The following is a 57,671-nucleotide window of genomic DNA, read 5'->3' as shown; positions in this document are numbered from 1 at the left end:
TAGAGAAATACTGGTTGAATCTAGAAGGCTTGGTAAGTTATTGGGCAGGGTTGCTTAATCAGGCTTTCATTATCAATCGCGACGGTCCTGGAGTCCGATGCCAATCAAATATGGAGTGCCGGCCCGGGGGCGTCCTATTTACTGAGGAGGAGTTCCTCGACTTCAAGCGGCTGTCTATTGATCTAGGTGCCAAGAGTTTCGCAGTGATTGAGTATATTGGGCAAAGCGAGTGGGTGGATTTTTCATCTTTATCGTTTTTCCGATTTGCATATCCGCTGGATGTGTCCTGGAGCGAGATGACAAGTTCCTGTCCGATTGCCGATGATGTGTTCATGCGACCCATCAGGGCATTCTTTGTCATTTCCGATAACGGGCGTATCGGTAAGTACGTGGATAGCGACGCATTGCACCCGTATGAGTTGTTCTTTTCTAGTAATTCGTAACGCGTATGTCGTAGGTTTGATTCCTATTTCCGGCACCAGATACATCAAAAAGCCCCGGCCTTGGCCGGGGCTTTTTGTTTGTGGCTCGCTTGGTGGTAGTGCCGGCCAGCGGCCGGCAACCTCAGGTCCGTTCGACGCACCCCGGACTGACATCGGCACCTCGATCCGGTTCGGCCTCGCCGGCGCTTAGCGCCAAGGGCGTTGCTCACGTCAGGATGGTGTGGGTGGCCTCAATCGCCCCGTTGGATTCATGGTGCGTTATTCCTGTGCTATGAATACCCTGCCTTGCTTCAAGCTCTTTCAGGGATTGGAAGGATGCGCAGGATCGGGGAAACGGCGTGTCCACCCGCTTCGGGAGATTTAAGGATCCAGTTCGGAAGCTTGGTGCCGTAGACGCATCGCTATGCTTTGTGCTGTTGCTGGGTCTGGCTGCTGTGCCACCGCAAGCGCACTAATGGTCACCTACATCCATACCGATGCCCTACGCTCGGTTGTAGCCAAAAGTGATGCCAATGGCAACGTGATCGAGCGCATCACTTACGAGCCTTATGGTGCTGTCATAGGTGCGCCGGTTCCTGATGGCCCGGGGTATACGGGGCATGTGAGTGACTCTGCCACTGGCCTGAGCTACATGCAGCAGCGGTATATGGATTCGCAGTTGGGCGTGTTCCTGTCGGTGGATCCGGTGACGACGTATGAGCAGCCGGTCAATCGCCAGCACGGTTCACTCGGCTTGGTCCGTAATGTGTAGGTCGTAGGTCCGATTCCCATTTCCGGCACCAGATACAGCAGAAAGCCCAGGCCTTGGTCGGGGCTTTTTGTTTGGGGATCGTCATGGCTTGGACGTATGGCGTCAACTCCAATTGGCTCGTCTCAGTGCAGCGCGTCTGAGCTCGGGGCTTGCTCGGAAGAGCTATCGAAGCGGAGAGATCGCCGCGCTTGACAGGGGTGAAAGTTAGGTGAATATTGGCGTCGCCTATAACAGGGGATGTACGGATGCAGGACAGGAAGTCAGGCTGCCATAGCGCGGTCAAGGGAGCTGTACGCGTGGGTCTGGCTACGCTGTTGATGGGAGGCAGCGTCGGAGCCGCATATGCCCAGGCGATGCAGCCTTTTCAGGAGTACGACAAGCGCTTGCGCACGGCCGAGCAGGTTGGTGCGCTGAAGTCGGATTTGTTTGGCGACGCGATCAATATGTTCGATCAGAGCGTCGCGTTTGAGCAAACCGACATCGATATTCCTGGCACCAACACGCTTCCGGTGAAGCTGACCCGGAAGCTTGTCATCAGGCCAACGCCGCTTGCGGGTATAGCTCCGCATATTTACGGAGGAGTCGGCGACTGGAACATCGACGTTCCCTACATCTCGGGTGTCTTTGACTAAGCTTACGGATGGAACGTCACGGTTGGCATGCGCAAACCACGCTGTACGGACATTTTCTATCCTTATACGCTTCCACCACATCGCATAGAAGATATCTGGTCCGGGTACTCGGTAAACCTTCCTGGCCAAGGGGCTCGATCGCTCATCGCATTGCCGCCTGCACAATTCAAACCAGACAACCGCCAGGCGAGTGTATGGACGACCAGTGCGCTGGATTCGATCACCTGCACGCCAATGGTTGCTGGCTATGAGGGCGAGGGCTTCGTACTGCAGACAACCGATGGCATCACCTACACGTTCAACATCGGGACCACACGCTACGCAGGCAACATGGGGCAGGACGTCAAGGATGGCGGTGCGCGGCCCCGCGTCGAGGTTTTTCTGCTTGCCAGCCGAATTGAAGATCGTTTTGGAAACTCGGTCGCGATTGCTTACAACAGCAATGGCCACCCCACAAGCATCACTGCGAGCGATGGCCGAGCCATAACGCTCCAGTATGCTAACAATCGACTCGCCAGTGCCAGCGCACATGGTAGAAGCTGGATCTACGCTTACAACGGCGAGTTATTGCAACGCATCGTGCAGCCCGACCAGGCTGCATGGGAAATCAACCATCTGTCGGATATGCGCGTTTCATACATGACCTGGACCGAAGATCCAGGCCCGGGCTGTGGAAACGTCGCACCGCTGTCACCCAAGAGTTACAGCGTACAGATGAAGCACCCATCCGGAGCTGTAGGCACCTTCCGCTTTGATCATCAGCGTCACTATCGCGACGGTGTGCCAAGCGTTCTTTGCCAAGGTGAAGCGGTCAGCGGTTCGGCAGAAAACAACTCTGCCATGGTCCACCATCTGGCCGTACCAATACACTTCGATGTACTGGGGCTGACGCGTAAGACCATCGAAGGTCCCGGACTGCCGGCGCCTCTGGTCTGGAGCTATGAAGGTGCCAACGGTGAAACGGCCCTCTGGTCAGGTGTGGTCCCGCCCTGCACCGCCTGTACTGGTGGAAAGAGCGTCGCCGTCGTGCAGCCGGATGGCAGCGTCCTGCTGGAGCACTACGGAACGGTCTACTCGCGCGATGAGGGCAAACTACTGGGGCGCAGTACGGTGGCGGCCAACGGTACCAAGCTTGAGCAGGAGGATCTGACATATGTAACTTCCGCCCAGGCCAACTCCATGCCGTTTCCCGACCGCTATGGCTCGCGCTGGGGTGGGAATGACGAGTCATCCGTGCTGGTGCGTCCGTTGGCGAAGAAGGTGATTACGCGTGATGGCGTTACCATGTCTTGGAACGTGTCCTCGTTTGATGCGAAGGCCCGCCCGCTGCAGGTAGTGCGCAGTAGCTCGCTGGGCGACAGTCGAACCGACGTGACCGCCTATTACGATGATACGGCGCGTTGGTTGTTAGGACAGACTGCCAAGACCACCAACGTAAACACGGGGCTGGTGGAATCCCAAACGAGTTTCAACGTACTGGGCATGCCGCAGCAGAAGCACCAATTCGGCAAGCTCGTTCAATCGCTGACTTACCACCCCGATGGCAGTGTTGCCAGCTTCGTCGACGGGCGTGGTAACAGCACAGCGTTGAACAACTGGAAGCGCGGGACACCTCAGTCCATTGGATTTGCAGATGGCACTTCGCTCAGTGCCAGCGTAGATGACAATGGCTGGATCCGCGCCGTCACCAATGAACAGGGTTACCAGACCAGCTACGACTACGATGCAATGGGGCGCATCACCGCGAAGACACATGGAGCGGGCGACAGCGTAGCCTGGAATCCGACGACACAGGTCTTTGAGCGGGTGGACGCGGTGGAGCATGGCATCGCATCGGGACACTGGCGGCTGACCAGCAGCACCGGGAACCATCGCAGGTTCACATGGTTCGACGCTCTATGGCGCCCGGTGCTGACCCGTGAGCTTGATGCAACCTTGGCGGAGACGGAGCGCTACCAGCGCTTCACATATGATCATGCTGGGCGAGCCACGTTCCAGTCTTACCCCAGCAGCAGCGCGAGCCCGACCGCCGGCGAATGGAGTGAGTTCGATGCGCTCGGCCGGCCAACATCCATTTCCGCCGATAGCGAGCTGGGGCTCTTGACGACAGTGACTGAGTACTTGTCGGGGCTGCGCGTGCGAACGACCAATCCGCGTGGTCAGAAGTCAGTTACCAGCCATCAGGTGTTTGACAATCCAAACTATGACGCCCCGACTCGTATCGAGCATCCCGCTGGAGCCTTTACCGAAATTGCGCGCGACCGGTTCGGCAAGGTTCTCTCGATCAAGCGGCGTAACGCTGACAGCAGTATCTCGCTGACGCGTTCGTACGTGTATGACAGCTTCCAACAGCTTTGCAAATCAGTGGAGCCCGAATCCGGGGCAACGGTCATGACGTACGACCCGGCAGGCAATCTGTCTTGGAGTGCTGCGGGATTGACATTGAACTCTTTGAGCGATTGCGAAACATCGGTTGCACAATCATCTGGACGGCGTGTGGATCGCAGCTACGACAGTCGCAACCGGCTCAGTCGGCTGACTTTCCCGGACGGCAACGGCAGCCAGGACTGGAGCTACACCGCAGACGGCAAGCCATCGCAGGTAGTTACAGCGAATAGTGGCGGTCGGCAGGTCATCAATACCTATGCTTATAACAAGCGCGGGCTGATAGTCGGTGAAACGATGCAGCAGCAGGGCGTGGGCATATGGACAATGGGCTATGGCTACAACGGCAACGCGGCGCTGGCCAGCCTGCAGTATCCAAGCGGTCAGGTCATCGCTCTGGCGCCGAATGCGTTGGGGCAGGCGACGCAGGCGGGACCTTACGCATCAGGAGCTCGCTATTACCCGAACGGGGGGTTGCGATCATTCACTTATGGGAATGGCATCGTGCGCAACATGGTTCAGAACGCACGGGGCATGCCGGCACGAGCAATTGATACAACCGTCCTCGATACAACCTTCAGCTATGACAGCAACAGTAACGTCACCGCTACGGTGGATGCTGTCGAGCCTGCGAAATCCAGGCAGATGCAGTATGACGCGCTGGATCGCCTGACTTATGCGAAGTCTTCCTCGTTCGGTGGGGATGGTACGTACCGATACACCTACGACGTACTGGACAACATTCGCAGCGCCAAACTCGGTGGTGTAAAGCAGCACAATTACTGGTATGACGCACGTAATCGAATGACGACGGTGAATCTGGATGACGGGAGTGCCGTCATCGGTATCGCCTATGATGCGCAGGGAAATTTGGCAAAAAAGAACGGAGATGTTTTCATTTTCGACTACGGCAATCGTCTGAGGGACGGTGCGGGTCGAGAGGGCTACGCCTACGATGCGCAAGGTCGCCGCGTTGGCAGCTACAGCGCAGCATTGGGCGACATTCTTTCCTTCTACGGAAATGATGGCGTGCTGCGTCGCCAGCACAACAAGCGAACCGGGAAAGAGCTGGAGTACATCAGTCTCGGCGGAAGTTTGGTCGCCGAGTTGGAGAGTCTGGTGGTCCTTGGGACTCCCTCTCTGAGTGGCCCAGCCACGGTAGCCACCGGCACCTACACAGTGAACTGGACCAGCGTTGGCAATGCAAGTCGCTACGAGCTGCATGGCTCCAGCAACGGAGGTGCCTCATGGGCAGCGGTTTACAGCGGTCCGGCTGCCTCCTACACCGTGACGGGCGCTTCCACAGGGGCCCGCTCCTATAGAGTCCGGGCTTGTCAGGGTTCAACCTGTGGCGGCTGGAGCATTGCTCTGGTGGTTCAAGTTCTACCGATACCGTCAAGTGCGCCCGCGCTGGTTGTACCTGCGGCCGGTCTCAACGGAAGCTACACGGTCTCGTGGGCGGCCGTTGCCGGCGCCACGCGTTACGATATCGAGGAGCGGGCGGGCTCAGCTGCATGGAGATCCATTCATGGCGCCAGTAGCACCAGCGTTTCATTGACTGGTCGCGCGGCTGGTGCATATGCGTACCGGGGGCGGGCATGCAATGCCTCCGGCTGCAGCGGCTGGTCAGTAGAACACGCGATGACTGTTATCTACCCTTCTGCCTCCGCGCCTGCCATCACAGCACCGACCAATAGCGGTACGGGTGCGTATACGGTGAGCTGGTCGACAGTGGCGGGCAGCACACGCTACGAACCGCAGGAGCGCCTGGGGGACGGAGCCTGGACCAACATCTCGGCGACGACGGTAGAGTCGCTCGCGGTTTCCGGCAAGCAGACGGGAAGTCACGGGTATCAGGTTCGTGCTTGCAATGCGGCCGGCTGCAGCCCTTGGTCGAACACCGTGACTACGATTGTGCTGCTGCCGCCCGCGGCGGCTCCGGCAATCTCTTTGCCCACCAACAACGGGAGCGGCGAATACCAGGTCACCTGGAATGCCGTCCCGGGTTCGGTAGAGTATGTACTCGAGGAAAGGATCAACGGTGAAAGCTGGATTCAGCTGCAATCGGAGGCGGCCACCCTTTACGCTGCCACAGGCAGGGGCAATGGCGCCTATGGCTACCGCGTGCGCGCCTGCAACAGCAGTGGTTGCAGCGGCTGGTCGGCGGAAAAAACAACTACAGTACTGCGTGCTCCGGTTGGGCCAATCCTCACGACGCCAGCGACTAACAATACCGGGGCATGGATGGTTACATGGCCCGTTGTGTCTACGGCAACGTCGTATCAGCTGGAGGAGAGTGTTAATGGGGCTGCGTGGAAAAGTGCGCAAACCTCCGCCGGCTTGAGCTGGGCCATCACCGGTCGTGGTTCGGCCACCTATGGCTACCGTGCGAAGGCATGCAATACCAGTGGATGCAGTAGCTACTCGGCAACCGTCTCCACGGTGGTAACTCTGCCGCCCAGCAGTGCGCCCTCTCTGACTCTTCCGGGAAGCAGCACCAACGGCGCCTATACGCTCTCTTGGGCGAGTGTAGCGACGGCAACCAGCTACTTGATCGAGCAGCAGTCAAACGGGGGCGCTTGGTCGTCAGTGAAGTCTACGAACGAGCGCAGCATTGCCTTCAGTGGTAAGGGAAATGGCACCTACGGATATCGAGTAAAGGCCTGCAATGATGGCGGTTGTGGCACCTGGTCGCCGACGGCGGCCACCACAGTACTGCTGAAGCCGAGTGGCACGCCGACCCTTACCGCTCCGACCGGCACCAGTGCTGCCTATACGGTTAGTTGGACCACTGTAGCCACCGCAGGCACCTATGTGCTGGAACAGAACATCGACGGTGGGGCGTGGAGCGCGCAGCAGGACACGGCCGCCACCAGTATCGCCCGCGATCCTGCCACCTCCGGTAAGTACGGCTATCGGGTAAAGGCGTGCAACGGTTCTGGCTGCGGAAATTACTCAGCTACCAAGGTAGTGACGGTCCTGAAGCCGCCCCGCGGCACGAATGTGGGCTACGCGCATCAACGCAACTACTACGCGGGGCCGCATAACAGCGAGTACTCCCTGTGCACGGTCAGCTGGTCGTCATCGCCATATGCAGATCGATACGAGCTGAGCGCGCCTGGTGGGCTCAGGCTGCTCTATTCGGGGTCGGCGACATCGGTGACATCGCCGATGTACTCGGCCAGCTATTGTGCGCCCAGCTACATCGTGCGCGCGTGCAACGCAGCAGGCTGTTCGGGATGGTCGCAGCCCTATACCGGCACGTTCGAACAAGAGCCACACCCGGGCGGCGGCGATCCGGGACAGCCGCCACGGAATCCGGGCGAGGTGATCCCATGATGGGGGAAGTGATATTGCACCGGCTGCTGAGGGTGACTGTGCTGAAGGCGCTGGTTCTGTGTGGGCTCGCAATAGCGTCGCTACCTGCGCAGGGACAAACGGTCACTTACATCCATACCGATGCCTTGGGCTCGGTAGTGGCCAAGAGCGATGCCAATGGCAACGTGATCGAGCGCATCACCTACGAGCCATATGGCGCTGTCGTAGGTGCGCCGGTTGCTGATGGCCCGGGCTACACAGGGCATGTGAGCGACTCTGCGACTGGCCTCAGCTACATGCAGCAGCGGTACATGGATCCGCAGTTGGAGATGTTCCTGTCTGTGGACCCGGTCACACCACACGACAATCCTGGATCGTCCTTCAACCGATACAAATACGCTGCAAACAATCCTTACCGGTTTAATGACCCTGACGGTCGTCAGGAGCGTGCAGCCGAGCGACACGCTGACTCGGTAGCAAGCGATCCTGCCGCGTACAACACATTTGGTCCCGCGGCCCTCGTGTTGACCTACGCGATAATTCGAGCAACTCCCTTCGTTGGTCCTGCTGCCGCCTCGTTGATGTCAGGCGCGATCGACTCTGCACAACAGTCTCGGGCAGTACCCGCACCAACAGCAGCGGCGTCAACATCTGCTTCAGTTGCCGCTCCAGCACCTGCTTCCTCTCCAAATTTTGTTGTCTCATCAAATGGAACGACGTTTCCTGTGCCCCCAGGCTCAACAGGACCCTCTCCAGTGAAAAATCCGGAGGGGAAGCAAACCGGTGTCGCCTTTACAGGTGGCGCGGGGGGCGCCAACCGACAAGTGGCAACCATGCGGATGATGGATCCGACGCCGTCGAAGGGGGCCAGTCCCGGATACCCGGCGGGCTACATCAAATATGAGAACGCAGGTAAGCAAGGTGTTGATCCATATTCAGGAAAGACCCTGCCCAATTCCAAGTCGCATTTTCCAATCAAGTAGCGTGAGAAACGTCCATGAACGAGCATCGATCAGACACTTTTCAACATCTAAAAGGCAAGTATGTAACGTTGACCGTCGAGGATGAGCAGCTTCGGGTTGGAACTGATGATGGATGGTCGCTTCATATTTATAACGGATACACGCTCTCCTCCGGCGAGTGGGTGGGCGCACTGACACATGCGTCGCTCCGATTGAAGTTGGTCGATTGCCTGGTCGATGACGTCAAAATGACCATGATGTTTTCGGGCGATAAATTTCTCACCGTCGACTTGACGGACGACGGGTACTCCGGGCCGGAGGCCATGCAGCTGAACGGGCCTGACGGTAGCATCGTTATCTGGGGCTGAGCCTGCTTCTTCAGATAATGATGAATAGCGCATTTATGAAGATAATGAAATGGCAAGGACGGACGCATCTTAGCTGCATGCGGTTTCAGTGAACTTGCCCGTGCGTGGGCTCGGTGACGGCTTATCAGAAGCCGGTTGATCAGTTCAATCGCTATCGGTATGCGAATGGCAATCCTTACGGGTTCACTGATCCGGATGGGCGGCAGGCACTTAAGATGCCTATTTCTTGCATTATCACTTTGCCTTTAGATAATCGTGGCGGGAACATCCAGCAAAACGAAGACTCATCACGGGGGGCGGGGCGGGACTAGATATGATGACTGGTTGTTTGCCGAAGCTGAAGTTGCTCTCGGTTCTGTCGGATGCGCAACCGCCGGACAATCCGATTATTGCCAATGACTGTGCGGGGATTGCATTTGACAGAAATCGATATGCGGATCTTGCCCCGACAGACGTTTGGAATGCCTGGTTGGATGTGCATATACGCCAGTCCTGCTCATCTAGCGCCATAGGGATTGCGTCCTTTGAAGACCTGGCTGCCGGCAAAGAAGAATGCAGCGTGGAGCCCGATCTTGACTCGCTGCGCCGATATTGGATGGAAGGTGAGCGGTTTCTGCGCGATCACTACCTTTTTTCGTCCTCGTTCAACTGGGTGGTTCGCCTCGATCAGGACGTGACACTGTTTGCGGCAGAGCGAGATTTCATGCGCGAGGTAATCGACCGTCTTCATGGTTTGAACGGTGTCTTGGATCGAATGATCGAGGATTTTGAACCTGGAGAAGGCGATCCGGTTGGGTTGCGAAGATTTCTGTCTGACATCACAGATGAGCTGCGCCGTTGACATGCTCGTAAGTGCCTTGCGATAAGTTTGTCGATGAGACTTCGATGCCCGATGGCGCATCTGTACATGCTGCATTTTGAAGTTCAACCGTATCTATTCAGCAGGTCATGCAGCCAGCGTCAGCTTGGCAGCAGGCTCAATATTCTGCTCCGGACACGCCAGATACATCAAAAAGCCCCGGCCTTGGCCGGGGCTTTTTGTTTGTGGCGAAGCAGCCAGTCACCTCACTCCGCACCACTCCCCGCCGGATGCGACGACCGCCGCCGGAACTTCCGCGACAACCAATCCCCCGCATCATCCACCACGGTGAAGGCCGCCGGAATCACGATCAGGCTCAGCAGCGTGGAGGTGATCAACCCGCCGATCACGGCGATCGCCATCGGTGCACGGAAGCTGGAATCGCCGGCAAAGCCCAGCGCGATCGGCATCATGCCCGCGCCCATCGCCAGCGTGGTCATGATGATCGGCTGTGCACGTTTGCGGCAGGCATCGATCAGTGCGTCGTGCTGGCTCATGCCGTGTTCGTCTTCGGCCATCACCGCGTAATCCACCAGCAGGATGGAGTTCTTGGTGGCGATGCCGATCAGCATCAGCAGCCCGATCAGCGCCGGCAGCGAGAGCATGTTCTGGGTGATCAGCAAGGCACCGAACGCACCGCCGGCGGATAGTGGCACCGCCGCGAGGATGGTGACCGGCATCAGCGCGTGGTTGAACAGCAGCAACAGCACCATGTAGATGCAGATCAACCCGGCCGCCATTGCCAGCATGAAGCCGATGAACAGCTCGACGAACACTTCCGCATCGCCGGTGTTGAGGAAGGTCACGCCCGGCGGCAGCTGCTTGACGCCCGGCAGGGCCTGCACCTCGGTCATCACATCGCCCAACGGGCGACCGTTGAGTTCGGCGGTGAGCGTCACGTTGCGCTGGCGCTGGTAGCGCGAGATCTGCGAGGGGCCGCTGCCTTGCTGGATATCGGCGACCGCCGCCAGCGGCACCGGGCCATTGCGGCCGGGCACGCGCAGCTGGCTGATCAGGCCCGGATTGGCCAGCGTGGCTTCGGCGAAGCCGACCCGGATCGGTACCTGCCGGTCGGGCAGGTTGAGCTTGGCCAGGCGCTGTTCGTAATCGCCGGCGGTGGCGATGCGGGCGGCTTCGGCGATGTCGGCGGTCGCGACGCCCAAGTCCGCGGCGCGGGCGGGGTTCGGCACGATCTGGAGTTCCGGGCGCAGCAGCGAGGCGGTGGAGGTGACGCTGCCCAGGCCCTGGATACCGCGCAGGTCGCGCTCCAGCGCAGTGGCGGCATCCTGCAGGCGCTGCGGGTCGTCACCGGAGAGCACCAGCTGCAGCAGGTTGCCGGGCTCGGAGCTGACATAGCTGACGCGCACGCCGGGCAGGTCGGCCAGGCGCTCGCGCGCCTCACGTTCCAGCACGCGCTGATCACGTTCGCGTCCGTCGGCGCTGCCCCAGTCGAGCACCAGGGTCGCCTTGCGCGGCTCACCGACGCCGGTCGCACCCGGGTCGCCCAGGTCGAGCACGCTGCCGACCGCGGTGTAGACCTGCTTGAGTTCGGGCATGTCCTTGAGCAGTCCGCGCGCGTGTTCGGCGACGGCCACGGTCTCCTGCAGGCGCGTGCCCGGCGGCAGTTCGAGGTTGAGGTTGCTGCGGCCCAGATCTGACTGTGGAATGAAGGTAGCCGGGATGAACGGCACCAGCGCCAGTGAGGCCACGAACAGGCCGGTGGCGATCCACAGGGTGCGGCCGCGATGGCGCAGTGCGGCGTCCACCCAGCCCAGGTACCACGTCATCAGCTTGGATTCCGGCTTCTCCTCGCCATGTGGCTTGAGCAGGTAGGCGGCCATCATCGGGGTGAGCAGGCGGGCCACCAGCAGCGAGAACAGCACGGCAGTGGCGGCGGTCCAGCCGAACTCGCGGAAGAACTTGCCGGCGATGCCGGGCATGAAGGCCACCGGCACGAACACCGCAGCCAGGGTCAGCGAGGTGGCGATAACCGCATTGCCGATTTCACCCGCAGCTTCGCGCGCAGCTTCCAGCGGCGGCTTGCCCATGCGCAGGTGGCGCACGATGTTCTCGATCTCCACGATCGCATCGTCCACCAGGATGCCGACCACGACGGAGAGCGCCAGCAGCGTGATGATGTTGAGGGTGAACCCGAAGAAGTACATCACCGCGAACGTCGGGATGATCGACAGCGGCAGCGCCAGCGCCGACACCCACGTCGCGCGCCAGTCGCGCAGGAACAGCCACACCACCAGCAGCGCCAACAGCGCGCCTTCCCAGAGCATGGTCATCGAGGAATCGTAGGAGCGGTGGGTCTCGTCGATCGCCGTGGTAACCAGGCGGAAGTCGATGCCCGGATGCTCGGCCTTGATCTTGTCCAGCGCGTCATGCACGCCGGCCTCCACCTTGACCTCGCTGGAGCCGCGCGTGCGCGACATCGAGAACGCCACCACGCCTTTGCCATCCAGCAGGGCGGCCTCGGTGGGGTCAGCGGCGGCATCGGTGACCGTGGCCAGCGTGGAGAGCCGCACCGCGCGCCCGTCCGGCAGGGCGATGGAGTAGTCACGCAACGCCTGCGCGTCACCGACAGTACCCAGCGTGCGGATGGTCTGCTGCGCGCCCTCGACCTCGGTCTTGCCGCCGGCGCGCTCCACCTGGATGCGGGCCAGCTGCTGCGAAACATCGCCGGCGGTGATGCCCATCGCGATCAGCGCATTGGGATCCAGATCCACCCGGACCTGGCGCTGCACGCCGCCCACGCGGGTGACGCGCGCGACACCGGGTACGCCGTACATCGCACGCGAGATATCGCGGTCGACGAACCAGCTGGCCTCATCGGTGGTCATGTGCGGGGCGACCAGCGCATAGGTCATCAGCGAACCGCCGATGTCGACCTTGGAGATCACCGGTTCCTGGATGTCCTGCGGCAGATCGGTGCGGATGCGGGTGACCGCGTCGCGGGTGTCGTCCAGCGCGGTGGCCAGATCGGCTTCCAGCTGGAACTCGATGGTGGTGGTGCTGACGCCTTCGCTGACCGAAGACATCACGCGCTTGACGTTGTTGACCGTCGCCACCGAGTCCTCGACCTTGCGGGTCACCTCGGCTTCCAGCTGGCTCGGCGAGGCGCCGGGCTGGGTGACGGTGACGGTGGTCATCGGGAAGGCGATGTCCGGGAAGCGCGCCACCGGCAGCTGATGGAAACCCCACAGGCCGGCCACGCACAGCACGAAGAAGATCAGCAGCGCAGGCAACGGGCGTTTGATCGCCCAGGCGGAGATGTTCATCGTGCGGCGGCCTTGGTCGCAGCGACCACACGCACGCGGTCGCCCTCACCGAGGAAGCCGGCGCCATCCACCACGACCTGGTCACCGGCCTTCAGGCCTTCAAGGATCGCAGTGCGGCCCTGCACGGCCTGGCCGGTGCTGACGCGGTGGCGGGTGGCCTGCTGTTTTTCGTTCACGGTGAACACATAGTTGTGGCCGTCGCGCTGCACGATCGCCGCGGTCGGGATGGTCAGCACCGGGCCGTCGCCGGTGACGATGCGGCCATCCACGTAGATGCCCTGCCTGAGTGGGCCGGGGGCTGGCAGGTCGGCGTAGATCGTGCCGGTGCGGGTCTGTCCATCGACACCCGGGGTGACCGCGCGGATGCGGCCACTGACCACCTGGCCCGCATACGGCAGCTCAACCGTGTTGCCGACGGTGACATCGGCCAGCTGGTTTTCCGGCAACTCCGCACGCCACTCCAGGCGGCCATCGCGGATCAGGCGCAGCAGCTCGGTACCGGCGGAGACCACCTGGCCCGGCTGCACCAGGCGCTTGGAAATCAGGCCGTCGGCGGGTGCGCGCAGGTCGGCGAAGTCGCGGCGCAGCTTGGCCGCGTCGCGCGCGGCACGTGCGGTGGAGGTCTGCGCTTCGGCATTGATGCGTGAGGCGCGCAGCTCATCCAGGCTGCTTTCGCTGATCAGTTGCTGGGCGGCCAGCTTGGCGCTGCGCTCGTAGTTCATGCGGGCCAGTTCCTGCGAGGCCTGCGCCTGCCGCAACGAGGCGTCGGCCTGCGCCAGCTCGCTGTCCAGGGTGCGGTGGTCCACCTGCAGCAGCACCTGGCCCTGCTTGACCCATTGCCCCACGTCCACCAGCAACGCGGTCACGCGCTGGCCGCTGATCTCCACGCCCAGCTGCATTTCTTCATAGGCGGTCACCGGCCCGGAGACCAGCACCGTGCGGGCCATGGTCTGCTGCTGCGCGGGCGCCAGCGAGACCGGCAGCGCGGAGCTGGCGGCCGTGGCGTCGGCCGCGGCCTTGTCGTCCTTGCCGCCGCAGGCGGACAGCAGCGCGACAGCCAGGATCAGGGAAAAACTGCGGAGGTAGGGTGCACGCATCGAGAGGCTTTCCGGGTCGGAACAGCGGGAAAAGAAAGGAATCGGGAAATCAGGATTCGCGCGACAGGCGTCGTTCGATGCCATCGAGCATCAGGCCCAGCCCCTGCTCGAAGCGGGCGTCGAAATCGACCTCGCTCCATGCATCACGGGCCTGCCAGCAATGGGGGAAGCGCGCCTCGGCCAGCGCCATGAAGGCCTCACCCAGCGCTTCCATGCTGCCGTCGCCGGGCCAGGACTGCTCCTCGATCACGAAGCCCATCGTGTAGTACACCAGGTCCATCGCCGCGGTCGCGGCAAAGCGTGCCGGCGCGCCGGCGCCCATCAGCGCGGCGATGCCGGCCTCACCTACCCGCAGCACGTTCTCGGTGGCCAGGAAGGTGCCCGCATACACCCGCGCACCATCGCGGCGCGCTTTGAACGCCCGGCGGAACTCACGCCCGATCTGCAGCAGCGTCTGCCGCCATGGCTGTCCGTCGGGAATCACGCGAGCCACGTCGCAGATCATGGCGTCGGCCATGGCGTCGATCAGCGCCTGTTTGCTCTTGAAGTGCCAATAGAGCGACGGCGCCCGGATGCCCAGCGAGCAGGCCACTTTGCGCAGGGTAATGCCCTCCGGGCCGGCCTCGTCGAGGATCCGGAAGGCCGCCTTGACGATGTCTTCCCGCGCGATGGGTTGGCGCACTGTGCTCTGGCCTAACGTTGTTAGGGGGCGAATCTAACAGTGTTAGGTTCGCGCCGACAAGTGCCCGTGCACAGACCTCCAATGGGCCCGCGGGACGTGGCTGATGGGTTCAGGCGCGCCGAGGGGGGGGAGGGGGCCCCAGGCGCCCGGTTGGCTCAGAGGTCGATCAGGTCAGGCTGCAGGACCGCCATCCGGACCCGGTTGCGCCCGCTGGTCTTGGCGTCATACAGCGCCTCATCCGCCCGGGCGATCAGCGCCTCCAGCAGCCGCTGGTCGCCACCCGGCAACGCCTCGCCGATCGCGCCCCCGACGCTGACGGAGACGGCAACGCGCTCGCTGCCCACGAGGATCGGCTCAGCGGCCACCGCACTGCGCAGTCGCTCGGCGGCGGCGGGAATCTCATCGACGGCGGACGCCGCCAGCAGGGCGATGAACTCTTCGCCGCCGAAGCGGGCGAACAGATCGCGCTCCCGCAGGGCGTCGCGGCAGCGCTTGGCGACTACTTTGAGGACTTCATCGCCGACCGGATGACCGTAGGTATCGTTGATCTTCTTGAAGTGGTCTACGTCCACCATCAGCACCGCCACCGCGCGGCCGTTGGCTTCGCGGGCGGCGATGATCTGGGCCGAGCATTCTTCGAAATGGCGTCGATTGGGGACGCCGGTCAACGGGTCCGAGGACGCCAGGCGGCGCAGCTCGGCGGCCATCAGCAGGTCCGCGGTGACATCGGTGAACAGCCAGATGCGCCCGTGCGCGCCGTTGCCGCGCACCGGATGGGTGTCCACTTCGAAGGTGCGTTCGCCCAGAGTCCAGTTCTGCTTGGCGGCGAACTGATCGTTGTTCATCTGAGCGCTGTAGGCCAGTTCCAGCTCGGCGTGGTTGTCGCAGCGTTGGCGCAGGGCGCGCATCGGACCGGCCAGATCCGCCGCCCGGTGATTGCCAGCCGTGCAGCCCAGCAGCTCCGCGGCGTGCTCGTTGACCGCCGCGCCGATGCCATCCCCGTCGATCAGCACGATGCCCGCCGGCACGCTTTCAAACAGATCGAGGAACTGATTGCGGACGATCGTGCCGCGCGCGGCTTCGCGCCGTGCGGACAGCAGCCGGGCCACGCTCGTGGCCAGCAGTGGCACCTGTGCCGTCAAGGTTGCCGGGGCAGGGACGCTTCGCCAGAGCAGCAGCAGGCCACTCAGTGGCGCGCCGTGGGAGGGGGCCGGAACGTAAAGCAGGCGGGCGGGGCGGCCTTCCAGGGCATGGATGATCGCCGTCGGCAGCCGGAAGTCCGCTGCGTCCATGGCCTCGCCGCTCCAGCGCGCCTCGAGGATGCCGCTGCGCGCCAGGTTGAAGCTCGGCGAGGGCAGTGCCGGGGCCGAGACAGCCCAGGTCGCCCTCCCGCCGGCGTCCACCTCCACTGCCATCACCAGGTCGGCGTGGGAGGCGAGACGGGCGAACTGGCACAGCGCGGCAAGCGCTTCACTGTCGGAGGTCGTCACCGCGTGGGGCCTGCCAGACGCTGTTCGAGAATGCGCATGACGTCATCGGGTGCCGTCATGTGCGGGAGGTGACCGGAAGCATCGATCACATCCAGGGTGGCGCCATCGATCGCGTTGGCCAGCCAGTGGCCGACGGCGACCGGTACCGCCACGTCGTGCGCGGTCTGGATGAGGTGGACCGGCGTGGAAACCCGCGCGGCCAGGCTGCGCAGATCGGAGGTGAAAATCGTCCGCGAGGTATTGAGCGCGATGTCCGGGCGCATCTGGAACAGGGTGTTGGAGAAATCGGCAACGACCGCGCTGTCTTCCACGCCGACGACCATCGGGGCGAAGCCTGCGATCCAGGCCTGGTAGTTGGCGCGCATGCTCTCGAACAGTTGCTCCAGGTCCTGCGGTTTAAAGCCGCCGGTGTAGCCCTCATCGTCGAGATAACGCGGCGACGCACCGATGATGACCAGCCGCTCGAACAGCTCCGGCCGTGCCACCGCAGCGGCCGCGCCGATCATGCCGCTCATCGAATGGCCGACGTAGGTGCAGTTGTGCACGTCGAGCTCATCCAGGATGTCGAGCAGATCGTCGGCGTAGCCGAACAGCGAACCATGGCGTTCGAAATCGTAAGTCTGCGCACCTTGCGGGCCACAGCCGGCAAGATCGAAGGAGATCACGTCGTAGCGCGCTTCAAACCACGGGCGCAATGCATTCCATGCGGTCTGATCGGTACCAAAGCCGTGTGACAGGATCGCGACCGCCTTGCCCTCACCACTACGGCGCCCGTTGAACCGCTCGAAACTTTCCACGCACATCCACCCATGGCGTCTTGCAAGGGCCGAATACTAGGTCACGGGCGCGCGTGGGTCCAACGCGTGGCCATGGCGAATACCAGTTGCCGCAGATAGCCGCCGATGAAACTGGCGATGGCACCGGCGAGGGTACCCAGCAGCAAACGCAGGGTGATGCGCGCGATACGACGGGCATGCAGCCGCACCCATGGCAGCAGTGCCATCGCCTGCGCACCCATGAGCAGCACCAGGACATCCAGCCCCAGCGCATCCACCACGGGCAGCAAGGGCGCCAGCAATGGATTGCAGGCCATCACGATCACGGCCGCGCACGTGAGCACGAACAGGCCGCGCCGGGCCATCGGCGTGGCGGTCCAGCGGAGAAGGCGGGCAGTCAGGGACACGGCAGGCTCCAGGCAGTTGGCCGGAGTGTACTGCGGTATCGTGATGCTCGAACTCCCGGGGATCGCCTCATGAAGATCGCAGTATTCAGCGCCCGCCCGTACGACCAGCAGTTTCTCGATGAGGCCAAGCAACGCCGCGGGGCAGGGACGTCCTTCGAGTTCCTGTATTTCGATGCCGCGCTGGAGGTACATACCGCGGCACTGGCGCAGGACTGCGAGGCGGTCTGTGTGTTCGTGAACGACCGGTTGAACGCCCCGGTACTGCAGGCGCTGCATGCACAGGGGGTGCGCGCGATCCTGCTGCGCTGTGCGGGCTTCAACAATGTCGACCTGGCCGCGGCGGAGCAGTTGGGCCTGTTCGTGGCACGCGTGCCGGCTTACTCCCCCGAAGCCGTGGCAGAGCATGCCCTGGCCATGGTGATGACGCTCAACCGGCAGACCCACCGCGCCTACAACCGGGTGCGCGAGGGCAACTTCATGCTCGATGGGTTGCTCGGCCGCACCCTGCACCGCAAGACCGTGGGCATCGTCGGCACCGGCCAGATCGGCCTGGCCACCGCCCGCATTTTCAAGGGCATGGGCTGTACCGTGCTGGGCTACGATCCGTATCCATCGCCCGGGTTCGCCGCCGTTGGCGCATCGGTCGCGCTGGAGGACCTGCTGGCCCGATCAGACATCGTCTCGCTGCACTGCCCGCTGACGCCGGACACCCATCACCTGATCGACGACGCCTCACTGGCCGCAATGAAGCCCGGGGCAATGCTGGTCAATACCTCGCGCGGCGGACTGGTGGATACCCATGCGGTGATCCGCGCGCTGAAGTCGCGCCGCCTCGGCCACCTGGCCATCGATGTCTACGAGCAGGAGAGCGGGCTGTTCTTCCAGGACCGGTCCGGCGAAATCATCGACGATGACGCGTTCCAGCGCCTGATGACCTTCCCCAACGTGCTCGTGACGGGGCACCAGGGCTTCTTCACGGTCGAGGCGCTGCAGGAGATTTCCGACATCACGCTGCGCAACCTGGCGGACTTCGCCAGTGGGGCGGCGTGCGCGAATCGGGTGCGGGCGGTCTGAGCGGCGCCGCGGGTGACGTGGGGCGTCGGTACGTGTACCGTGGCCGCCCGCCGGCCGTTGCGCAGCACGCGCCGGGACACTGCAACCGGGTCCGCGCTGGCCAGCCCCGGAACTGACCCGTTCATGTCTATACAAGGGCCGGAATGTTGCCGAATCGGGTCATTGCCCGGCACTGCGACAACGTGTCGCAGCCCAAAACAGGCCTTTCCTGCGCTGGATCATTGTCAATGCCTTTCTTAAATGATGCGTGACGGCCTAAAATTGGAAGGCTGACATGATCGTCCTCCGTGCCTGTCCCCTTGGACCGGCACCACCGGCTTTGGCTGGGACGGAGGCGGGCTTGAACTGGCATTCCCTACGCAATTGGATCGACCGATGATTCCGTTGAAACCCCTTGGACGCTTCCTGCGTCCGGGCCTGCTGTTTGCGTTGTCCGTGTTCCTGACGGGCTGCAACTCGGCCATCCTCAACCCCAAGGGCCAGATCGGCCACGACGAGAAGACCCTGCTCATCACGGCGACCGTGCTGATGCTGCTGGTTGTCGTGCCGGTCATCATCATGACCCTCACCTTCGCGTGGAAGTACCGTGCGACCAATACCAAGGCCCGTTATGAGCCGAAGTGGTCGCACTCCACGGCCATCGAAGTGGTGGTCTGGTCGATCCCGTGCATGATCGTGCTGGTGCTGGCCGTGCTGACCTGGCGTTCCTCGCACGCGCTGGATCCGTACCGTCCGCTGGACTCGGACAAGAAGCCGGTGGTGATCGAAGCCATCTCGCTGGACTGGAAGTGGCTCTTCATCTATCCCGAAGAGAACATCGCCACCGTCAACGAGATCACCTTCCCGGTCGATACCCCGCTGAACTTCAAGATCACGTCCGATTCGGTGATGAATGCGTTCTTCATCCCGCACCTGGGCAGCATGATCTACTCGATGACGGCCATGGAGACCAAACTCCACCTGATCGCCAACGAGACCGGTGAGTTCCCGGGCATGTCCTCGCACTACAGCGGCGCAGGCTTCAGCAAGATGCACTTCTCCGCGCACTCGGTGACCGAGGCGGAGTACCAGCAGTGGCTGACCGAGGTGCGTGCCCAAAGCGCGACCCTGGACAAGACCGCCTTCGCTGCGCTGGTCGCCGAGAAGAACCACGACTGGCACCCGGTGACCTATTACGGCACCACCGAGGCCGGCCTGTTCGACTGGGTCATCGCCAAGCACATGGGCGACAACCAGCACTACGGCATGAAGCACGACCACAAGGCCATGAAGCATGACGGCGCCGAAGGCGAAAGCCATGAAGGCCACGACATGCAGGCCATGAGCGGAGCCCACGACGAAGCGAAGCTGCCGGTCCATGCCGACCAGCCCGCTGCCGCGGACGCCGCACACACTGCAGACGAGCACGCCGCAGCCGGTCACGCCGGTCACGACGGCTCGGGAGAATGACCATGAATCTGTTGGGTAAACTGACCTTTGCCGACATCCCGCACGACCCGATCATCATCACCACGCTGATCGGCGCGGGGATCGGTGGCCTGCTCGTGCTGGCCCTGATCACCAAGTTCAAGCTGTGGGGCTATCTCTGGAAAGAGTGGTTCACCTCGGTAGACCACAAGAAGATCGGCGTGATGTACCTCATCGTCGCCTTCGTCATGCTGCTGCGCGGCTTCGCCGACGCGATCATGATGCGCGTCCAGCAGGCCATGGCCGCTGGCGGCAACGAGGGCGTCCTGCCCCCCCATCACTACGACCAGATCTTCACCGCCCACGGCGTGATCATGATCTTCTTCGTGGCGATGCCGCTGATCACCGGCCTGATGAACGTCGTCGTGCCGCTGCAGATCGGCGCACGCGACGTGGCCTTCCCGTTCGTCAACTCGCTCAGCTTCTGGCTGTTCGTGGCGGGCGCGGGCCTGGTGATGATCTCGCTGGGTGTCGGTGAGTTCGCGCAGACCGGCTGGCTGGCCTTCCCGCCGTTGTCAGGCAAGGAATACAGTCCAGGGGTAGGTGTCGATTACTACATCTGGGGCCTGCAGGTAGCAGGCCTGGGTACCACGCTGAGCGGCATCAACTTCTTCATTACCATCCTGAAGATGCGTACCCCCGGCATGAAGCTGATGCAGATGCCGGTGTTCACCTGGACCGCGCTGGTCACCAACGTGCTGATCATCGCCGCCTTCCCGGTGCTGACCATCACCCTGGTGCTGCTGACCCTGGACCGTTACCTGGGCACGCACTTCTTCACCAACGATGGTGGCGGCAACGCCATGCTGTACATCAACCTGATCTGGATCTGGGGTCACCCGGAAGTCTATATCCTGGTCCTGCCGGCCTTCGGCGTGTTCTCCGAGGTCATCGCCACGTTCTCGCGCAAGGCGCTGTTCGGCTACAAGGGCATGGTCTACGCCACCGCCTGCATCGGCGTGCTGTCGTTCATCGTGTGGCTGCACCACTTCTTCACCATGGGCTCGGGTGCCAACGTCAATGCCTTCTTCGGCATCACGACGATGATCATCTCGATCCCGACCGGCGTGAAGATCTTCAACTGGCTGTTCACCATGTTCCGCGGTCGCGTGCAGTTCACGACCCCGGTGCTGTGGACGATCGGCTTCATGGTCACCTTCACCATCGGCGGCATGACCGGCGTGATGCTGGCGATCCCGGCCATCGATTTCGTGCTGCACAACAGCCTGTTCCTGATCGCCCACTTCCACAACGTCATCATCGGCGGCGTGGTGTTCGGCATGTTCGCCGGCATCACCTACTGGTGGCCGAAGATGTTCGGCTTCCGCCTCAATGAAACCTGGGGCAAGCGCGCGTTCTGGTGCTGGTTCATCGGCTTCTATGTCGCGTTCATGCCGCTGTACATCCTGGGCTTCATGGGCATGACCCGCCGCATGCAGAGCTACCCGAACATGGAATACCAGCCGCTGCTGATCATCGCCATGTGCGGTGCCTTCATCATCGGTGCCGGCATCCTGTGCCAGATCATCCAGATCGCCGTGTCGATCCGCGACCGCAAGAAGACCGCCGACCTGACCGGCGACCCGTGGGACGCCCGTACGCTGGAGTGGGAAACCTCTTCGCCGCCGTCGTTCTACAACTTCGGCTCGCTGCCGCGCGTCACCGAACTGGACGAGTTCTGGGAGCGCAAGCAGCGTGGTGAGGCGTGGGAACGCCCGGCCAAGTACACCGACATCCACATGCCGCGCAACACCGGTACCGGTGTGGTGATCGGCGCCTTCAGCCTGGTGTTCGGCTTTGCGATGATCTGGCACATCTGGTGGCTGGCCATCGTGGGTCTGGTCGGCATGATCGGCACCTTCATCTGGCGCACCTTCGACAAGGACGTGGATTACTACGTGCCGGCCGCGGAAGTGGAGCGGATCGAAAATGAGCACCGTCGCCACCTCGTGGCGCAGGGCCTGGTGAAATCGGAGCTGAAGGCATGAGCACCACTATCCCCAACACCATGAACCATGGGCACGCCGCGCACGCGGCGGCCCACGGCCATGACGACCACGAGCACCACGACACCGGCGGCAATACCGTCTTCGGTTTCTGGGTGTACCTGATGAGCGATTGCCTCATCTTCGCCACCCTGTTTGCGACCTACATCGTGCTGTCCGGCGGCACCGACGGTGGCCCCGGCCCGAAGGACCTGTTCGAACTGTCCTTCGTCGCCTGGGAAACCACGCTGCTGCTGGTCTCCTCGCTGACCTTCGGCCTGGGCATGATCGCCATGCACAAGCAGAAGGTGGGCCAGATGTATGCATGGCTGGCCCTGACCTGGCTGCTGGGCTTTGGCTTCATGTGCATGGAAGTGTGGGAGTTCAACCACCTGATCCATCAGGGCTACGGTCCGGACCACAGTGCGTTCCTGTCGGCGTTCTTCGCGCTGGTTGGTACCCACGGTCTTCACGTGAGCGCGGGTCTGCTGTGGCTGCTGATCATGTTCATCCAGATCAAGCAGAACGGCCTGACCCAGACCAACAAGACCCGCATGGCGTGCCTGAGCCTGTTCTGGCACTTCCTGGATCTGATCTGGATCGGCGTGTTCTCCGTCGTCTATCTGAATGGAGCGCTGTAATGGCCGCACATGACAATCACGCACACGATCATGGCCACGGTGCCGCCGGCGAAAGCCACGGCAGCGTCAAGTCCTACCTGATCGGCTTCCTGCTGGCCGCGGTGCTGACCATCATCCCGTTCTGGGCGGTCATGCATGGCGACCTGCCGCGGTTCACCACCGGCGTCATCATCGTCGTTGCGGCGGTGCTGCAGATCCTGGTGCACCTGGTGTTCTTCCTGCACCTTGACCGTTCCTCGGAACAGCGCTGGAACGTCAGCGCGGCGGCCTTCACCGTCGTGGTGATCGGCATCATCGTCGCCGGTTCGCTGTGGGTCATGCACAACATGAACGTGCACATGATGCACTGACGTCTTCGCGACGTTGCCACACACGGAAAGGCCGCCCTCGCGCGGCCTTTCTGTTTGGCGCGCATGGCGACGCAGCGAACGTTGTTCAGGGTGGTGGCCGTTCCAGATGCGGCCGGTGGGGGATGGCCCAGCGTGTCCAGACTACTGGCGCCCTACGGCAACGGGCTGCTCTCCGCGCGTTACGCCACTTTCGCCAGCCGCATGAACTCGGCGGCGTCGACCGGCCGCCCGAGGTGATACCCCTGCAGCTGGTCGCAGCCCATGTCGCTCAGGTACTGGCGTTGCCCGGCCGTTTCCACGCCCTCGGCGACGATCTGCAGCTGCAGGGACCGGCCCAATGCGATGATCGAGGAAACGATCGCCGCGTCTTCGGCGTTGTCTTCCAGGTCGTGCACGAAGGCGCGGTCGATCTTCAGCTCGGTGGCCGGCATGCGCTTGAGATACAGCAGGCTGGAGTAGCCGGTGCCGAAGTCGTCGATGGAGATGTTCACGCCCATCGCGGTCAGCCCGTGCAGGATCAGCAGGCTGGCTTCCACATCGCGCATCGCGGTGGTCTCGGTGACCTCCAGGGTCAGCCGCTTCGGGTCCAGCCCGTGTTTGTCCAGCGTGCGGCGCACAGTCTCGAGCAGCGTGCTCGACCCGAACTGCAGCGGTGAGAGGTTCACCGCCATGGTCCAGTCCGGGTGACCGGCGTCGTGCCAGTGGCGCAGCTGCGCGCAGGCCTGGTCCAGCACCCAGTCACCGATGGAGAGGATCAGGCCGCTGCGTTCGGCGATCGGAATGAATGCGTCCGGTGACAACAGGCCCAGCTCGGGATGTTGCCAGCGCACCAGCGCCTCGGCCCCGATCGGCGATGTCCCGCTGGCCTGGAACTTGGGCTGGTAATGCAGCACCAGCTCGCTGCGGCTGACCGCCTTGCGCAGTTCCTGCAGCAGTTTCAGCTGGCGGTTCGCGCTCACGTTGAGCGACTGGGTGAAGAAGGTATAGCCGTTCCGGCCCGAATCCTTGGTGTGGTACATCGCCGCATCGGCGTGGGCCATCAGGTCGCGTTCGGTGGTGGCGTCGGCCGGGTACAGCGCGATGCCCAGGCTGGCACTGACCTGCAGTTCCAAGGCATCGATCTCGAACGGCTCGGCCACGCTGGCGATGATCCGTTCGGCGACCACGGCCGCATCTTCCGGATCCTCCACCTGGAACACGATGACGAACTCATCGCCCCCCAGCCGCGCGAAGGTGTCCTGTGCACGCAGCAGCGCGGTGATCCGCTTGCTGACCTGGATCAGCAGTTGGTCACCAAGCTGGTGACCGTAGGCATCGTTGATCGCCTTGAAGCCGTCCAGGTCGCAGAACATCACCGCGAAGCTGAACTGCCGGCGCTGCGCCTTTTCGATCGCCTGCTCGATGCGGTCCTGCAGCAGCATCCGGTTGGGCAGCTGGGTCAGCGGATCATGCAGGGCGGCCTGCATCAGCTTCTCGTTGGCCTGGGCCAGCGAATCGGCAAGCAGGCCGGTGCGGGTGCGCATCTGGCGGTCGAACACCGATGCGATCAGTGCGATCCCCAGGGTCGCCAGCGTCGTGACGATCACCAGCACCGCCAGCCACTTGGTCTCGATGCCCTCGCCATACGCCGCGCCACACATCGCGCCCTCGGGGAAGTGGGCCGCGGCCATGCCGGTGTAGTGCATGCCGACGATCGCCAGGCCCATCACCAGCGAGGCCAGCCCGCGCAGCACGAACGGGCGGCGCTGTTCCAGGCGCAGGCGGAAGGCGATCCACAGCGCCGCACCGGCCGCGCCGATGGCGATCAGGACCGAGGCGGCAAACCACAGCGGGTCGTAGTCGATGCCCGGCTTCATCTCCAGCGCGGCCATGCCCAGGTAATGCATGGCCGCGATCCCCAGGCCCATCAGCACCGCGCCGGCGCACAACCTCGACCACGGCAGCTCCGCGCGTGAGACCAGCCACAGCGCATAAGCCGAAGCCCCAACCGAGACGGCCAGCGAATACAGGGTAATGGCCAGGTCGTAGCCGACCGGGATCGGCAGGTGGAAGGCGAGCATGCCGATGAAGTGCATCGACCAGATGCCCAGCCCCATCGCACCAGCGCCACCGGCCAGCCACCAGCGTGCCACCCGGCCGCGGGTGGTGGCCAGGCGGCCGGCCATGTCCAGCGCGGTGTACGAGGCGAGGATGGCAACCAGCAGCGAGAACACGACAAGACTCTGGCTGTAGGTGCCGGTCATGGAAAAGCCTGGAAAAATGGAAAGGAGGCGCAGTGGCCCGCCGGAGTATCGGCCTCGGGGCCGGAAACTTGAGCCCACCCGCCCGGCGTCTCGGTTGCTGCGACGCGGCTCGGCTATCCTGCCTGACAATTGATGATGTGGAAGTGGACATGGCCAAGCGACTCACCGCTTACGTCTGCAGCGAATGCGGCGCCGAATACAGCAAGTGGCAGGGCCAATGCACCGAGTGCGGCGTCTGGAACACGCTCAGCGAGATCACGCTGGAAAGCGCCACGCCCACCAAGGCGTCGCCCGCGTCGCGGCGCTCCGGCTGGGCCGGCAAGGTCGATGCGCCGAAGATCATGGCGCTCAAGGACGTGCAGCAGACCGAACACCTGCGGGTGAGCACGGGCATCGGTGAGTTCGACCGCGTGCTCGGCGGTGGCCTGGTCGAAGGTGCGGTGGTGCTGGTCGGTGGCGATCCGGGCATCGGCAAGTCCACCCTGCTGTTGCAGGCCGTGGCGAAGATGGCCGCGTCGCTGCCGGTGCTGTACATCACCGGTGAGGAATCGCTGTCGCAGGTGGCCGGCCGTGCAGTGCGTCTGGACCTGCCGCTGGACAACGTCAACGCGTTGGCCGAAACCCAGGTGGAGGCGATCCTCCAGCATGCCAGCGTGGCCAAGCCGCGGCTGATCGTGGCCGACTCGGTACAGACGCTGTGGACCGAATCGCTCACCGCCGCGCCGGGCTCGGTCAGCCAGGTGCGCGAGAGCGCCGCACGGCTGGTGCGCTTCGCCAAGGAAACCGGCACCGCCGTGTTCCTGGTCGGTCACGTGACCAAGGAAGGCGGCATCGCCGGCCCGCGCGTGCTCGAGCACATGGTCGATGCGGTGCTGTACTTCGAAGGCGAGAGCGGCAGCCGGTTCCGCCTGCTGCGCGCCTTCAAGAACCGCTTCGGCGCGGTCAACGAACTGGGCGTGTTCGCGATGGGCGAGAAGGGCCTGAAAGAGGTCTCCAATCCCTCGGCGATCTTCCTCTCCGGCGGCAGCACCCAGCAGCCGGGCAGCTGCGTGATGGTCACCCGCGAGGGAACGCGCCCGCTGCTGGTGGAAGTGCAGGCACTGGTGGATGCCTCACCGCTGTCCAACCCGCGCCGGGTGGCGGTGGGTCTGGAGCAGAACCGCCTGGCGATGCTGCTGGCGGTGCTGCACCGTCATGGCGGCGTGCTGGTGGGCGACCAGGACGTGTTCGTCAACGTGGTGGGTGGCATCCGCGTGCAGGAGACCGCCGCCGATCTGCCGGTGCTGCTGGCGGTGCTGTCCTCGCTGCAGGACCGGCCGCTGGCCGAGAAGACGATCGCCTTCGGCGAGGTGGGCCTGTCCGGCGAGATCCGCCCGGTGCCCAACGGAGAAGATCGCCTGCGCGAGGCGGCCACGCATGGCTTCAAGCGCGCCATCGTGCCCAAGGCGAACGCGCCGAAGACCGGCAGCGTGAAGGGGATGGAAGTGATCGCGGTGGAGCGGCTGTCCGAGGCGATCGACGCGCTGTAAGGGGGGGCGGGGCAGACGCTGGGTGCCACGGGAAAGTGCGTCAGCGCTCAGCCGGCCTGTGCTAGTTTTTCCGGCTCGACGAAGGCGCCCTCCGGCGCTTTCCGTGGCAAGGAGTAACCGATTACATGCAGGACCCGATGTTCAGCGCCCCCGCCGCCGAAATCCGCCGCGCCGGGGTCGATCTCAATGGATTGATGACGGTGCTGGGCAAGCACCTGTATTCCACCCCGATGGTGGCGCTGCGCGAACTGGTGCAGAACGCGCACGATTCGATCATCCGTCGCCGTATCGAGCAGCCCGGCAGCCCGGGTCTGTCGCGCATCGACGTGCAGGTGGACGCCGCCGCCGGCGTACTGCGCATCACCGATACCGGTGCCGGCCTGACCCGGCAGGAAATCCACGATTACCTGGCCACGGTTGGTGTGGGTTACACCCGGGGGCTGCGCCAGGATGGCGAGGACAATGACGGCCTGATCGGCATGTTTGGCCTGGGGTTCCTGTCGGCCTTTGTACTGGCGCGCCGCGTCAGTGTGCGCACCACTTCCTACCAGGCACCGGAACTGGGCCACCTGTACGTGTCCAGCAATGCCGAGCAGTACACCGTCAGCGACGTGCCGGCGCGCGCGATCGGCACCGAGGTCGAGCTGGAGCTGCATCCGGACTTCCTGTCGCTGGCCAACGAAGCGCGCCTGCACGAGGTGCTGGGCCGCTACTGCGCGCTGCTGTCCGAGCCGATCTTCATCGGTGCGGCGACCACCGCGATCAATCCCGAACCGCCGCCGTGGCGCGGGCAGGGTGACGTCGCGCTGCATCCGGTGCAGGCGCGCCGCCAGGCGCTGCAGTTCGCGGCCCGTTTCGAACACGATTTCGAGCCCATCGTGACGATGCCGCTGCAGTCCGATGGCAGCAGCGACGCCCTCGGCATGCTCTGGGTGCAGGACGGTGCCACCTACGGCACCAGCGACAACCGCAACCTGTCGGTGTTCGTGCGCGGCATGCTGCTGGACGACGATGCACGCGACCTGCTGCCGCCGTGGGCCGGTTTCATCGGCGGGGTGATCGAATCGTCGAAGCTGACCCCGACCGCCAGCCGCGAGGACCTGCAGCGCGATGACCACTATCGCGCCGTGCAGCATGCCCTGCTGGAAGCGCTGATCGATGGCCTCGCCGACGTCGCGCGGCAGCAGCCGGAAGCCTGGCGCCGCGTGCTCAGCCGCCACAACGAGGTCCTGCTGGGCGCGGCGCTGTGCGATGAGCGCCTGTTCGACCTGCTGCTGGAACACGTGCGCGTGCCGACCTCGCAGGGTGACCTGCCGGCCAGCGCGTTGCCGGCCCGCGGCGCAGTGCATGTGATCCTCGACAACGGTGGTGGCTTCGAGGAAATGCTGTTCCGCGCGATGGGCGTGCCGGTCGCGCATGGTCATCGCTATGCAGTAGTGCCGTTCCTGCGGCGCTGGGCCCAGGCCAAGGGCCTGCGCCTGGTCGAACTGGGTACCGAGCAGGGCAACCGCGCCCTGTTCCGCACCGACGACAGCCTTGACGATACGCAGTTGGCCTGGCTGCGCGAGCACCTGGGCGATGGCGAGCAGCTGCTGCCGGCGCGGTTCAGCCCCGAGGCGCTGCCGGTGGTGGTGGTGCCCGACCGCGAAGCCGAACTGAAGCAGCGCCTGGAAGACGACGAGAACGACAAGCGCGTATCGATGGCCGCATTGCGACTGGCCCGCCAATTCACCGCGCGCATCGAGGCACGTGCGCCGTCGCGGCTGTACCTCAACCTGGACAATCCAGCGGTGCAGGCGTTGCTGCAGGCCCAGCGCGAGGGCCACCCGCAGGCCGGGGCGGCCGCGCGCCTGCTGCGCTCACTGAAGATCATCGTGTCCGCGCAGGGCCGGCCGTTGCAGCGGAGCACCGCGACGCCAGGCCCCGATCTCAACGGTGCATTTACCGATATTGCCGGTGCCCTGCAGCAGATGCTGCGCTGAGTACCGCCCCCTCTCTCATCAAGCCTTCGCTAGACAGGAGCCTCAACCCCCATGGATATCTGGAACTGGGTCGAAAAACTGCAGGAAGACCTGCGCCAGGCAGGCCAGGCACAGAACGCCCACCTGCTGACACGCCTTGCCGATGACGTCAGTGAACTGCAGGTCGACCGCGTCGATGCACTGCTGCCTGAAGCGCGCGCGCTGGGCAAGGCATTGGACAACCCCTGGGTCGACGTCTATGTCGGCCACTGGGCCCTGCGCAACCGCGTCGGCAACCGCATGGAAGGTGAAAGCGCGCTGGGCGAGTCGGTGGCGCTGTTCGAGCGCGCACACCGCGCCGATACCCTGGACTGCCCGCAGTCTATCTGCGTCACCCAGGATCTTGCCGCCTGCTACGGCAACATCGATGGTCCGGGCTGGGTGCCCGAACGCATCGAGGTCTGCGACGAGACGCTGGGCCGCATCGACCCGAGCTGGGCCTGCTTCCAGTGCCTGAGCTGCGAGAAGGCCGACGCGCTGCTGGACGACGGCCGCGGCCAGGACGCGCTGGAGTACCTGCAGGTGCAGGCGGCGGCGATCCAGGCGCGCGGCAAGGAAGTGTTCGACAGCTTCCCTGAAATGCAGATCAAGATCCTGCTTGCCAGTGGTCGTGCGCAGGAGGCGCTGGCGCTGATCGAGACGCGCGAAGCCGAGGTGGCCGCTGCGGGCGAATACGAACCTGCCAACTGCACGGTGCCGCGCCGGCTGTCCAAGGCCTGGGCACTGGCCCAGCTGGGGCGCGATGAAGAGGCGCTGCAGCAGCTGGTGCCCTGGAGCGAGCTGACGCCGAATCACTGGCGGCTGTGGGCCAATACCGCTTCGACGCTGTGCAGCCGTGATGGCGCACGCAATACATGGGATCTGGGGACGCGCTTCAACACGATCATCGAGCACTTCGCCGCTGTCGGCGCGCATCGCCTGGTGATCGAGATCGCCGCGTTGAGCCTTGAACTCGCCCTGCAGCGCGGTGCACGCTGGGTGGCGCAGCGCCAGCTTGGACTGGCCCGTACCCACCTGGCGCTTCTGCGGCAGGATCGTGGCGCTGCCGCGCTGGTGGATGGATTGGCGGCGCGGATCGAGGCGCTGCCGGAGATGGCACCCTTGCCGGTGCCGGCCGATGAACTGCTGGCATGGCTGCAGGCCCAGGGCGAACAGCACCAGTCGCGCGATCCCGAGCGCGAAGCGCAGTGGCTGCTGCAGGCGCACGCCGAGCGGCCGGACGACGGCGCACTGGCCGAAGTTGCCGCCTCGGCGTTGCATGCCTGTGGCGCGAAGACCGAAGCGCAGGCGCTGCTGTGGGACTTCGTGCGCGCCCACGCGCAGGAAGATGGCGCAGCGGCCTATACGCTGATGCGTTGGCTGGCCGAGCAGGGCGATGATGACGGCCTGCGCAGGCTGGCGGCGACCTACCGCGACAGCGTGCCGGTGTTCGCGCACTGGTGCGAGGTGCAGCGTGCCCGGCGCGCGTCCGACTGGCCGGCGCTGGAACAGGCCGCGCAGGCGTTGCTGGCCTTGTCGCCAGGCTCGAACGGCGCACGCGGGACGCTTGCCCGCATGTACATGGAGACCGGCCGCTTCAGCGACGCGCAGGCCTGCTATGCGCAGCTGGTGGAGACGCAGGATGAGCCCAACGCCGCGCACTGGGACCACATGAGTGCGGCCAGCGCGGCGCGCGACTGGGAGGCGGTGCGCCGCTCGGCGGCGGCGATCGGCATGGAACTGTCCAGTCAGCAGGGCGTGGTCGAAGAGGCCTGGGGCTGGGTGATCATCCGCAGCGAAGAAGGCGGCGAGCCGATGGAGTACTACGGCCGCCGCACCGGACCGGTGACCGCGCGCATCGTCGAGAACGCACCGGCCAACCGCGCGCAGCAGGTGGGGGACTGGGTGGTGTTTGACGCCGGCCTCGTACACCCCGCGCCGGAGGACGAAGCGGAGCGCGAGCACTTCATTCCGACCTATGCGCAGGTGCACGTGCTGGAGCGGGGCGGTTTCGCACGCAGCTGGCTGGTCGACGGCGCGCACCCGGGCGAGGAGGCGTGGAACGCTCTGGTAGCAGCGGCAGAGGCACAGGGCTGGAAGGTGTGGGCGCACAGCCGGCCGGACTACACGGTGACCGATCCGGATGCGGAAGGCGGGACGCTGCCGGGCCTGCTGTTCACTATCGCCCAGCCACAGGATCACGCGCCGCTGGCACTGCATCGCTTCCTGCAGCAGGTGACGGCGGAGTGGGCGCACCCGCACTGCTGGCTGCGCCTGGCCGAGGCCTGCGACCAGGACCGTCAGCCGCATCTGGACGCGATCGAACGGTACGGGTTGTGATCAACGGATAGCGGATTGGTGCCCGCCAGCGGCCTGCCGGCCAACAGTCGGCAGCTTCCCTGCGAGATTCGGGTAGGTGCCGACCGCTGGTCGGCACGCCGCTATCGCGTGCGGCCGAACACCAATTCGATCACGAACTGGCTGCCGAAGAACGCCAACAGCAGCAGCGCCATCGCGGTCAGGGTCCAGTGCACCGCCTTCGCGCCGCGCCAGCCGTAGCGGCGGCGGCCGATCAGCAGGGTGCCGAACACGATCCAGGACAGGATGCTGAGCACGGTCTTGTGGACCAGCTTCTGCGCCAGCAGGTCATCGACGAACAGCACGCCGGTCACCAGGGTGAGCGTCAATAGCGCAAAGCCGACCGCGATCACGCGGAACAGCAGGGCTTCAAGATCGGCCAGCGGGGGCAGGGCGCGCAGCCACGGCCGGAAATCGCGGCGGCGCAGGGCGCGCTCCTGCAGCCACAGCATGATGGCCAGCAGCGCGGCCACGCTGAGGGTGGCGTAGGCAAGCAGGGCCATCCACGCGTGGGTGGCCAGCTGCCAGCCCAGCGGCCTGCTCGGCTCGTGGCCGTAGGCGTGATAGATCCACAACACTGCGGCGGCCATCGGGAACACCAGCACGCCAAGTGCTGCCATGCGCCCGCGCGCGGCGACCAGCGAGGTCAGCCACGCCATGCCCAGGCCGACCAGCGACAGGGCCGCGAAAAAGTGCATGTCCGGGCCGCCGCTGGTGCGCATCGCCACCAGCACGTGATAGCCGCCGTGCAGCAGCATCGCCGGGAGCGCCGGCCACAGCCAGGCCGGGGAGGTCACCGCATCATCGCGGACGACCGCGCGCACCAGCAGGCCGGTGGCGGTCAGGTACAGCAGGGTCGCGATGAGAACGATTGTCATCGTGTCAGTTTCGCATACCCCCGGGGTGCTGGCGATGCCCGGCGGGCGGCAGGTTGCGGTCGGTCCGGGAGCCGGGGCGGAACCGTTATACTGGCGGTCTCATTGTCTTTTGTTCTGAACAGGTCGCTTCCATGTTCGAGTCCCTGACCCAGCGCCTCTCCGGCACCATCGAGCGGCTGCGCGGCCGCGGTCGCCTGACCGAGGAAAACATCCGCGAGGCCACCCGCGAAGTCCGCATCGCGCTGCTCGAGGCCGATGTCGCGCTGCCCGTGGTGCAGGCGCTGGTCGAGCGCATCAAGGTGCGCGCGGTTGGCCAGGAAGTGCTCAAGTCGCTGACCCCGGGCCAGGCGCTGATCAAGGTCGTGCGCGACGAGCTGACCGCGGTCATGGGCTCGGCCGCCTCGGACCTGAACCTCAATGTGCCGGCGCCGGCGATCATCCTGATGGCCGGCCTGCAGGGTGCGGGCAAGACCACCACCGTGGGCAAGCTGGCCAAGCACCTCAAGGAAAAGCGCAAGAAGAAGGTGATGGTGGTCTCGGCCGACGTCTACCGTCCGGCCGCGATCGAGCAGCTCAAGACGCTGGCCGACCAGGTCGGTGTGCTGTTCTTCCCGTCCACCGCCGACCAGAAGCCGGAAGCCATCGTCCGCGCCGCGATCGATGACGCGCGCAAGTCGTTCGTCGATGTGCTGATCGTCGATACCGCCGGTCGCCTGGCCATCGATGAAGCGATGATGGCCGAGATCAAGGCGCTGCACGCCGCGGTCAACCCGGCCGAAACGCTGTTCGTGGTCGACGCCATGACCGGCCAGGATGCCGCCAACACCGCCAAGGCCTTCGGCGATGCGCTGCCGCTGACCGGCGTGGTGCTGACCAAGACCGACGGTGACGCCCGCGGCGGTGCCGCGCTGAGCGTGCGCTACATCACCGGCAAGCCGATCAAGTTCGTCGGTGTGAGCGAAAAGCCGGACGGCCTGGATGTGTTCCACCCGGACCGTATCGCCAGCCGCATCCTGGACATGGGCGATGTGCTGTCGCTGGTGGAGCAGGTCGAGCAGCAGGTCGACAAGGACAAGGCCCAGAAGCTGGCCGAGAAGGTCGCCAAGGGCAAGAAGTTCGATCTGAACGACATGCGGGACCAGCTCGAGCAGATGCAGAACATGGGCGGCATCGGCGGCCTGATGGACAAGCTGCCGGGCCTGGGCCAGATCCCCGAGCACCTCAAGCAGCAGGTCAGCCAGGGCAAGGAAGTGCCGCGCATGATCGCGATCATCAACTCGATGACCAAGAAAGAGCGCCGCAACCCGGGCCTGCTCAACGGCTCGCGCCGCGCCCGCATCGCGCGTGGTTCCGGCCTGACCCCGGCCGACGTCAACAAGCTCATGAAGCAGTTCCAGCAGATGGAAAAGATGATGAGCAAGATGGCCGGCGGCGGCATGAAGGGCATGATGCGCAGCATGAAGGGGATGATGGGCGCCATGGGCGGCCGCGGCGGCATGCCGTTCCGCTGAGTCCTGCGCGCATGCATTCCGGGCGGGGGCGGTGCGGCGTATGCTGGCACCGTCTCCTTCCCCAGGTGCGCCGCGCGTGAATGGTTCCCCGCTTCTCGAACGCGCCGACAGCTTCTGTCGGCGTTTTGCATTGCAGGCCCCGATCCTGCTCGCGCCGATGGCCGGCGCCTGCCCGGTGCCGCTGTCGGCCGCGCTGGCCAACGCCGGCAGCATGGGCGCGATGGGCGCGGTGTTGTCCCAGCCGCAGGACATCGTGGCGTGGATGACCGATTTCCGCGCGCAGTCCGCAGGGCCGGCGCAGGTCAATGTCTGGATTCCTGATCCGCTGCCGCGGCGCGATGCCGATGCGGAAGCCGCGACACGTCGCTTCCTGGCGCAGTGGGGGCCTGAGGTAGCGGCCAGTGCGGCCGATGCCGGGCCAGCCGATTTCGATGCGCAGTTCGAGGCCCTGATCGAGGCGCGCCCGGCGGTGGCCTCGACCATCATGGGCGTGTTCTCCGCAGCGCAGGTGCAGCGCCTGAAAGACGTCGGCATCGCTTGGATCGCGTGTGCGACCACCTTGGCGGAAGCGCGTGCCGCACAGGCCGCCGGCGCCGACGCGGTGGTTGCGCAGGGGTTTGAAGCCGGCGGGCATCGGGGCGCGTTCGATCCGGATGCGGCCGAGCGCCAGCTGGTCGGGTTGTTCGCGCTGCTGCCGCGGCTGGCCGATCATCTGGATATTCCGGTGATCGCGGCCGGTGGCATCGCCGATGGGCGCGGCATGGCCGCGGCGCTGACGCTGGGCGCGAGTGCAGTGCAGGTGGGCACCGCGTTCCTGCGTACCCCCGAGTGTCATTTGAATCCGGCGTGGTCGCAGGCATTGGCCGAGGCCGAACCCGAAGATACCTGGCCGACCCGCGCCTTCAGTGGTCGCCTCGGCCGTGGCCTGGCGACCGCGTATGTACGTGCCGCCGCGTCTGCCGATGCGCCGCCGCCGCGCCCGTATCCGGTGCAGCGTGGCCTGACCGCACCGATGCGCACGCAGGCGGGCCGCGACAGCAACCTCGATGCGATGCAGGCCTGGGCCGGGCAATCCGCGTGGATGGCACCGGCACGCCCCGCCGCCGAGGTGCTGCAGCAGATGTGGTCCGACGCCAAGGCGTTGCTGGGATGACGCCGTACTGCAATGGCCGGCCGGCCACGGTCGATGATCTTGCCGGGGCGCTGACCAACTACGGCCATTTCACCTCGTTGCAGGTGCGCGGTGGTGCGGTGCAGGGCCTGGACCTGCATCTGCAGCGCCTGCAGCAGGGCACGGCCGAGCTGTTCGGCAGCGCACTGGATCCGCTGCAGGTGCGGGCCTGGATGCACGGCGCGCTGCGGGTCGAGGACGTGGTCGATGCGTCGCTGCGGGTGACTGTGTTCTCGCGCCAGTTCGATTTCCGGCGGCCGCTGCAACCGGTGGCCGTCGATGTGCTGGTCGCCGTGGCGCCACCGGTCGATCTACCGGCGATATCGCGGCGGCTGCGGACGGTGCGCTATCAGCGCGAGCTGCCGCACGTGAAGCATGTCGGTACGTTCGCGCTGTTCCAGCATCGTCGCGAGGCATTGCAGGCTGGCGTGGACGACGCGCTGTTCGTTGGCGACGACGGGCATATCAGCGAAGGCACCACCTGGAACATCGCCTTCGCCAGTGGTGGCACGCTGGTCTGGCCGCAGGCGCGCGCGCTGCGCGGCACCCACGAACGCCTGCTGCAGGCAGGGTGGGGCGGCGATCAGCAGGTGCGGCCGGTCGCGCTGGCGGACCTGGCCGGGTTCGACGCCGCCATCGCCTGCAATGCCGCCGGCATCTGGCCGATCGCGAGGGTCGATGGCGTCGCACTGGGGAACTCGGAAGCCCTGTGCGCCAACGCCCGGCGGGTGCTCGCCGGGACACCCTGGCAGCCCTTGTCGTCGTGAACGCCCCGATCAGTGGGCCCGGTTCAGCTTTCACGGCCTTCACAGGCTTGGAATGGCGGGAGGCCGCCGCTATAATCGCCGGCTTACCGCGCCATCCTGGCGACTGGGCAATTGAGGAAACAACACCATGGTCAAGATTCGACTGACCCGCGGCGGCGCCAAGAAGCGTCCGTTCTACCACATCATCGTGACCGACTCGCGTAGCGCCCGTGATGGCCGCAACATCGAGCGCGTCGGTTACTACAACCCGGTTGCCCAGGGTGCCGAGTCCCGCATCGTGCTGGACCTGCCGCTGGTCGACAAGTGGGTCGCCAACGGCGCCCAGATGACCGACAAGGTCCGCAACCTGTACAAGGAAGCGACCAAGGCCCAGGCCTCCGCGGCCTGATCCTGAAGGGCCGCGCCTGCCGCGGCCCATTCGGTCTATTCAGATGAAAGATACCGAGCGCCGGATCCTGCTGGGCAGGATTGTCGGCGCTTTTGGTGTGCGAGGCGAGATCAAGCTCGAGTCCTGGACCGAGCCGCGTACCGCCATTTTCCACTATCAGCCCTGGATCCTGCGGACCCCCGCCGGCCAGGAGAGCACGCTCACCGGTGCGCGCGGACGTCAGTCCGGCAAGCATCTGGTCGCCGTGTTTCCCGGCATCACCGACCGCGACGTGGTCGAGGCGATGTACGGGACCGAAGTCTATGTCGCGCGCAGCGCACTGCCGCCGCCGAAGCCCGATGAATATTACTGGGTGGATCTGGAGGGCCTGCAGGTGCGTACCGTCGATGGCGTCGAACTGGGGCGGGCATCCCACCTGTTCTCGACCGGCTCCAACGATGTGCTCGTGGTGCAGGGTGACCGTGAGCGGATGATTCCGTTCGTGCAGCCCGAATTCGTGGTGTCGGTGGATTTCGAGGCCAACCTGATCGTGGTCGACTGGGATCCGGAGTTCTAGGCCGGATGCGTATCGACGTCGTCACGTTGTTCCCCGAGTTCATGGCGCAGTCGGCCGCGCTGGGCGTGGTCGGCCGTGCCGCTGAGCGCGGTCTGCTGGACCTGCACGGCTGGAATCCGCGTGACTATGCCGAAGGCAACTACCGCCGGGTGGACGACCGTCCGTTCGGGGGTGGCCCGGGCATGGTCATGCTGATCGAGCCGCTGCGGGCCTGCCTGGCTGCGGCCAAGGCGGCGGACCCGGCGCCTGCGCCGGTGATCTACCTCAGCCCGCAGGGCAGGCCGCTGACCCAGGCCAAGGTCCGGGAACTGGCGGCGCTGCCGCGCATGATCCTGCTCTGCGGCCGCTATGAAGGCATCGACGAGCGCTTCCTCGAGGCCGAGGTCACCGAGGAGATCTCGCTGGGCGACTACGTCCTGTCCGGCGGTGAGCTGGGCGCGGCGGTGATCGTCGATGCGGTGACCCGCCTGCAGGACGGGGCCCTCGGCGATGCCGAATCGGCCGCCCAGGACAGTTTCGAAGGCCCGCAGGGGCTGCTGGACTGCCCGCACTACAGTCATCCCGCGCAGCATGAATGGGGCACTGTCCCGGACGTGCTGCGCTCGGGCAACCATGCCGCCATCGCCCGTTGGCGACGGCAGCAGTCGCTGCTGCGTACCGCGCTGCGGCGGCCGGATCTGCTCGATGAAAGCCAGTTGCCCAAGGCCGACCGCCTCCTGCTGGAGCAGGCACGGCAGGCCCTTGCCAAGGATCCGACCCCCTAGCGCGGGGGCGGGATCTTGTTTACAATCCGGGATTGCCATCGGCCTTTTGGGCGCGGTGGCAGGAATCCCTACAAAAAACGTGCAGCACAGTCCGGTGACTGCATGAGCCCACGTTGTCGAACGACACGACCACCCGAACACTATCGGTGCACCCATGAGCAAGCTGAACAAATCCATCCTCTCGGACTTCGAATCCGCCCAGATCACCCGCGAGCTGCCGAAGTTCAGCCAGGGTGACACCGTCGTCGTCAACGTGAAGGTGAAGGAAGGCAACCGTGAGCGCGTGCAGGCTTACGAAGGCGTCGTCATCGGCACCAAGAACGCCGGCCTGAACTCCGCGTTCACCGTCCGCAAGATCTCGCACGGCTACGGCGTCGAGCGCGTCTTCCAGACCCACAGCGCCATCATCGACTCGGTCGAAGTGAAGCGTCGTGGCAAGGTCCGCGCCGGCAAGCTGTACTACCTGCGTGGTCTGGAAGGCAAGGCTGCCCGCATCAAGGAAGATCTGGCTGCTGCTGCGCAGGCCAAGGCCGCGCGCCTGGCTGCCAAGGCTGCCCAGTAATTCCCGGCCGACAACTTCGGTTGTCGCCTCAAACGGCCACCTTCGGGTGGCCGTTTGCGTTTGTGGCCTCGTGATGGAGAAGCACATGGACCGTTATCCCGCCGACGTACGTCTTGCCCTGCAGGCCATGGCCGACGCCAAGGTGCCGGCCGGCATGCGCGCACCGCCGATGCATCGGCTGCTGTGGCGCATGGGGCTGCGCGTACCGCCCCCGCTGCTCGCCAGCTTCGGTGCCAACCTGTTCGTGATGGGCGGGCTGTTCGGGGTGCTGTGGGGCGTGTTGTGGCGCCTGTTGATGGGGCTGGTGCTTGACCTTGGCTCGCTCACGCTCGGCATCACCGTGGGCAGTGCTGTCATGGCCGGGCTGTTGTTCGGCCTGCTGATGGCGCTGCTCATGCGCTACCAGCGCCGGCGCTACAGGCTGCCGGCCTGGAAGACCCTGCTGCAGGGTCGCGTGGCCTAATCCGGCCGTGCGCTGCCCGCCGCGGCGGGCTGCAGCGTGGTGGGATTCGGGTCCGCCACGGGTGACGGCGGCGACGCCGGGATCTCGGCCGGGGCTGCCAGCTCTTCATGATGGCTGGGCAGCATGCGGGCCTTGCGCCAGCCGCCCCAGCGGTAATACGCCAGCGACATCAGCATCGCGCAGAACGAGCTGACCGGGAAACTCCACCACACCGCGTCGGCGCCCCAGCGGTCCTGCAGCAGCTCGGCGAACGGCACGCGGATGCCCCACAGCGAGGCGGCCAGGATCAGCAGCGGCGGGATCACCGCGCCGGTGGAGCGCACCACGCCGGAGATCACGAAGTTCACGCCGAAGAACAGGAACGACCACACCGCGATGTGGTTGAGGTGGCGGGCCACTTCCAGCGCCTGGCTGCCCTCGGGCAGGAACAGGGCGAGCGTGTAACGATCAAGCAGGATCAGCGGCAGGATCAGCACGCCGGTCAGCAGGAAGTTGTAGAGCACACCGCTGCGGGCGGTGCCACGGACGCGGTCCCATCGCTGCGCGCCGACGTTCTGTGCGGCCATGGTCGAGCACGCCGCGCCGATCGCCATCGCCGGCATCTGCACATAGGTCCACAGCTGCAGCGAGGCACCATACGCGGCCGCGGTATCGGTGCCGTAGCCGTTGACCATGGTCATCATCAGGATCATCGACAGCGAGATCAGCACCATCTGCAGGCCCATCGGCACGCCCTTGACCACCAAGGCGCGCAGGATCTCCCCATCGATCTTGAACAGCGCCATGTCCTTGCGCCCCAGCCAGAGCACATGGCGCTTGTTGCGCATGTACCAGAGCAGGCCGAGCAGCGAGAGGGTCTGCGCGATCAGCGTGGCCCAGGCCGCGCCGGCGATCCCCAGCTGCGGGAACGGGCCGATGCCGAAGATCAGCAGCGGGTTGAAGCCGATGTCCAGCAGCACCGAGAGCAGCAGGAAGCGGAACGGCGTGCGTGAATCGCCCACGCCGCGCAGTGCCGAGCTCAGGAAGGCGAAGGCATACAGCGTGGGCATCGCCAGGAAGATGATGCGCAGGTAGGCCTCGGCCAGTGGCAGGGACTCGGCCGGTGTACCCATCGCCGCCAGCAGCGGGTGTGAGAGCCACCAGCCGGCGATCGCGATCACCACCGACAGGCCGATGAAGAAGGTCGCGCTGGTGCCCATCACGCGCCGCGCCTGCGGCAGGTCGCGTGCGCCCATCGACTGGCCGATCAGGATCGAGGCGGCCATGCCGATCCCGAACACCGAGCCGATCAGGAAGAACATGATGTTGTTGGCGTTCGCGGTGGCGGTGAGCGCCGCTTCGCCGAGGAAGCGGCCGACCCAGATCGCGTTCACCGAGCCGTTCAGCGACTGGGCGATGTTGCCGGCCAGGATCGGCAGGGCGAACAGGAACAGATTGCGCCCGATCGGGCCGGTGGTCAGGTCAAGCGGCGCTTTGGCCATGTGCGCTGGAGATCATGCTCAGAGAGCGGCACACTAGCACCAAGCCCATCAAGGGGATATCGCGATGCGCACTTCCGCGTCTCAACGCACGTCAGCCGCTCCCCCGGCAGTGCCGGCCGCTGGCCGGCTGCCTATCCTCCTGGATGACCGGTTCATCCCCACCACGCTGGCCCTCTTGATTGCCGCCTCGCTGGCCGCATGTTCGAGTACGGACGACCGCCTGCGCGACGCACAGGTAAGGCCCATGGACCGACCGGAATGCCAGGTCGGCAGCCAGCGCCGTGATCTGGATGCCGGAGTGCCGGTGCTGATCGGTGGCACGGGGTGCCGCGGCAATCCGGACGCGACGCAACCGCTTAACCGACAACCGGCCAACGCCGTGGAGCTGGGTAGAAAGCATGACTGAAGCAACACCGGTAGCCGCCGTGCGGCTGGACGTATGGCTGTGGGCCGCACGGTTTTTCCGGACCCGCAGCCTGGCCAAACAGGCGGTGGAAACCGGCAAGGTGGACGTGGCCGGGCAGCGTCCGAAATCCTCGCGCGCGGTGCGCGTGGGCGAAGCCCTGCAGATCAGCCGGGGCGATGAAGTGTTCGAGATCGAGGTCCGTGGCCTGAGCGATATGCGCGGCCCGGCACCGGTGGCGCAGCAGTTGTATGTCGAAAGTGAAACGTCGCTGGCTCGCCGCGCGGAGGTGCGCCTGCAGCGTGCGGCGGCGAAGAACGGTTACCTGCCGCCGGAGCACAAGCCGGACAAGCGTGCGCGTCGATTGATCCGTGCGCTGGGCGATCTGGACGCGCTGTGAGGGGCGCCCTGCAGAAATGAAAAGACCGGGCCAGTGGGCCCGGTCTTCGTGTGTGCCTGCGACAGCGGATCAGCGCAGGTCGTAGCGGTCCAGCTCCATCACCCGCGCCCAGGCAGCGACGAAGTCGCGAACGAACTTCTTCTCGCCGTCCGCGCTGGCGTAGACCTCGGCCAGTGCACGCAACACCGAGTTCGAGCCGAACACCAGGTCCACGCGGCTGCCGCTCCAGCGCTGCGCGCCGGTGCTGCGGTCGCGGCCGCTGTAGCCATCGCCGTTGGCCACCCACTGCGTGCGCATGTCGAGCAGGTTGACGAAGAAGTCGTTGCTCAACGTGCCGACGCGATCGGTGAACACGCCGTCCTGGCTGCCGCCGACGTTGGTGCCGATCACGCGCAGGCCACCGACCAGTGCGGTCATTTCCGGGGCGGTCAGCGTGAGCAGCTGTGCGCGGTCGATCAGCATCGCCTCGGCAGGCACGGCGTAACGGCCCTTGACGTAGTTGCGGAACCCATCGGCGTACGGTTCCAGCACCGAGAACGAGTCCACATCGGTCTGCGCCTGGCTGGCATCGGTGCGGCCCGGGTTGAACGGCACGCTCACCTCATGGCCACCGGCCTTGGCCGCCTGCTCGACGCCGACATTGCCGGCCAGCACGATCAGGTCGGCCAGCGACACCTGAGCACCGCCATCGCCCTTGAAGCCGCTCTGGATCTTCTCCAGCGCGGCCAGCACCTTGCCCAGCTGCTGCGGCTGGTTGACCGCCCAGTCCTTCTGCGGGGCCAGGCGCACGCGCGCACCATTGGCGCCACCGCGCTTGTCCGAACCGCGGAAGGTGGACGCCGACGCCCACGCGGTGGAGACCAGCTCACCTACGCTCAGCCCGGCCGCAGCGATCTGCTGTTTCAGCGAGGCAATGTCCTGCGCGCTGATCGTGGCCTGGGGGGCTGCCGGCACCGGATCCTGCCAGACGAATTCTTCGGCCGGAATCTCCGGGCCGAGATAGCGTGCGCGCGGGCCCATGTCGCGATGGGTCAACTTGAACCACGCACGGGCGAAGGCATCGGCAAAGGCCTGCGGGTCGGCCAGGAAGCGACGCGAGATCTTTTCGTACGCCGGGTCCACCCGCAGCGACAGGTCGGTGGTGAGCATGGTCGGGCGATGCTTCTTCGACGGATCGTGCGCATCGGGAATGATCGCCTCGCTGTCCTTGGCTACCCACTGGTGCGCACCGGCCGGGCTCTTGGTCAGTTCCCACTCGTGGCCGAACAGGATCTCGAAGAAGTCGTGGCTCCATTGCGCCGGTGTGCGCGTCCAGGTCACTTCCAGGCCACTGGTAATGGTGTCGCCGCCCTTGCCGGTGCCGAATCGGTTGGCCCAGCCCAGGCCCTGGCTTTCCAGCCCGGCCGCTTCTGGTTCCACATCGACGTTGTCGGCCGGGCCGGCGCCGTGGGTCTTGCCGAAGCTGTGGCCACCGGCGATCAGGGCGACGGTTTCCTCATCGTCCATGGCCATGCGGCCGAAGGTATCGCGGATGTCGAATGCTGCCTTGAGCGGATCGGGGTTGCCGTCCGGGCCTTCCGGATTGACGTAGATCAGGCCCATCTGCACGGCGGCCAGCGGGTTCTCGAGATCGCGTGAGTGGATGTCGCCGTCCGCGTCGTCATCGGAGACCAGCACACCGTGGTCTTCCTGCACGCCTTCAGAGCCGTGCGCATACCGCACGTCGCCGCCCAGCCAGGTGGTTTCGCGACCCCAGTACACGTCCTGGTCCGGTTCCCAGGTATCGGGGCGGCCGCCGGCGAAGCCCAACGTCTTGAAGCCCATCGATTCCAGTGCGACGTTGCCGGTCAGCACCAGCAGGTCGGCCCAGGAGATTGCCTGGCCATACTTCTGCTTGATCGGCCACAGCAGGCGGCGGGCCTTGTCCAGGCTGACATTGTCCGGCCAGCTGTTGAGCGGTGCGAAGCGCTGCTGGCCGCGGCCGGCGCCACCCCGGCCATCGCCGATGCGGTAGGTGCCGGCGCTGTGCCAGGCCATGCGCACGAACAGGCCGCCGTAATGGCCGAAGTCGGCTGGCCACCAGTCCTGCGAGTCGGTCATCAAGGCCTTGAGGTCGGCCTTGAGCGCGGCGTAATCCAGGCCCTTGAAGGCCTCGGCGTAATCGAAGGTGTCATCCAGCGGCTGTGAGCGGCTCGAGTGCTGGTTGAGCAGATCCACCCGCAGCTGCTTGGGCCACCAGTCCCGGTTGGTGGTGGCATCGCCGACGAGGGCGTGGTTGAACGGACACTTGGCTTCGCTTTTCATGGGTATCTACCTGTGGACTGGCGAACGTGGAGACCACCGGCGCGGGGGAGGCGATGGCGACGTCGGGTAACGTGGCACCTGCACGTGCGGCGCGTGGGGCGGCGCGATGTGAAGGCATACGTCCACGTTAGGCACTGCCGTTCATTCAGTAAATTCGAATGAATCAACCGATGTGATAGGCGCAGGCTATTTCGCGTCTCGCCCTCAGCGCTTGCCGAACAGCCCGCCACCGAGCGTGAGCAGATCGCCGACGCCCAGCTGGCCGTCGCCATCCTGGTCCAGCACGGAGGTCAGCAGGCCACCGCTGTTGGCGCTCTGCGCTTCCTGGCCGAGGGCCTGGCTGAGCTGACCCGGGCTGGCGTTGCCGCCGCTGGCGAAGCGCTGGGCCAGATAGGACATAACGATGGGGGCGAGGATGGCGAGCAGCTGGCTGGTCTTGCTGCTGTCCAGCCCGGTGGCCTGACTCAGGCCTTGGGTGGCGCGGTCGGTATTGCCACCGAAGACGTGGCCAAGGATGCCGGCGCCGTTGGTCGCATTGCCGCCGCCACCGCCGAGCACGCTGCCGAGCAGCCCGCCCAGATCGAAGCCGCCGCCGCTGGCCGGCGCGTGGTCGCGCTGCAGGGCGCCGAGCAGGGCCTGCGCGCCCTGGGGTTCCTGGGCATTGCGGCCCATTGCGCCCAGCAACAGCGGCAGCGCCGCCCCGATGGCGCCACTGGCCTGGTTCTGATCGATGCCCAATTGCTGGGATACCTGCTGCAGGCCTTGGCCCTGCTGCAGTTGCTGGAACAGGGACGCGGCAAGCGATTCGGTATTCACGGCGGACTCCAGGGCAGGGATGGGGACCGCCCGAGCATAGCGCCGCGTTCACTACGGGAATGCGAAGAATTCACGCGGGCCCGCGCGTGCCCCCGACCAACGGTCGGGTGCTACCGGCTCTGCGGGGAGCCGGCCAGCGGCCGGCACTACCGGATCGTCAGAGCAGTGTCTTCAACCGGTACAGCGCTTCCAGTGCCTGCTTCGGGGTCAGCTCGTCCGGATCGATCGCGGCCAGCGCGTCCTGGGCAGCGGTGTTGGGCGCGTTGAACAGCCCGAACTGCTGCGGTGCATCCAGCGCCTGCGCGGCCACCACGGCGGACTGCGTCTCGTGGCTGCGCTGCTCCAGCTCGGCCAAACGACGTCGCGCCTGGGCGACGGTCGATTTCGGCAGGCCAGCCAGTGCGGCCACCTGCAGGCCGAAGCTGCGGTTGGCCGGGCCATCCTTCACGGCGTGCATGAACACCAGCGCGTCGCCGTGCTCCACCGCATCCAGGTGCACGTTGGCGATGCCGCTGGCGCCGCCTTGGTGCTGTTCGTCGGCCAGGGCGGTCAGTTCGAAATAGTGCGTGGCGAACAGCGTGTAGCAGCGGTTCTGGTAAGCCAGATGGCGTGCGACCGCATCAGCCAGCGCCAGGCCGTCGTACGTGGACGTGCCGCGGCCGATCTCGTCCATCAGCACCAGCGACTGTGCGCTGGCGTGGTGCAGGATGTAGCTGGTCTCGGCCATCTCGACCATGAAGGTCGATTGCCCGCGGGCCAGATCGTCGCCGGCGCCGATACGGGTCAGGATGCGGTCGATCGGGCCGATCACCGCACGGCTGGCCGGCACGAAACTGCCGATATGGGCCAGCAGCACGATCAGTGCGTTCTGGCGCATGTAGGTGGATTTACCGCCCATGTTCGGGCCGGTGATCACCAGCATGCGGCGGTCCGGATGCAGGTCCAGGTCGTTCGGTTCGAACGGCTGCTCGCGTACCGCTTCGACCACCGGGTGACGCCCGCGCTCGATCTTCAGGCAGGGCGCGGTCTCCAGTTCCGGGCGCGCCCAGTCCAGCGCCTGCGCACGCTCGGCGAAACCGGCCAGCACGTCCAGTTCGCTCAATGCCGCCGCGCACTGCTTGAGCGGCTCCAGCCCGCTGGCGAGGATGTCCAGCAACTGCTCGTACAGGAACTTCTCGCGGCTCAGCGAGCGCTCGCGCGCGGACAGCACCTTGTCCTCGAAGGACTTCAGTTCCTCGGTGATGTAACGCTCGGCATTGGTCAGCGTCTGGCGGCGCGTGTAATGCACCGGTGCCTTCTCCGACTGGCCCTTGCTGATTTCGATGTAGTAGCCGTGCACGCGGTTGTAGCCGACCTTGAGCGTGGCGATGCCGCTGCTGATGCGCTCGCGCTGTTCCAGATCGATCAGGAACTGGTCCGCATGCGTGGAGAGGCGGCGCAGCTCATCGAGCTCGGCGTCGTACCCTTCGGCGATGACGCCGCCGTCGCTGAGCTTCAGCGGCGGGGTCGGGGCGATCGCGCTGGCCAGCAGGTGCGCGCATTCGTCATGCGAGCCCAGCGCATCGTGCAGGGCGATCAGGCGCGGCGAATCCAGCGGGGCGAGCACCGCGCGCACGTCCGGCAGCAGGCCCAAGCCATCACGCAACGTGGAGAAATCGCGCGGGCGCGCCGAGCGCAGGGCCACACGGGTAAGAATACGTTCCAGATCGCCAAGGGCGCGGAAGGCATCGCGCACGTCGCTGTCGGCACCGCGGTCGATCAGCGTGGCGACCGCATCGTGGCGGTGCACCAGCACTTCGCGCAGGCGCAGCGGGCGGTGCAGCCAGCGCCGCAGCAGGCGACCGCCCATCGGCGTCACGGTGGTGTCGAGCACACCGAGCAGGGTGTTGCGGGTATCGCCATCCACGCGCGTGTCCAGTTCCAGATGGCGGCGCGTGGCCGCGTTCATGGCGATGGCTTCGCTCGCGGTTTCGGTGGCGATCGCAGTCAGGTGCGGCAGGCGCTGTTTCTGGGTTTCTTCGACATAGCCGAGCAGGGCACCGGCGGCGGCGGTGGCGCGCGGCTTGTCGTCGATGCCGAACCCGGTCAGGTCGTGCAGTTTGAAGAAATTCAGCAGCTGTCGGCGGCCGCCGTCGGCATCGAACAGCCACGGCGCACGTCGCCGGATGCCGCTGCGGTACTGCAGGAAGGCCGGCCAGTTTTCTTCATCGGGCACCAGCAGCTCGGCCGGTTCCAAACGCGCGAGCTCGGCTTCCAGCGCATCGTCCGAATCGACTTCGTTGACCAGGAAGCGGCCGCCGGCCAGATCGGCCCAGGCCAAGCCGTAGCCGTGCTTGCCGCGCGACAGCGCCATCAGTAGCGTATCGCGCCGCTCGTCCAGCAGCGCTTCATCGGTCACGGTGCCGGGGGTGACGATGCGCACCACCTTGCGCTCGACCAGGCCCTTGGCCAGCGCCGGGTCGCCGATCTGCTCGCAGATCGCCACCGACTCGCCCAGGGCGACCAGACGCGCCAGATAGCCTTCGTAGGCATGCACCGGCACACCGGCCATCGGAATCGGCGCGCCGCCCGAGCTGCCGCGCTGGGTGAGGGTGATGTCCAGCAGCCGCGCCGCCTTGCGGGCGTCGTCGTAGAACAGCTCGTAGAAGTCGCCCATGCGGAAGAACAGCAGCAGGTCCGGGTAATCGGACTTGGCGGCGAAGAACTGCTTCATGAGCGGGGTGTGTTCTGATGAGGCCTTGATGTTGCTGCTATTTTGTTTTGAATCAGCGGCTTGCAATGGAGTCCGTCTCGGTCAGTGAGGGCGGGTTGCCGTCAAAAACGGCAAGTAACGGGATTTTTTGTTGCGATGGTGTTGCGACGGGCCGCGCCACACGGCGCGAGGTCACCAAGTTTAGTCTGATGCACCAGCAAGTAATGGAGCTATCGATCCGCCGGATCCCGGTTTTGGGGTCGCGGGGAAGCGCGCCAAGCTTGTCGAACGGCCGGCGGAGCAGGGGGGCAAGGCCTATCGGGTGGCCGCGCACCGCCAAGCCTATGGTGAGCGGGAGCAAATCGAGCACGCCCAACGGATAAACCCATCCGATGCCATGCCCATCGACCCAGAGGCGCGTCGCCAAGCCTATGCACGTCAGCGGCCGTATGCGGTTCTGGCCAGTATGACCGCGGGACTGAGACATAAGGCCATCGCGCAAGCGCTGGCTGTGTCGCCCTCGGTGATCCAGGGCGACCTCGCGGCAATGGTTAGATGAGTCCACACAAGGGATTTCTCGGCGGCCAGTCCCCGGCCCATGTCCAATCCTTGCTGGACGAAGGGGTGACTCAGCGGATCCTGGCCCAACGGCTGGGCGTCACCCACCAAGCCGTGAACCGCTAGGTGCGGCGACACCGCCTGGCCGGCTCCGGGCGGCAGGCCTTCCGGAACCGCCAAGTCCGCGAGCTCGCCGAGCGTCGCCAGCAGGTGCGGCCGCTGATCCAAGCCGGGCTGACGTCCGCCGAGGTGGTCGAGCGCTTGGGCGTGTCGCCTGCAACCATAAGTCTGGACCGCCGGGCCCTTCGCCTGGGGCGCGCTTTGAAACCGTCGGAGTACCGCAACTTGCGGGGGCTGGGCGTGGACCAGGTGAGGGACCGCTTGAACGCGGTCAGCCGGGCTCAGTTGGCGCGGGAGCTGGGTGTAAGCGGTACTGCGGTCTATCGCTTCTGCCGCCAGGTGGCCTTAGATGCGCCACTAGGCAGTGATCGAAGTGAACTTGCGCACATCGTTTCGCCCCGAGCACGAGCGTTGTAGAGGGTGCCTTGTTCGAGGCGAGAGCCCTGTCTTGAGGTGCTGGCCCATCGGTTTGCCCTGGACGATAATGTGAACGTGGAAGTGGCTCATTAAGGGAATGCGTTGCGATGGAAAGTTCCGAGTTGGAAGAGGTTTTGGCGACCGTTCATTCCCTTCTGTTGGCGGAAGATTTTCAGGATGCCGCAGCATTGGTCAGAGCTTGCTCATCTCGGGCTGAACTGACTGGCTATGACAACTGGAATGGCGGCACCAATCTGTGGGACATCCACTTTCAGTTGCCTGCCATCGAGTTTGCTCGGCTCGGGTCGAGGCGAGGAATGCTGGAGGAGCAGATCTCGACCAAGATGAAGGACGTTATGGGCGAGGAGCCCGGCAATTGGTACACGGCAAAGATTGTCCCTGCCCGTGAGACGGGCAAAGGTTGGCGAACCATTGGGTCGAAGCTGCCGCGCCAAGTGCGTCAGAACATATTCGATGGCCTTCGGCTGGATGACACGTCCTGGAAAGGCAGGCTGGATGACGTCGAGTTTTTAAGCCGTCTTTATGATTTGGGCTCCCTTCCTTCCACAGACCCGAGGTATGCGACAGCCTCTGATGACATCTGGCAACACTGCATCAACAACGATGACTGGGAGCGCGACTGGGTATTCACGGACGGGCGCTTCAATCTGCTTGATGGTCCGCCGGATAAGTTCCTTCGATTTCTATGCGAGATTGTTCATCCAATCGTCCGGCCGGACAGGAACGAATCGCTGACCATCGTCTCTCACATCAATGACCAGCTGCGCGGCGCGGGCTGGGAGATCTTTGAGGAAGAACGTATTGGTGGGAGGTCACGATACGCTTCCCGTGAGCTTGTTCATCACGGGCAGCGTGCGGTCTCGCGCGGACGTACCGTCGCAGATGCCTTAGACGCTGGATGGATGGCGAAGGAGATTGAGCGCCTGGAGAAATCTATTGACGGTGATCCTGCATCGGCTATTGGGACGGCCAAAGAGCTAGTTGAGACTTGTTGTAAGACGATCCTCAACAAGCGAGGGGTGGTCTACGGAAAAGCGGCAGACATCGGAGATCTCACGAAGCTGTTGCTGGTGAACTTGCAGCTTGTTCCGGAGGCAGTCTCTGACGAGAAGAAGGGAGCGGACAACATTCGCCTCATTCTGCGGAACCTGACGTCCCTCACTCACAATCTCGCGCAGTTGCGTGGCTTGTACGGCACGGGACATGGGAGGGATGGCAAGCACCGGGGGCTGCAGCCAAGGCATGCGCGTTTGGCGGTAGCCTCTGCGGTGGCCTTCATTGACTTTGTCTCCGATACCTACAGAAATCGTGAGGAATCCAATGCCTGACGGTGGCGCGGCAAGGTTGCCGAACGCCTGCAGGAAAGTCCGGGCATCCATGGAGCAGATGTAAGGATGGATCATTTCGAAGGCGTAGTGCTGGATTACCTTCGCGCGGACCGCGCGCTCTTCGTCAACAGCCAGTGTTGCATCCAGCTCAACGAAGGGAGCAATCCCGACATCAGCGGGCCGCATTGGTATTGCGACGCCTTGGCGGTCAGCTTCAAAGAGCAAGCCGCTTTCTTGTGCTAAATCACCTACGCCGCCCGTGCACCCTCGCTTCTCGCGCGCCTAAAAGGGTGGAACGAACGTTGGCCTGGCGTTCGTGTGGCCATGGAGCGCGACAGCGGCGTGCTGGCCGACTGGATCGCCAGACTGTGGCTGTTCGTCCCGGAGGCCCAAATCGCGACTCTTCGCTACGCCATTCGGGACCTGACCAACCTTCCAAGCCCACGCTTCACCCCGCTGGAACAGGTGGTGCCTTGGCGTTACCGCTCCTGGGATCGCGGTGCTTATGTGCACCCATCCCCATGACCGATCTGAACATCTCGGCCATCAGCTGCGCGCTCCTCCAAAGCGGAACCACCTGCTGGAAGTGCTCGGCTGCAACGACGGTCACGGCCATCTGGGTGCCCGGCTGTATCGACAACGAAGACGAGGAATGCCCGGAAGAGGGTGGTGCAGCCCTGCTCAAATACATCTCAGATCTCGACGCCGGGACTATGGCTCGCGTGCGGGCGGCTTCGCCCTGGCTCAAACCCAACTACTCACATACGGCCGACCAAACTCACTTGGCCAATCATTGCCAGGCCTGCGATGCCCTGCAAGGCGATCATTTCGTCTACTGCCCAGACGGCCCGTTCTTCCCGCAAGACCAAGCCGGCGTGGACCAACTAAAAGTCATCTTTGAGCACGGGCCGTTGATGGCGAGCGCGTCCACGGCGCAGTCGGGTTGGGTGGAGCTCGTCAAGCTGCCAGCTGAGGGCTGACAGCTGCGTCAGGAGCACAGGCGGGATTTCGGCCAAGGGTCTCAACTCCTGCGAATCAGGGCGGGCATGCTGCTGCCCATCCCTTGTTTCTCGGGATCCTTCGGCCGGCTCCCCCGGCCTATTTTTTGCTTCAGATCAGCTACTGAATTGGGCTAGCGCTTCATTTTAGTTCAGCGGGGTCAGGCAGGCCATTCTTCTCTCTAGCAAGCTGTGCATGCTTCATCAAGTGAGCGGGATTGGGCAAATGCGCTTTTATGGTAGGAAGTCGTAACGGCAAACCATCAAATGCTTCGTAATCGCTCCCCTTCAAGCTAGGTGCAACGACCAGCAGGTAGTCGGCGGTGAGCCAAACCAAGCCAAGGTCGAAAAGCGTGTGAATGTCGCTTCGCAAGAGGAGTCCATTGTCAATGCGATTCGTGTGAGTCCCGCGGTAGGGTTCAATGTGTGCGGCTTCCAGAACAGCGGTCGCATTTGAGCCTGTAACTGCACACTTGCCGTCGTAAGCTTCGATCAACATGGATCTAAAAAGAGACTGGCCTTGCCTTTGCGCAATGGCTTTCATGGCCCACACGCGGGAATCATGGTCAGAGTCGATTGGCAGCGGCGGTGCAGTGGCTTGAGCTTCCGCTTCGGCCAATGCCAACTCGCTCATGGGCAACTGGACAACTTCCCACTTTCCTTCTGCGGACTTTTGTAAGTCGACATGGCCGTGACTAGTGGGATCGAATGGAATGTAGGTTGTGCGGATCGGGTTCTTCTCAGTGACCTTGAACAATCGATCACGAGGATGGCCGCTATCGCTTCGCCAGTTACTGCGTGCTTTGTCGTAGTGGGGACGAGTTGTGGCGTTGACTGTGACGTGCTCAAGGCTTGCGCGAGGATCGCCCAGCGGATCGCCTGGATAGTGACTCTCTAGCCAAGCTACGGTCTCAGCTACGGTTCCTTCTCCCAGTGCCTCAATAGCTTCGACTGCACGCCAATACCTAGCATCTGGAGTGGACAGGGCGAGATCCGTTTCGTCACTCTTATCAGATACTGCGACGGATTCAGCTGACTGCACAGTCGGCTTCACCCATGCGGTTCCAGTCTTTTCGAACTTGAACTCAACGTTGTCTCGATCAAGGTTGATCAACCAACCCACGAGGTCAAAGCGGGGCACAAAATCGTTATCAGCGTCGGAGGCCCGGCCGGCACGAACCATGTCAGGCTGCTGGGACGTTGCAAGGACGACGCGTATGGGAAGTCTCTCGCGATTGGCTTCCAAGACTTGTTTCCGGAACCTTTTTTCACCGGCGCCTGACCAAGCGGTCATATGTCCATGATATCGAGAGAAATCTTCGTTGAAGTCGTGTTCCCAGAGGCTCACAACAAGTTCTTTAGGGCTTTCTGTGAAGCCCGAAACCGAAGAAATGTGAGCTTTTAGCTCCACGCCATATTCAAGAAACGCAAATTTCTTCAGCACCGAATGTCCCCTGTCCTTGTGGTCTGCTGACGCGCAGAGCTCCATGCCATTTTCCACGAGAGAGGCGCCGTTGGACATGAGCTCTAAAGAGTTTGGGTGCGGGCGCCGGACCGCGCCGCTTGTGCCGGCGCTGGTTGCAAAAGATGCAAGCGGCCACGATGTTCTCAGGGGTGTCTAGTCCGCCGTCTTGCTGAGCCACAAGGTGCTCGGCGGTGCATTGAAAGGCTCGAGCGTTACGGGGCCTCAGTCCGAGCTCTGAAGGTGCAGCGAGCCACATCGGCAGGCCGCGATAGAAGCAACCGCCCGACTGGAAATGGAGGGCAGACGTGCGGATGGATTTGAGGCGCTTGGCCGTCATGGATGGCTCCGGAATCGAAAAGGATTCCCGTGCCCCATTGGGTGGACCTCGGGCACCCGGAGCCTATTGGCTATGCGGGCACAACACCGACGCGTTTACGGACGGCAACTCCCTTGTAGCCGAGCCAGTGTCAGGTTGCAACCCGCCCGAGGCAGTAAGCTAGACCCGCCCGGCCAAGGGTATTCGACGGATCGAGGGAAATCGTGAGGATAGTGACGTTGTCGGTGCGGAACTTCCGCGGAATCAGTGAGCTTGAGTGGACGCTCAAGGCGTCGCCGCTCTGTTGCTTGATTGGTCCAGGGGATTCGGGGAAGTCTACGGTTCTGGATGCGATTGAAGCAGCGCTGTCCTCCCGGTGGTACACCTTTGGCGAGGCCGACTTCCGAGATTGCGACACATCCCGCTCAATCAAGATCGAAGTCACGATCGCAGAGCTTTCAAGGCCATTGCTCTCAGATGAGAAATTCGGCCTTCATATTCGAGGCCTGGCCCCGGACGGAACTCTGAGAGACGAACCCGAAGATGGGGACGAGGCGGTCCTGACGGTGCGTCTGACGGTCGATGCCACCATGGAGCCTGTATGGGAGGTGGTCAATGATCGGGCGTCTTACCCCCGAACCATGTCCAATCGCGACCGTGCGCTGTTCCGGGTAGTACGCCTGACTGGCGACGATGCCCGACACCTGACATGGGGCCAAGGTTCCATCCTGTCCAAGCTCACGGAGTCTGGGGACGAGGCGGCCCAGCAATTGGCGGAGGCGTATAGGACCGCTAAGGCCAGTACTCAGTTGCACAAGATCCCGAGCCTGGCCAAGGTGGCCAAGGAAGCCCAGGCGCGAGCTATCGAAATTGGAGCGCTGGTCGAAGACGAATACATCCCAGGTCTGGAGCTGCTTAGGGGCGGCTTCTCTTCCGGCTCCATCGCGCTTCATGACGGCTTCGTGCCTCTGCGACTGGCCGGTACCGGAACAAGGCGACTTGCTACGTTGGCTATTCAACGCGCGGCGATTGAGGACGGGGCGATCATCCTGGTCGACGAGATCGAACAGGGATTGGAGCCTCATCGGATTCTGGGCGCCATCGTTCATCTACGCCAGTCGCAAGCCGCTGCTGCGGCGTTGGCCAAGCCGGCTGGTCAAATCGTCATGACCACTCACTCCGATGTGGCTCTCAGTGAAGTCCCGCCGGCGAGCCTCTACGTCTGCCGCCGTGCCTCAGGGAGCGCCGTGAAGGTGCTCCATCCAATCGATCAGGATGCGCTTCGCAAGGTGCTTAAGCACATGCCGAGGGCTTTGTTCGCACGGCGGCTTTTGGTGTGCGAAGGCGAGACGGAGATGGGGTTGATCCTTGGCCTTCGCGAGCTTTACCCAACCAGGCATGCCGGGGCATCCATTGAACAGCGCGGTGCGTGTGTAGTGGATGGGGGGGGAGCCAATGCGCCGCAGATGGCGACCGCGCTGTCGGCATTGGGCTACGCGACGGCCCTGTACCGGGACTCGGACGTTCCTGTGCTCGCGAAGCAGCAAAAGGCGTTGGATAAGGCAGGGGTCCACACCATTACTTATCCAACTGCCATGGCCATTGAGGAGGCGCTGTTTGCGGGGGTTGCCGACGATGCGCTTGTGGACGAGCTGTTGTTGGAAGCTGAGCGATACAAAGGGGAGGCGACGGTCATCGATCAGCTCAACAAGGCATTCTCCGAAGCTGGTGACAGGGGTGTCGGGAACGGGTCGTTCGCAAGCATGGACGTCATGCTGGGGTTGGATCGGCAGGAAATCATGCAAAGGCTTGGCCTATTGGCCAAACAGAACTCCTGGTTCAAGAATCACTACATCGCCCGAGGGTTGGCTCCCGTTGTTGACCGTGCAGTAGCACAGGGGCCAACCTCCGAACTTGCTCTTGCCCTGAAGGAGATTGAGGAGTGGCTTTATGCCTAGTGCAAGAAGCCTCTTGGGGGTGAGGCGGGGGAGTGTGGTGGCCCCCGCCGGGCATGGGAAGACTGAGCTGATCGCCAAGATTGCGGGCATGTCGGGTCGGACGCTGGTGCTGACGCACACCCACGCCGGCGTTCACGCGTTGCGCGCTCGCATGAGTCGCTTGGGCATTGATCCCCGCTCGGCTGCTGTCGATACGCTTGCGAGCTGGGCAACCCGATACATAGCAGCGTTCCCGAAGTTAGGGAAGCCGTTGGGTAGGATGCCGCATGGCAGCGAGTGGAACAGCTTGTACACCGGGGGGCTGGATGTACTCTCTGTATCGCCGGTTCGGGACGTCATTGCGGCCTCTTACGATCGGCTGTTGGTGGATGAGTATCAGGATTGCGATTTGCACCAGCACCGCCTCGTGATCGCACTGGCAGAACAGTTGCCCACCATTGTCTTTGGCGATGCCATGCAAGGCATTTTCGGTTTCGCCGGGCCGGCCGTGTCTTGGGGGCGCGACGTCTTTCCTGCCTTCCCTCTTGTGGAGGAACTCAGAGAACCCATGCGTTGGAAGAAAACCAACCCCGCACTGGGAGAGTGGATAGCGCAGGTGAGGGGAAAGCTGGAGCGTGGCGAACGCGTGGACTTGACCGGCGGGCCGGCGGTCTTCCTCCGCTGTGAAAACGCTTATGATCTGTCCCCACTCTTCCACGAGTTGGATGACGTTCGTGGCAGCGTGGCGGCGATTCACTGCCGTCGTGCCACCTGCGAGCAGTTGGCCAAATCGAGCAGGGCTGCATACCAAGCCATCGAAGACATCGCTTGCAAGTCTTTGCAGCAGTTCGCCGCCAACTGGGACACGTCCTCCAGTGGCCAGCGAGAGGTGTTGCTTCGCACGTTGGTAAGGTCGGCGGTGTTGTTCAAGCCGCTGATTCCTGGCGAGCCGGGGCCCGAAGAAGACGTGCGAGTTGAAGGAATGGCGCAAACGGCCTATAAGGCGCTTTCCTCAACGGGGGATCCGGGTGCAGCAGTGCAGGTCCTCTCTGCGTGTCGACTGCACAGCCGGGCCAGATCGTTTCGTGCAGAGCTTCTTCGGGACACAGCTAAGGCGCTTTCTGCGTTGGCCGAAGGAAAGCATGCCACGTTGGTAGCGAGCGCATCTGTTACACGCCAGCGCGTTAGCCACATGGGGCGCCTTCTTCCCAAGCGCACGGTCTCGACGCCGCTGTTGCTGAAGGGGCTGGAGTTTGATCGGGTGGCCGTGCCAGATGCCCTTCATTTTTCGAATGAGGATGACGAGGGCGCGCAGGCGAAGCTCTTCTACGTTGCCTTGTCGCGAGCACGCACTTCTCTGGTGATTTCGTCCTCTACGCCTGAAGTTCACTTTCCACTTCCCTCGTGATCGTGGACTCTCTCCGCGTGTGGTGAACGCATCTCAGCGGTAGTGGGGTCGCCTGTGGTAGCAGCGGCAGTCATCAACGGAGCTCTATCCTGATCTTGCTTCGGTTGCCGCGATGCGGTTGTATCCGGGGGTGGCCTTCTCAGTGCTTGGTGTAGAAAAAGTAGCCCGGTGGGCATGGCATGAGCTCCTCGAATGAATGCCGGATCGCGAATCGCTGATCCATCTCTTAGCTCGCCTCCTAGCAGGGAGTGCGGTATATCGGGGACCAGACCATGCATGCACTAGGAAGCGGGGATGGCTGAAACGGGACGCCAGGGAGCTCAGGTGGCGATGTCGGTTGGAGTAACGCAACAGCGCGGTGAAGTGGTTCTCCGCAAAGAGCAACGCGGCTGTCCTCTGCTCCAGCAGCGCGGACACCACTGCAGGGTCGAAAGACGCGTGCCACTCCATCCAGCTCACCACGTCCCTCATTCCCCTGGTCGCAGCACAGCGACGGCACGAAGGCACCCAGTTGTCGCTGATGTGAGGCGGCCCTCCGAGTTCCAGCGGCACGAGGGCTATCAGCCTCCAGGACTGCGGAGAGGCGAGGTCCAGGGCGGACGTACAGAAGGCACACGTGTTTCCAGACGCAGCACGGCCAGCGCCATGGCGCCAGCCGTTGTTGGGCGCACGGGGAGGAGTCTCTGCCTGAGCAATGGCATGAAGGAACGGCATGACGTCCATCACTGAGTCGCTCCACGTGTTCTCAATGCACTCTCCGGTCTGGTCCAGGCGGCCCTGGGCTTCGGTGGTGCTCGCCACGGAACAGGCTTGCTTGGATGAATCGAGGGGTGATGCCCAGCCATGTTGAAGTCCTTGGCATCTGTGGTCTTCGCGTTCCATCCTTTCTAGCGCGGATCGGTCAAAGGGCAACGGGAAGGGAGGTAGAAGCTAGCCGGTCGACGACCCGTACCCCAGTACCACTTGTGGCGACGCCCGGAGCCATCGCTGGATCCGTCTCATCACCTGAGAGCCAGGACTCGTAGAATGAGGCATGGAACCGCTGCCTGATCCCTTGGAATCCCCGCGACGGGTTGCTCTGGCGCTGAAGCGCCAATACGACGAAGTGCATGATCGCGATTCTGGGCGGCTGGTGTCCCTGGCTGAGTTTTTGGGCAGCGCGTCCTACGGTGCCATCGTCGCGGACAAGCGCGTGGCGTTGGAGAACGATCTGATCGAGGGGCGGGAGCGTTATGTCTGCCCCGACTGTGGAAAGGCCATGGTGCTGCGGTCGTTTGCCACCGACGACAAGTCGGAGGATCGGTTCTTCTTCAGACACCGCTTTGACACTCAGGAGTGCCCCGGCCAGGGCGGGCTGTCCCCGGCCGAGATCTGCGAGCGCAAATTCGCTCTCGCTAAGGAAGGGGCTCAGCACAAGCACCTCAAGAGGGTCTTGGAAGAGAGCTTGGCTGCGGACGTGCGATTCACCGGGACCCAGACCGAAGCCCGCTGGAAGGACGTGGATCGCGTGCGATGGCGCCAGCCCGACGTGCAGAGCGCATGGCAGGGCCGCAGGGTTGCCTTCGAGGTGCAGCTGTCGACGACCTTCCTGCACGTCATCGCTGAGCGGATGAGCTTCTACCGCCGCAACGACGGTTTGCTTCTCTGGTTCTTTCGAGACTTGGACTCGACGGTGTTCAAACAGGCAGAGGACGACATCTTCTACTCCAACAACCGGAACGGATTTCGTATCGATTCCCAAACCTTGGAGCAATCGCGGCAAGAGCGGCGGTTCATGCTCCACTGCGCGTGGCACGAACCGACCCTCGACGAGCGGGGAAACGAGGGCCACCGTCTGGCTCAAAAGGTGATTGAGTTTGACGATCTCCGCTTCGACGTCAGCGATGGCGGTGTGCCGCGGGCCTACTTCTACGACTTCGATGGAGCGCTGGCGAAGCTGCGCCAACGGCGGGAGCAGGAACAGCATGCCCGACGAGAAGCGCGTGACCAAGCGTTGCGTGAAGCAATGGAAGCGGCGGTGGTTGGCTTCGCTAGGCAAACGGATGGGAGCCCTCAATGGCTGACCCTCCGGCTTCGTTTTAAGGAGGTGGGGTTGGAGTTACCGCAGGCTCTGTATGGCGGTGATGGACCCTTCTATCACCTTCAAGCGGCTTACTCGGCCAAGCATGGCAAGCCCGTGGCCTGCCGTCTCCCAAACCTGATGGGCCTGGCTCACAACCTGTTCGATCGGCACAAGAGTGCTCTTTGGGCCTTCTCGGTGATGCTCGGTCACTTCAATCGGACCACAGACTTTGCTGCCAATGGCAACGTCGAGGGCTGGAAGAAGAAGCGCGACCTGTACCGAGAAGGTTGGGACCGGGGCGACGATCTCTACGCACCGGACCGGCGCTACGACGATCTGCTCGCCTTTCTCTTCCCTGACGCCGCCGAATCGCTGAGGCGGTCGCCGGGGCTGGTCGAGCGGCTGCGGCGCCAGCGATCCAGTGGCATCCGTTCTCCGTGACGATCAACCGTCAGACGGATGTTCAGTGCGGGGATTGAGCCACACAAGCTCGCCTCCATCGCTTGATAAAGATCTGACTAAAACAACTTGCAAGACCCGTCGCTGGCCTGCAGCTCCCCCGTCCTTGCGTTTGCCAACAGGAGTCCTCGCGCTTGCAGGCAGTGCAGGGTCGCCTTGGCATTCGTTTGACTAAAACGGATTGAAGAGGACCGTAGCGGGCTTGGCCTCGCCTGTCCGGAACCTGCCGATGGGGAGGTCGGGCCGAGAGGAGGATCGGGCGCTGGCGAAGGCGTTCTACAACCGGGACGAGGAAGGCGATGCCATCGACCTGAAGAAGGGCGAC

At 64.0% G+C, this 57,671-nt stretch carries 46 protein-coding genes (1 of these 46 running past the window's edge); 32 read left to right on the top strand and 14 right to left on the bottom strand.

Annotation, left to right across the window (positions count from 1 at the left end; translation table 11 throughout):
* From C0R07_RS19750 to C0R07_RS19740, 7 genes are all read left to right on the top strand, one after another.
* Window positions 1-443, top strand: the 3' portion of a protein-coding gene (locus C0R07_RS19750) for a hypothetical protein (protein ID WP_146027608.1). The gene continues 73 nt to the left of window position 1, outside the view; only the last 443 of its 516 coding nucleotides appear in the window; the start codon falls outside the window, past its left edge; it ends in the stop codon at window positions 441-443.
* Window positions 444-897: 454 nt separating this feature from the next.
* Complete coding sequence (locus C0R07_RS12520; protein ID WP_102789061.1) at window positions 898-1,194, top strand: RHS repeat-associated core domain-containing protein; 297 nt, start codon at window positions 898-900, stop codon at window positions 1,192-1,194.
* 296 nt (window positions 1,195-1,490) lie between these two features.
* The gene (locus C0R07_RS12515; protein ID WP_102789060.1) at window positions 1,491-1,826 is read left to right on the top strand and encodes a hypothetical protein; all 336 of its coding nucleotides are present in this window, start codon (window positions 1,491-1,493) and stop codon (window positions 1,824-1,826) included.
* A 27-nt stretch (window positions 1,827-1,853) separates the two neighbouring features.
* A complete protein-coding gene (locus tag C0R07_RS12510) occupies window positions 1,854-7,550 on the top strand; it encodes a wall associated protein (RefSeq protein WP_102789059.1) in 5,697 nt (1,898 codons plus the stop codon).
* On the top strand, window positions 7,547-8,512 hold the full coding sequence (locus C0R07_RS20150) for an RHS repeat domain-containing protein (RefSeq protein WP_102789058.1): 966 nt from the start codon (window positions 7,547-7,549) through the stop codon (window positions 8,510-8,512). The genes C0R07_RS12510 and C0R07_RS20150 overlap by 4 nt, the downstream gene beginning before the upstream one ends.
* Window positions 8,513-8,526: 14 nt before the next feature.
* Window positions 8,527-8,859: a hypothetical protein gene (locus C0R07_RS12500; protein WP_070473396.1), complete on the top strand. Its 333-nt coding sequence runs from the start codon at window positions 8,527-8,529 to the stop codon at window positions 8,857-8,859.
* A 328-nt stretch (window positions 8,860-9,187) separates the two neighbouring features.
* The gene (locus C0R07_RS19740) at window positions 9,188-9,700 is read left to right on the top strand and encodes a hypothetical protein (protein ID WP_139146373.1); all 513 of its coding nucleotides are present in this window, start codon (window positions 9,188-9,190) and stop codon (window positions 9,698-9,700) included.
* Between the two features lie 224 nt (window positions 9,701-9,924).
* On the opposite strand, the gene C0R07_RS12485 is transcribed toward C0R07_RS19740, so the two are convergent.
* From C0R07_RS12485 to C0R07_RS12460, 6 genes are all read right to left on the bottom strand, one after another.
* Window positions 9,925-13,002, bottom strand: coding sequence for an efflux RND transporter permease subunit (locus tag C0R07_RS12485; RefSeq protein ID WP_102789056.1), 3,078 nt, complete (start codon window positions 13,000-13,002; stop codon window positions 9,925-9,927).
* A complete protein-coding gene (locus tag C0R07_RS12480; RefSeq protein WP_070473390.1) occupies window positions 12,999-14,099 on the bottom strand; it encodes an efflux RND transporter periplasmic adaptor subunit in 1,101 nt (366 codons plus the stop codon). Before C0R07_RS12480 ends, C0R07_RS12485 begins: the two co-directional genes overlap by 4 nt.
* A 49-nt stretch (window positions 14,100-14,148) precedes the next feature.
* Window positions 14,149-14,781 (bottom strand): TetR/AcrR family transcriptional regulator C-terminal domain-containing protein, encoded by a 633-nt coding sequence (locus C0R07_RS12475; protein ID WP_070473388.1) that lies wholly within the window; start codon window positions 14,779-14,781, stop codon window positions 14,149-14,151.
* 155 nt (window positions 14,782-14,936) lie between these two features.
* Window positions 14,937-16,271 carry a GGDEF domain-containing protein gene (locus C0R07_RS12470; protein ID WP_070473386.1) on the bottom strand — a complete coding sequence of 445 codons (1,335 nt, stop codon included), beginning with the start codon at window positions 16,269-16,271 and terminating at the stop codon, window positions 14,937-14,939.
* Window positions 16,268-17,074, bottom strand: a complete 807-nt coding sequence (locus C0R07_RS12465; protein WP_102789055.1) for an alpha/beta fold hydrolase — start codon at window positions 17,072-17,074, stop codon at window positions 16,268-16,270. Before C0R07_RS12465 ends, C0R07_RS12470 begins: the two co-directional genes overlap by 4 nt.
* Window positions 17,075-17,109: 35 nt before the next feature.
* A complete protein-coding gene (locus tag C0R07_RS12460) occupies window positions 17,110-17,454 on the bottom strand; it encodes a hypothetical protein (RefSeq protein WP_046272185.1) in 345 nt (114 codons plus the stop codon).
* Between the two features lie 69 nt (window positions 17,455-17,523).
* Here C0R07_RS12460 and C0R07_RS12455 point away from each other — a divergent pair, with 69 nt between their 5' ends.
* From C0R07_RS12455 to cyoD, 5 genes are all read left to right on the top strand, one after another.
* Window positions 17,524-18,528, top strand: a complete 1,005-nt coding sequence (locus C0R07_RS12455; RefSeq protein ID WP_070473384.1) for a 2-hydroxyacid dehydrogenase — start codon at window positions 17,524-17,526, stop codon at window positions 18,526-18,528.
* Between the two features lie 375 nt (window positions 18,529-18,903).
* Window positions 18,904-19,977 (top strand): ubiquinol oxidase subunit II, encoded by a 1,074-nt coding sequence (gene cyoA / locus C0R07_RS12450; protein ID WP_102789054.1) that lies wholly within the window; start codon window positions 18,904-18,906, stop codon window positions 19,975-19,977.
* 8 nt (window positions 19,978-19,985) lie between these two features.
* Complete coding sequence (cyoB, locus tag C0R07_RS12445; RefSeq protein WP_026069991.1) at window positions 19,986-21,983, top strand: cytochrome o ubiquinol oxidase subunit I; 1,998 nt, start codon at window positions 19,986-19,988, stop codon at window positions 21,981-21,983.
* Window positions 21,980-22,621, top strand: a complete 642-nt coding sequence (gene cyoC, locus C0R07_RS12440; protein ID WP_046272182.1) for a cytochrome o ubiquinol oxidase subunit III — start codon at window positions 21,980-21,982, stop codon at window positions 22,619-22,621. Before cyoB ends, cyoC begins: the two co-directional genes overlap by 4 nt.
* Window positions 22,621-22,971, top strand: a complete 351-nt coding sequence (gene cyoD, locus C0R07_RS12435; RefSeq protein WP_019184497.1) for a cytochrome o ubiquinol oxidase subunit IV — start codon at window positions 22,621-22,623, stop codon at window positions 22,969-22,971. Before cyoC ends, cyoD begins: the two co-directional genes overlap by 1 nt.
* A gap of 179 nt (window positions 22,972-23,150) precedes the next feature.
* Here cyoD and C0R07_RS12430 read toward each other — a convergent pair whose 3' ends face one another.
* Entirely contained in the window at window positions 23,151-25,214 is a 2,064-nt protein-coding gene (locus C0R07_RS12430) for a putative bifunctional diguanylate cyclase/phosphodiesterase (protein WP_102789052.1), read from the bottom strand.
* A 149-nt stretch (window positions 25,215-25,363) separates the two neighbouring features.
* On the opposite strand from C0R07_RS12430, the gene radA reads away from it, so the two are divergent.
* The 3 genes from radA to C0R07_RS12415 all read left to right on the top strand — a co-directional run bounded on the left by radA (window position 25,364) and on the right by C0R07_RS12415 (window position 31,083).
* Window positions 25,364-26,743, top strand: a complete 1,380-nt coding sequence (gene radA / locus C0R07_RS12425) for a DNA repair protein RadA (protein ID WP_070426878.1) — start codon at window positions 25,364-25,366, stop codon at window positions 26,741-26,743.
* 125 nt (window positions 26,744-26,868) lie between these two features.
* Window positions 26,869-28,725: an ATP-binding protein gene (locus tag C0R07_RS12420; protein WP_102789051.1), complete on the top strand. Its 1,857-nt coding sequence runs from the start codon at window positions 26,869-26,871 to the stop codon at window positions 28,723-28,725.
* 51 nt (window positions 28,726-28,776) lie between these two features.
* The gene (locus C0R07_RS12415; protein ID WP_070473378.1) at window positions 28,777-31,083 is read left to right on the top strand and encodes a tetratricopeptide repeat protein; all 2,307 of its coding nucleotides are present in this window, start codon (window positions 28,777-28,779) and stop codon (window positions 31,081-31,083) included.
* A gap of 101 nt (window positions 31,084-31,184) precedes the next feature.
* Here the strand turns inward: C0R07_RS12415 and C0R07_RS12410 are convergent, their stop codons facing one another.
* Complete coding sequence (locus C0R07_RS12410) at window positions 31,185-31,979, bottom strand: cytochrome C assembly family protein (RefSeq protein ID WP_019184492.1); 795 nt, start codon at window positions 31,977-31,979, stop codon at window positions 31,185-31,187.
* A 131-nt stretch (window positions 31,980-32,110) separates the two neighbouring features.
* On the opposite strand from C0R07_RS12410, the gene ffh reads away from it, so the two are divergent.
* From ffh to C0R07_RS12370, 8 genes are all read left to right on the top strand, one after another.
* Window positions 32,111-33,490, top strand: a complete 1,380-nt coding sequence (ffh, locus tag C0R07_RS12405) for a signal recognition particle protein (protein WP_019184491.1) — start codon at window positions 32,111-32,113, stop codon at window positions 33,488-33,490.
* A 76-nt stretch (window positions 33,491-33,566) separates the two neighbouring features.
* On the top strand, window positions 33,567-34,643 hold the full coding sequence (locus C0R07_RS12400) for an NAD(P)H-dependent flavin oxidoreductase (protein ID WP_102789050.1): 1,077 nt from the start codon (window positions 33,567-33,569) through the stop codon (window positions 34,641-34,643).
* The gene (locus C0R07_RS12395) at window positions 34,640-35,428 is read left to right on the top strand and encodes an aminotransferase class IV family protein (RefSeq protein ID WP_102789049.1); all 789 of its coding nucleotides are present in this window, start codon (window positions 34,640-34,642) and stop codon (window positions 35,426-35,428) included. Before C0R07_RS12400 ends, C0R07_RS12395 begins: the two co-directional genes overlap by 4 nt.
* A gap of 127 nt (window positions 35,429-35,555) precedes the next feature.
* Window positions 35,556-35,816 (top strand): 30S ribosomal protein S16, encoded by a 261-nt coding sequence (gene rpsP / locus C0R07_RS12390; RefSeq protein ID WP_017356068.1) that lies wholly within the window; start codon window positions 35,556-35,558, stop codon window positions 35,814-35,816.
* 43 nt (window positions 35,817-35,859) lie between these two features.
* Complete coding sequence (gene rimM, locus C0R07_RS12385) at window positions 35,860-36,372, top strand: ribosome maturation factor RimM (RefSeq protein ID WP_019184488.1); 513 nt, start codon at window positions 35,860-35,862, stop codon at window positions 36,370-36,372.
* A gap of 5 nt (window positions 36,373-36,377) precedes the next feature.
* Window positions 36,378-37,136, top strand: coding sequence for a tRNA (guanosine(37)-N1)-methyltransferase TrmD (gene trmD / locus C0R07_RS12380; RefSeq protein WP_019184487.1), 759 nt, complete (start codon window positions 36,378-36,380; stop codon window positions 37,134-37,136).
* Between the two features lie 154 nt (window positions 37,137-37,290).
* Window positions 37,291-37,698, top strand: a complete 408-nt coding sequence (gene rplS / locus C0R07_RS12375; RefSeq protein WP_019184486.1) for a 50S ribosomal protein L19 — start codon at window positions 37,291-37,293, stop codon at window positions 37,696-37,698.
* Between the two features lie 85 nt (window positions 37,699-37,783).
* A complete protein-coding gene (locus C0R07_RS12370) occupies window positions 37,784-38,161 on the top strand; it encodes a DUF6404 family protein (protein ID WP_102789048.1) in 378 nt (125 codons plus the stop codon).
* Here C0R07_RS12370 and C0R07_RS12365 read toward each other — a convergent pair.
* Window positions 38,158-39,642: an MATE family efflux transporter gene (locus C0R07_RS12365; RefSeq protein ID WP_046272175.1), complete on the bottom strand. Its 1,485-nt coding sequence runs from the start codon at window positions 39,640-39,642 to the stop codon at window positions 38,158-38,160. The two genes, C0R07_RS12370 and C0R07_RS12365, sit on opposite strands and share 4 nt — an antisense overlap.
* 64 nt (window positions 39,643-39,706) lie before the next feature.
* Between C0R07_RS12365 and C0R07_RS12360 the strand changes: the two genes are divergently transcribed.
* Both C0R07_RS12360 and C0R07_RS12355 read left to right on the top strand, forming a co-directional pair.
* Window positions 39,707-40,048 (top strand): hypothetical protein, encoded by a 342-nt coding sequence (locus C0R07_RS12360; protein ID WP_254427842.1) that lies wholly within the window; start codon window positions 39,707-39,709, stop codon window positions 40,046-40,048.
* The gene (locus C0R07_RS12355; RefSeq protein ID WP_070473367.1) at window positions 40,041-40,445 is read left to right on the top strand and encodes an RNA-binding S4 domain-containing protein; all 405 of its coding nucleotides are present in this window, start codon (window positions 40,041-40,043) and stop codon (window positions 40,443-40,445) included. Before C0R07_RS12360 ends, C0R07_RS12355 begins: the two co-directional genes overlap by 8 nt.
* A 69-nt stretch (window positions 40,446-40,514) precedes the next feature.
* Here the strand turns inward: C0R07_RS12355 and katG are convergent, their stop codons facing one another.
* The 3 genes from katG to mutS all read right to left on the bottom strand — a co-directional run bounded on the left by katG (window position 40,515) and on the right by mutS (window position 46,278).
* Window positions 40,515-42,749, bottom strand: coding sequence for a catalase/peroxidase HPI (gene katG / locus C0R07_RS12350; RefSeq protein ID WP_070473365.1), 2,235 nt, complete (start codon window positions 42,747-42,749; stop codon window positions 40,515-40,517).
* A gap of 204 nt (window positions 42,750-42,953) precedes the next feature.
* Window positions 42,954-43,565 carry a DUF937 domain-containing protein gene (locus C0R07_RS12345; RefSeq protein WP_102789047.1) on the bottom strand — a complete coding sequence of 204 codons (612 nt, stop codon included), beginning with the start codon at window positions 43,563-43,565 and terminating at the stop codon, window positions 42,954-42,956.
* 157 nt (window positions 43,566-43,722) lie between these two features.
* The gene (gene mutS / locus C0R07_RS12340) at window positions 43,723-46,278 is read right to left on the bottom strand and encodes a DNA mismatch repair protein MutS (RefSeq protein WP_102789046.1); all 2,556 of its coding nucleotides are present in this window, start codon (window positions 46,276-46,278) and stop codon (window positions 43,723-43,725) included.
* A gap of 1,181 nt (window positions 46,279-47,459) precedes the next feature.
* On the opposite strand from mutS, the gene C0R07_RS12330 reads away from it, so the two are divergent.
* The 4 genes from C0R07_RS12330 to C0R07_RS12320 all read left to right on the top strand — a co-directional run bounded on the left by C0R07_RS12330 (window position 47,460) and on the right by C0R07_RS12320 (window position 49,681).
* Complete coding sequence (locus tag C0R07_RS12330) at window positions 47,460-48,701, top strand: abortive infection family protein (RefSeq protein WP_102789044.1); 1,242 nt, start codon at window positions 47,460-47,462, stop codon at window positions 48,699-48,701.
* Window positions 48,702-48,767: 66 nt separating this feature from the next.
* Window positions 48,768-48,944 carry a hypothetical protein gene (locus tag C0R07_RS20145; protein WP_254427841.1) on the top strand — a complete coding sequence of 59 codons (177 nt, stop codon included), beginning with the start codon at window positions 48,768-48,770 and terminating at the stop codon, window positions 48,942-48,944.
* 81 nt (window positions 48,945-49,025) lie between these two features.
* Window positions 49,026-49,226 (top strand): hypothetical protein, encoded by a 201-nt coding sequence (locus C0R07_RS20140; protein WP_254427840.1) that lies wholly within the window; start codon window positions 49,026-49,028, stop codon window positions 49,224-49,226.
* The gene (locus tag C0R07_RS12320; protein WP_102789043.1) at window positions 49,223-49,681 is read left to right on the top strand and encodes a hypothetical protein; all 459 of its coding nucleotides are present in this window, start codon (window positions 49,223-49,225) and stop codon (window positions 49,679-49,681) included. The genes C0R07_RS20140 and C0R07_RS12320 overlap by 4 nt, the downstream gene beginning before the upstream one ends.
* 160 nt (window positions 49,682-49,841) lie before the next feature.
* On the opposite strand, the gene C0R07_RS20135 is transcribed toward C0R07_RS12320, so the two are convergent.
* Together C0R07_RS20135 and C0R07_RS12310 are read right to left on the bottom strand one after the other, a co-directional pair.
* Complete coding sequence (locus C0R07_RS20135) at window positions 49,842-51,221, bottom strand: HNH endonuclease (protein ID WP_254427839.1); 1,380 nt, start codon at window positions 51,219-51,221, stop codon at window positions 49,842-49,844.
* On the bottom strand, window positions 51,118-51,420 hold the full coding sequence (locus C0R07_RS12310) for an HNH endonuclease (protein ID WP_254427850.1): 303 nt from the start codon (window positions 51,418-51,420) through the stop codon (window positions 51,118-51,120). The genes C0R07_RS20135 and C0R07_RS12310 overlap by 104 nt, the downstream gene beginning before the upstream one ends.
* Before the next feature lie 299 nt (window positions 51,421-51,719).
* Between C0R07_RS12310 and C0R07_RS12305 the strand changes: the two genes are divergently transcribed.
* The 3 genes from C0R07_RS12305 to C0R07_RS12295 all read left to right on the top strand — a co-directional run bounded on the left by C0R07_RS12305 (window position 51,720) and on the right by C0R07_RS12295 (window position 57,328).
* Window positions 51,720-53,438 (top strand): ATP-dependent nuclease, encoded by a 1,719-nt coding sequence (locus C0R07_RS12305; protein WP_217350021.1) that lies wholly within the window; start codon window positions 51,720-51,722, stop codon window positions 53,436-53,438.
* On the top strand, window positions 53,431-54,825 hold the full coding sequence (locus tag C0R07_RS12300; RefSeq protein ID WP_102789040.1) for a UvrD-helicase domain-containing protein: 1,395 nt from the start codon (window positions 53,431-53,433) through the stop codon (window positions 54,823-54,825). Before C0R07_RS12305 ends, C0R07_RS12300 begins: the two co-directional genes overlap by 8 nt.
* A 1,033-nt stretch (window positions 54,826-55,858) precedes the next feature.
* Complete coding sequence (locus tag C0R07_RS12295) at window positions 55,859-57,328, top strand: DUF6035 family protein (RefSeq protein ID WP_102789039.1); 1,470 nt, start codon at window positions 55,859-55,861, stop codon at window positions 57,326-57,328.
* Window positions 57,329-57,671: the final 343 nt, after the last annotated feature.

This window comes from Stenotrophomonas bentonitica (assembly GCF_002887735.1).
Classification (GTDB): domain Bacteria; phylum Pseudomonadota; class Gammaproteobacteria; order Xanthomonadales; family Xanthomonadaceae; genus Stenotrophomonas; species Stenotrophomonas bentonitica_A.
Note: the sequence above shows the minus strand (reverse complement) of the source record. Positions and strands in the feature narration are given on the sequence as shown.

Coding starts and splice junctions, on each gene's coding strand:
- C0R07_RS12520 (WP_102789061.1), top strand. CDS start 898: ATGGTCACCTACATCCATACCGATGCCCTACGCTCGGTTGTAGCCAAA.
- C0R07_RS12510 (WP_102789059.1), top strand. CDS start 1,854: ATGCGCAAACCACGCTGTACGGACATTTTCTATCCTTATACGCTTCCA.
- C0R07_RS20150 (WP_102789058.1), top strand. CDS start 7,547: ATGATGGGGGAAGTGATATTGCACCGGCTGCTGAGGGTGACTGTGCTG.
- C0R07_RS12500 (WP_070473396.1), top strand. CDS start 8,527: ATGAACGAGCATCGATCAGACACTTTTCAACATCTAAAAGGCAAGTAT.
- C0R07_RS12485 (WP_102789056.1), bottom strand. CDS start 13,002: ATGAACATCTCCGCCTGGGCGATCAAACGCCCGTTGCCTGCGCTGCTG.
- C0R07_RS12480 (WP_070473390.1), bottom strand. CDS start 14,099: ATGCGTGCACCCTACCTCCGCAGTTTTTCCCTGATCCTGGCTGTCGCG.
- C0R07_RS12465 (WP_102789055.1), bottom strand. CDS start 17,074: ATGTGCGTGGAAAGTTTCGAGCGGTTCAACGGGCGCCGTAGTGGTGAG.
- C0R07_RS12455 (WP_070473384.1), top strand. CDS start 17,524: ATGAAGATCGCAGTATTCAGCGCCCGCCCGTACGACCAGCAGTTTCTC.
- cyoA (WP_102789054.1), top strand. CDS start 18,904: ATGATTCCGTTGAAACCCCTTGGACGCTTCCTGCGTCCGGGCCTGCTG.
- cyoC (WP_046272182.1), top strand. CDS start 21,980: ATGAGCACCACTATCCCCAACACCATGAACCATGGGCACGCCGCGCAC.
- cyoD (WP_019184497.1), top strand. CDS start 22,621: ATGGCCGCACATGACAATCACGCACACGATCATGGCCACGGTGCCGCC.
- C0R07_RS12430 (WP_102789052.1), bottom strand. CDS start 25,214: ATGACCGGCACCTACAGCCAGAGTCTTGTCGTGTTCTCGCTGCTGGTT.
- radA (WP_070426878.1), top strand. CDS start 25,364: ATGGCCAAGCGACTCACCGCTTACGTCTGCAGCGAATGCGGCGCCGAA.
- C0R07_RS12420 (WP_102789051.1), top strand. CDS start 26,869: ATGCAGGACCCGATGTTCAGCGCCCCCGCCGCCGAAATCCGCCGCGCC.
- C0R07_RS12415 (WP_070473378.1), top strand. CDS start 28,777: ATGGATATCTGGAACTGGGTCGAAAAACTGCAGGAAGACCTGCGCCAG.
- C0R07_RS12410 (WP_019184492.1), bottom strand. CDS start 31,979: ATGACAATCGTTCTCATCGCGACCCTGCTGTACCTGACCGCCACCGGC.
- ffh (WP_019184491.1), top strand. CDS start 32,111: ATGTTCGAGTCCCTGACCCAGCGCCTCTCCGGCACCATCGAGCGGCTG.
- C0R07_RS12395 (WP_102789049.1), top strand. CDS start 34,640: ATGACGCCGTACTGCAATGGCCGGCCGGCCACGGTCGATGATCTTGCC.
- rpsP (WP_017356068.1), top strand. CDS start 35,556: ATGGTCAAGATTCGACTGACCCGCGGCGGCGCCAAGAAGCGTCCGTTC.
- rimM (WP_019184488.1), top strand. CDS start 35,860: ATGAAAGATACCGAGCGCCGGATCCTGCTGGGCAGGATTGTCGGCGCT.
- trmD (WP_019184487.1), top strand. CDS start 36,378: ATGCGTATCGACGTCGTCACGTTGTTCCCCGAGTTCATGGCGCAGTCG.
- rplS (WP_019184486.1), top strand. CDS start 37,291: ATGAGCAAGCTGAACAAATCCATCCTCTCGGACTTCGAATCCGCCCAG.
- C0R07_RS12370 (WP_102789048.1), top strand. CDS start 37,784: ATGGACCGTTATCCCGCCGACGTACGTCTTGCCCTGCAGGCCATGGCC.
- C0R07_RS12365 (WP_046272175.1), bottom strand. CDS start 39,642: ATGGCCAAAGCGCCGCTTGACCTGACCACCGGCCCGATCGGGCGCAAT.
- C0R07_RS12360 (WP_254427842.1), top strand. CDS start 39,707: ATGCGCACTTCCGCGTCTCAACGCACGTCAGCCGCTCCCCCGGCAGTG.
- C0R07_RS12355 (WP_070473367.1), top strand. CDS start 40,041: ATGACTGAAGCAACACCGGTAGCCGCCGTGCGGCTGGACGTATGGCTG.
- katG (WP_070473365.1), bottom strand. CDS start 42,749: ATGAAAAGCGAAGCCAAGTGTCCGTTCAACCACGCCCTCGTCGGCGAT.
- mutS (WP_102789046.1), bottom strand. CDS start 46,278: ATGAAGCAGTTCTTCGCCGCCAAGTCCGATTACCCGGACCTGCTGCTG.
- C0R07_RS12330 (WP_102789044.1), top strand. CDS start 47,460: ATGGAAAGTTCCGAGTTGGAAGAGGTTTTGGCGACCGTTCATTCCCTT.
- C0R07_RS20145 (WP_254427841.1), top strand. CDS start 48,768: ATGGATCATTTCGAAGGCGTAGTGCTGGATTACCTTCGCGCGGACCGC.
- C0R07_RS20140 (WP_254427840.1), top strand. CDS start 49,026: ATGGAGCGCGACAGCGGCGTGCTGGCCGACTGGATCGCCAGACTGTGG.
- C0R07_RS12320 (WP_102789043.1), top strand. CDS start 49,223: ATGACCGATCTGAACATCTCGGCCATCAGCTGCGCGCTCCTCCAAAGC.
- C0R07_RS20135 (WP_254427839.1), bottom strand. CDS start 51,221: ATGTCCAACGGCGCCTCTCTCGTGGAAAATGGCATGGAGCTCTGCGCG.
- C0R07_RS12310 (WP_254427850.1), bottom strand. CDS start 51,420: ATGTGGCTCGCTGCACCTTCAGAGCTCGGACTGAGGCCCCGTAACGCT.
- C0R07_RS12300 (WP_102789040.1), top strand. CDS start 53,431: ATGCCTAGTGCAAGAAGCCTCTTGGGGGTGAGGCGGGGGAGTGTGGTG.
- C0R07_RS12295 (WP_102789039.1), top strand. CDS start 55,859: ATGGAACCGCTGCCTGATCCCTTGGAATCCCCGCGACGGGTTGCTCTG.